General features: G+C 35.3%; 53 protein-coding genes and 2 pseudogenes (1 of these 55 running past the window's edge). 21 read left to right on the forward strand and 34 right to left on the reverse strand.

The window, feature by feature from the left end; genetic code table 11:
- Window positions 1-226: 226 nt before the first annotated feature.
- From L1967_RS11505 to L1967_RS11590, 18 genes are all read right to left on the reverse strand, one after another.
- Window positions 227-1,396: a site-specific integrase gene (locus tag L1967_RS11505; protein WP_249601776.1), complete on the reverse strand. Its 1,170-nt coding sequence runs from the start codon at window positions 1,394-1,396 to the stop codon at window positions 227-229.
- A 567-nt stretch (window positions 1,397-1,963) separates the two neighbouring features.
- Entirely contained in the window at window positions 1,964-2,470 is a 507-nt protein-coding gene (locus L1967_RS11510; protein ID WP_249601777.1) for a nucleoside deaminase, read from the reverse strand.
- Between the two features lie 223 nt (window positions 2,471-2,693).
- Complete coding sequence (locus L1967_RS11515) at window positions 2,694-4,043, reverse strand: ATP-binding protein (protein ID WP_249601778.1); 1,350 nt, start codon at window positions 4,041-4,043, stop codon at window positions 2,694-2,696.
- Between the two features lie 362 nt (window positions 4,044-4,405).
- Entirely contained in the window at window positions 4,406-5,137 is a 732-nt protein-coding gene (gene qatD / locus L1967_RS11520; protein WP_249601779.1) for a Qat anti-phage system TatD family nuclease QatD, read from the reverse strand.
- On the reverse strand, window positions 5,134-6,492 hold the full coding sequence (gene qatC, locus L1967_RS11525; protein WP_249601780.1) for a Qat anti-phage system QueC-like protein QatC: 1,359 nt from the start codon (window positions 6,490-6,492) through the stop codon (window positions 5,134-5,136). The genes qatD and qatC overlap by 4 nt, the downstream gene beginning before the upstream one ends.
- A gap of 2 nt (window positions 6,493-6,494) precedes the next feature.
- On the reverse strand, window positions 6,495-7,235 hold the full coding sequence (locus L1967_RS11530; RefSeq protein ID WP_249601781.1) for a hypothetical protein: 741 nt from the start codon (window positions 7,233-7,235) through the stop codon (window positions 6,495-6,497).
- A 2-nt stretch (window positions 7,236-7,237) separates the two neighbouring features.
- Window positions 7,238-9,136: a KAP family P-loop NTPase fold protein gene (locus tag L1967_RS11535; protein WP_249601782.1), complete on the reverse strand. Its 1,899-nt coding sequence runs from the start codon at window positions 9,134-9,136 to the stop codon at window positions 7,238-7,240.
- 75 nt (window positions 9,137-9,211) lie between these two features.
- Window positions 9,212-11,434, reverse strand: coding sequence for an AAA family ATPase (locus tag L1967_RS11540; RefSeq protein WP_249601783.1), 2,223 nt, complete (start codon window positions 11,432-11,434; stop codon window positions 9,212-9,214).
- Window positions 11,435-11,482: 48 nt separating this feature from the next.
- Entirely contained in the window at window positions 11,483-15,214 is a 3,732-nt protein-coding gene (locus L1967_RS11545; RefSeq protein WP_249601784.1) for an AAA family ATPase, read from the reverse strand.
- Between the two features lie 2 nt (window positions 15,215-15,216).
- Window positions 15,217-16,464 (reverse strand): exonuclease SbcCD subunit D, encoded by a 1,248-nt coding sequence (locus L1967_RS11550; protein ID WP_249601785.1) that lies wholly within the window; start codon window positions 16,462-16,464, stop codon window positions 15,217-15,219.
- Window positions 16,465-16,469: 5 nt separating this feature from the next.
- The gene (locus tag L1967_RS11555; RefSeq protein WP_249601786.1) at window positions 16,470-17,156 is read right to left on the reverse strand and encodes an RloB family protein; all 687 of its coding nucleotides are present in this window, start codon (window positions 17,154-17,156) and stop codon (window positions 16,470-16,472) included.
- The gene (locus L1967_RS11560) at window positions 17,141-18,433 is read right to left on the reverse strand and encodes an AAA family ATPase (RefSeq protein WP_249601787.1); all 1,293 of its coding nucleotides are present in this window, start codon (window positions 18,431-18,433) and stop codon (window positions 17,141-17,143) included. Before L1967_RS11560 ends, L1967_RS11555 begins: the two co-directional genes overlap by 16 nt.
- An 80-nt stretch (window positions 18,434-18,513) precedes the next feature.
- Window positions 18,514-20,499 (reverse strand): conjugal transfer protein MobC, encoded by a 1,986-nt coding sequence (gene mobC, locus L1967_RS11565; protein WP_249601855.1) that lies wholly within the window; start codon window positions 20,497-20,499, stop codon window positions 18,514-18,516.
- Between the two features lie 17 nt (window positions 20,500-20,516).
- Window positions 20,517-21,821 (reverse strand): relaxase/mobilization nuclease domain-containing protein, encoded by a 1,305-nt coding sequence (locus L1967_RS11570; RefSeq protein WP_249601788.1) that lies wholly within the window; start codon window positions 21,819-21,821, stop codon window positions 20,517-20,519.
- On the reverse strand, window positions 21,809-22,198 hold the full coding sequence (locus L1967_RS11575) for a plasmid mobilization protein (RefSeq protein WP_249601789.1): 390 nt from the start codon (window positions 22,196-22,198) through the stop codon (window positions 21,809-21,811). The genes L1967_RS11570 and L1967_RS11575 overlap by 13 nt, the downstream gene beginning before the upstream one ends.
- Before the next feature lie 235 nt (window positions 22,199-22,433).
- A complete protein-coding gene (locus L1967_RS11580) occupies window positions 22,434-23,333 on the reverse strand; it encodes a toprim domain-containing protein (RefSeq protein WP_249601790.1) in 900 nt (299 codons plus the stop codon).
- Window positions 23,334-23,568: 235 nt separating this feature from the next.
- The gene (locus tag L1967_RS11585) at window positions 23,569-24,210 is read right to left on the reverse strand and encodes a GNAT family N-acetyltransferase (RefSeq protein WP_249601791.1); all 642 of its coding nucleotides are present in this window, start codon (window positions 24,208-24,210) and stop codon (window positions 23,569-23,571) included.
- Between the two features lie 61 nt (window positions 24,211-24,271).
- A complete protein-coding gene (locus L1967_RS11590; protein WP_249601792.1) occupies window positions 24,272-24,850 on the reverse strand; it encodes an AAA family ATPase in 579 nt (192 codons plus the stop codon).
- Window positions 24,851-24,923: 73 nt separating this feature from the next.
- Between L1967_RS11590 and L1967_RS11595 the strand changes: the two genes are divergently transcribed.
- Window positions 24,924-25,214 (forward strand): hypothetical protein, encoded by a 291-nt coding sequence (locus tag L1967_RS11595; protein WP_249601793.1) that lies wholly within the window; start codon window positions 24,924-24,926, stop codon window positions 25,212-25,214.
- A gap of 14 nt (window positions 25,215-25,228) precedes the next feature.
- Here L1967_RS11595 and L1967_RS11600 read toward each other — a convergent pair whose 3' ends face one another.
- Together L1967_RS11600 and L1967_RS11605 are read right to left on the reverse strand one after the other, a co-directional pair.
- Window positions 25,229-25,438: a hypothetical protein gene (locus L1967_RS11600; protein WP_119648689.1), complete on the reverse strand. Its 210-nt coding sequence runs from the start codon at window positions 25,436-25,438 to the stop codon at window positions 25,229-25,231.
- Window positions 25,439-25,735: 297 nt separating this feature from the next.
- Window positions 25,736-27,145, reverse strand: a complete 1,410-nt coding sequence (locus L1967_RS11605) for an aminotransferase-like domain-containing protein (protein ID WP_249601794.1) — start codon at window positions 27,143-27,145, stop codon at window positions 25,736-25,738.
- Window positions 27,146-27,237: 92 nt separating this feature from the next.
- Here L1967_RS11605 and L1967_RS11610 point away from each other — a divergent pair, with 92 nt between their 5' ends.
- The 17 genes from L1967_RS11610 (at window position 27,238) to L1967_RS11690 (ending at window position 38,306) form a co-directional block, all read left to right on the forward strand.
- Window positions 27,238-28,140, forward strand: a complete 903-nt coding sequence (locus L1967_RS11610) for an EamA family transporter (RefSeq protein WP_249601795.1) — start codon at window positions 27,238-27,240, stop codon at window positions 28,138-28,140.
- Window positions 28,137-28,646 (forward strand): GNAT family N-acetyltransferase, encoded by a 510-nt coding sequence (locus L1967_RS11615; protein WP_249601796.1) that lies wholly within the window; start codon window positions 28,137-28,139, stop codon window positions 28,644-28,646. Before L1967_RS11610 ends, L1967_RS11615 begins: the two co-directional genes overlap by 4 nt.
- Window positions 28,643-29,107: a GNAT family N-acetyltransferase gene (locus L1967_RS11620; protein ID WP_249601797.1), complete on the forward strand. Its 465-nt coding sequence runs from the start codon at window positions 28,643-28,645 to the stop codon at window positions 29,105-29,107. Before L1967_RS11615 ends, L1967_RS11620 begins: the two co-directional genes overlap by 4 nt.
- A 6-nt stretch (window positions 29,108-29,113) precedes the next feature.
- Window positions 29,114-30,172 carry a branched-chain amino acid aminotransferase gene (locus L1967_RS11625; RefSeq protein ID WP_249601798.1) on the forward strand — a complete coding sequence of 353 codons (1,059 nt, stop codon included), beginning with the start codon at window positions 29,114-29,116 and terminating at the stop codon, window positions 30,170-30,172.
- Window positions 30,173-30,184: 12 nt separating this feature from the next.
- Complete coding sequence (locus L1967_RS11630; RefSeq protein ID WP_249601799.1) at window positions 30,185-31,144, forward strand: YfiT family bacillithiol transferase; 960 nt, start codon at window positions 30,185-30,187, stop codon at window positions 31,142-31,144.
- A gap of 256 nt (window positions 31,145-31,400) precedes the next feature.
- Window positions 31,401-32,129 carry an AAA family ATPase gene (locus L1967_RS11635; RefSeq protein ID WP_249601800.1) on the forward strand — a complete coding sequence of 243 codons (729 nt, stop codon included), beginning with the start codon at window positions 31,401-31,403 and terminating at the stop codon, window positions 32,127-32,129.
- A complete protein-coding gene (locus L1967_RS11640) occupies window positions 32,119-32,859 on the forward strand; it encodes a YggS family pyridoxal phosphate-dependent enzyme (protein WP_249601801.1) in 741 nt (246 codons plus the stop codon). The genes L1967_RS11635 and L1967_RS11640 overlap by 11 nt, the downstream gene beginning before the upstream one ends.
- Window positions 32,856-33,566 (forward strand): type 1 glutamine amidotransferase, encoded by a 711-nt coding sequence (locus L1967_RS11645; protein ID WP_249601802.1) that lies wholly within the window; start codon window positions 32,856-32,858, stop codon window positions 33,564-33,566. Before L1967_RS11640 ends, L1967_RS11645 begins: the two co-directional genes overlap by 4 nt.
- Complete coding sequence (locus L1967_RS11650) at window positions 33,550-34,005, forward strand: PaaI family thioesterase (protein WP_052123353.1); 456 nt, start codon at window positions 33,550-33,552, stop codon at window positions 34,003-34,005. Before L1967_RS11645 ends, L1967_RS11650 begins: the two co-directional genes overlap by 17 nt.
- 3 nt (window positions 34,006-34,008) lie before the next feature.
- A complete protein-coding gene (locus L1967_RS11655) occupies window positions 34,009-34,362 on the forward strand; it encodes a DUF6176 family protein (RefSeq protein ID WP_249601803.1) in 354 nt (117 codons plus the stop codon).
- 11 nt (window positions 34,363-34,373) lie between these two features.
- Window positions 34,374-34,877: a DinB family protein gene (locus tag L1967_RS11660; protein ID WP_249601804.1), complete on the forward strand. Its 504-nt coding sequence runs from the start codon at window positions 34,374-34,376 to the stop codon at window positions 34,875-34,877.
- Between the two features lie 6 nt (window positions 34,878-34,883).
- Window positions 34,884-35,231 carry a nuclear transport factor 2 family protein gene (locus L1967_RS11665; protein WP_249601805.1) on the forward strand — a complete coding sequence of 116 codons (348 nt, stop codon included), beginning with the start codon at window positions 34,884-34,886 and terminating at the stop codon, window positions 35,229-35,231.
- A gap of 4 nt (window positions 35,232-35,235) precedes the next feature.
- Window positions 35,236-35,886 carry a cysteine hydrolase family protein gene (locus L1967_RS11670; protein ID WP_249601806.1) on the forward strand — a complete coding sequence of 217 codons (651 nt, stop codon included), beginning with the start codon at window positions 35,236-35,238 and terminating at the stop codon, window positions 35,884-35,886.
- The gene (locus L1967_RS11675; RefSeq protein WP_249601807.1) at window positions 35,879-36,430 is read left to right on the forward strand and encodes a DUF1572 family protein; all 552 of its coding nucleotides are present in this window, start codon (window positions 35,879-35,881) and stop codon (window positions 36,428-36,430) included. Before L1967_RS11670 ends, L1967_RS11675 begins: the two co-directional genes overlap by 8 nt.
- Before the next feature lie 12 nt (window positions 36,431-36,442).
- The gene (locus tag L1967_RS11680; protein WP_249601808.1) at window positions 36,443-36,781 is read left to right on the forward strand and encodes a cupin domain-containing protein; all 339 of its coding nucleotides are present in this window, start codon (window positions 36,443-36,445) and stop codon (window positions 36,779-36,781) included.
- Between the two features lie 79 nt (window positions 36,782-36,860).
- On the forward strand, window positions 36,861-38,069 hold the full coding sequence (locus L1967_RS11685; RefSeq protein WP_249601809.1) for a hypothetical protein: 1,209 nt from the start codon (window positions 36,861-36,863) through the stop codon (window positions 38,067-38,069).
- 12 nt (window positions 38,070-38,081) lie between these two features.
- Window positions 38,082-38,306, forward strand: a complete 225-nt coding sequence (locus tag L1967_RS11690) for a hypothetical protein (RefSeq protein ID WP_249601810.1) — start codon at window positions 38,082-38,084, stop codon at window positions 38,304-38,306.
- 230 nt (window positions 38,307-38,536) lie between these two features.
- On the opposite strand, the gene L1967_RS11695 is transcribed toward L1967_RS11690, so the two are convergent.
- From L1967_RS11695 to ric, 5 genes are all read right to left on the reverse strand, one after another.
- A complete protein-coding gene (locus L1967_RS11695) occupies window positions 38,537-38,986 on the reverse strand; it encodes a tetratricopeptide repeat protein (protein ID WP_249601811.1) in 450 nt (149 codons plus the stop codon).
- Window positions 38,987-39,814: 828 nt separating this feature from the next.
- Window positions 39,815-40,411 (reverse strand): Crp/Fnr family transcriptional regulator, encoded by a 597-nt coding sequence (locus tag L1967_RS11700; RefSeq protein WP_249601812.1) that lies wholly within the window; start codon window positions 40,409-40,411, stop codon window positions 39,815-39,817.
- Between the two features lie 46 nt (window positions 40,412-40,457).
- Window positions 40,458-41,681, reverse strand: coding sequence for a hypothetical protein (locus L1967_RS11705; RefSeq protein ID WP_249601813.1), 1,224 nt, complete (start codon window positions 41,679-41,681; stop codon window positions 40,458-40,460).
- A gap of 81 nt (window positions 41,682-41,762) precedes the next feature.
- Window positions 41,763-44,021, reverse strand: coding sequence for a nitric-oxide reductase large subunit (locus L1967_RS11710; protein WP_249601814.1), 2,259 nt, complete (start codon window positions 44,019-44,021; stop codon window positions 41,763-41,765).
- Window positions 44,022-44,104: 83 nt separating this feature from the next.
- On the reverse strand, window positions 44,105-44,833 hold the full coding sequence (gene ric / locus L1967_RS11715) for an iron-sulfur cluster repair di-iron protein (protein ID WP_249601815.1): 729 nt from the start codon (window positions 44,831-44,833) through the stop codon (window positions 44,105-44,107).
- Window positions 44,834-45,239: 406 nt separating this feature from the next.
- Here ric and L1967_RS11720 point away from each other — a divergent pair.
- Window positions 45,240-45,466, forward strand: a pseudogene (locus L1967_RS11720) (IS3-like element ISLbl1 family transposase); the annotation flags it as partial.
- A 107-nt stretch (window positions 45,467-45,573) separates the two neighbouring features.
- Here L1967_RS11720 and L1967_RS11725 read toward each other — a convergent pair.
- From L1967_RS11725 to L1967_RS11760, 8 genes and pseudogenes are all read right to left on the reverse strand, one after another.
- Window positions 45,574-46,356 (reverse strand): ABC transporter permease, encoded by a 783-nt coding sequence (locus tag L1967_RS11725; RefSeq protein ID WP_249601816.1) that lies wholly within the window; start codon window positions 46,354-46,356, stop codon window positions 45,574-45,576.
- Window positions 46,349-47,056, reverse strand: coding sequence for an ABC transporter ATP-binding protein (locus L1967_RS11730; RefSeq protein ID WP_249601817.1), 708 nt, complete (start codon window positions 47,054-47,056; stop codon window positions 46,349-46,351). The genes L1967_RS11725 and L1967_RS11730 overlap by 8 nt, the downstream gene beginning before the upstream one ends.
- Window positions 47,050-48,321: a nitrous oxide reductase family maturation protein NosD gene (locus L1967_RS11735; protein WP_249601818.1), complete on the reverse strand. Its 1,272-nt coding sequence runs from the start codon at window positions 48,319-48,321 to the stop codon at window positions 47,050-47,052. Before L1967_RS11735 ends, L1967_RS11730 begins: the two co-directional genes overlap by 7 nt.
- Window positions 48,314-48,724: a nitrous oxide reductase accessory protein NosL gene (locus L1967_RS11740; RefSeq protein ID WP_249601819.1), complete on the reverse strand. Its 411-nt coding sequence runs from the start codon at window positions 48,722-48,724 to the stop codon at window positions 48,314-48,316. The genes L1967_RS11735 and L1967_RS11740 overlap by 8 nt, the downstream gene beginning before the upstream one ends.
- 5 nt (window positions 48,725-48,729) lie before the next feature.
- Window positions 48,730-49,335, reverse strand: coding sequence for a hypothetical protein (locus L1967_RS11745; RefSeq protein ID WP_249601820.1), 606 nt, complete (start codon window positions 49,333-49,335; stop codon window positions 48,730-48,732).
- Window positions 49,336-49,410: 75 nt separating this feature from the next.
- The gene (gene nosZ, locus L1967_RS11750) at window positions 49,411-51,378 is read right to left on the reverse strand and encodes a Sec-dependent nitrous-oxide reductase (protein ID WP_249601821.1); all 1,968 of its coding nucleotides are present in this window, start codon (window positions 51,376-51,378) and stop codon (window positions 49,411-49,413) included.
- Between the two features lie 109 nt (window positions 51,379-51,487).
- Window positions 51,488-52,000, reverse strand: a complete 513-nt coding sequence (locus L1967_RS11755; protein WP_249601822.1) for a c-type cytochrome — start codon at window positions 51,998-52,000, stop codon at window positions 51,488-51,490.
- A gap of 353 nt (window positions 52,001-52,353) precedes the next feature.
- Window positions 52,354-52,613 (reverse strand): annotated as a pseudogene (locus L1967_RS11760) (methionine synthase); the annotation flags it as partial.
- On the opposite strand from L1967_RS11760, the gene L1967_RS11765 reads away from it, so the two are divergent.
- Both L1967_RS11765 and L1967_RS11770 read left to right on the forward strand, forming a co-directional pair.
- On the forward strand, window positions 52,590-52,919 hold the full coding sequence (locus L1967_RS11765; protein WP_249601823.1) for an Lrp/AsnC family transcriptional regulator: 330 nt from the start codon (window positions 52,590-52,592) through the stop codon (window positions 52,917-52,919). The pseudogene L1967_RS11760 and the gene L1967_RS11765 sit on opposite strands and share 24 nt — an antisense overlap.
- Window positions 52,920-55,336: 2,417 nt before the next feature.
- Window positions 55,337-56,335 (forward strand): IS110 family RNA-guided transposase, encoded by a 999-nt coding sequence (locus L1967_RS11770; protein WP_249601824.1) that lies wholly within the window; start codon window positions 55,337-55,339, stop codon window positions 56,333-56,335.
- A gap of 522 nt (window positions 56,336-56,857) precedes the next feature.
- Here the strand turns inward: L1967_RS11770 and L1967_RS11775 are convergent.
- Window positions 56,858-57,671, reverse strand: partial view of a sulfatase family protein gene (locus L1967_RS11775; RefSeq protein WP_420856415.1) — the final stretch only. The gene runs 848 nt beyond the window's last position; the window shows 814 of its 1,662 coding nt (coding positions 849-1,662); its start codon lies off the right edge, out of view — the gene reads right to left on this strand; it ends in the stop codon at window positions 56,858-56,860.

Consider the following 57,671-nt stretch of genomic DNA (forward strand, 5'->3'; position numbering starts at 1 on the left):
CTTCTCCTGATTTGAACTGCTTTAAAAATTCGTCATCGAATAGATCTTCTTTTTTCATTGTTGTGTAAATATTAGCGCCTGAATTTCTCAGGCAAGGTTAAAAAAATATCGGGGTTTGCAAACCCCGATATTTTCTAATTACACAGTTTTTGAGTCAGTCCCCCTTAAATAAATTAATTACCAAGTATCTTCCCGAGTTTATCCATATCTTTACTAATCTTATCCTCTAAGACCCTGCGTAAATTGGGGTGGTCGCTATTTTAGTATGTCCAAGTAATTTTGATACCGTTTCTATGGGAACGCCATTACTTAGGGTTACCGTAGTAGCAAAAGTATGCCGGGACATATGAAAAGTAAGATTCTTTTTTATCCCTACAATCATAGCCAGTTCCTTTAGATATAAATTCACTTTTTGATTACTACATTCTGGAAGCAACTTTCCAGTAGCCTGGGTTATGGGATGATCTTCATATTTTTTGAGAATACGTAAAGCCGATTCCAGCAGGGGTACTTTCACAGCGTTATTCGTTTTATTTCTTGTGGTAATTATCCATGCTTTTCCATCAATACCAATGCTTATTTCCTCTTCACTTAGCTCCATCAGATCACCATAACTTAAACCTGTATAGCAACTAAAAATGAATAAATCCCGAATTCGATCCAGTCGGTCTATTGGAATTTCAGCGTGCTGAAGATTTAACAACTCATTTTTAGATAGAAATTCACGCTCCCTCTTTTCAAAGGTCATTTTCCACGTTCTAAAAGGATCTTTATCAAGCCATTCCAAATGAAAAGCCAGGGTTACTATTTTACGCAAACGCTGAATATGTTTCATCACCGTATTATGGCTCATCGCTTTATAGTGACCTTTGGGATAGTAATTAAAAAGAAAAGCTTCAAAATCACTCAGAAACCTATAGTTTAATTGGGAGAGGTAAATATCTGTTGTCCGCAACCTTTGATGTACATATTCCTTAATATACTTCTCACTTACTTTAAAATTCCGAATACTCCCGGCACTATGGGTATTCCTAATTTTATCCTGATGATATTCGATAAGCTCATTTAAGGTTTTGGAACTCCCTCCTTCCCCATTGAATTCAGCTTTAACCAAATCTGAAGTAATCAACTTTCCTTTGAATTTTAGATCCTGATAAATCTGAAAAAATCTTGCGTAAGTTTGATCTAGAAATTCGTTGAGCTCAAGGGTTTTCTTAGAATTTACTTTTAAGCGTTTCGTTTTAGAATTCCAAAGATCTATTGATGCATATCGCTTTAAACTAATATTGGCCCGTTTCGAATTCACGGTAATACGGGCATAGATTAGACTTTGATTATTTTTGACTTTCTTTTTATTAAGCCAAAAAACCATTGAAAATGTTTTTGATGTACGCATAATAATGCATTTTTAAAGTGAATAATTCAGTTACTGGAAGTCAAATCCACCTTTAAAAATCATAACATCGAAAATCTATAAAATACACCTGAGGTGTACTTTTAATTTAGAGGTATACTTTAGCTACCAAATAGAATGATATCCTATCATTTTAAATGTTCCTCTAAAAACGCGAAAACCACGCAATTCCTAAGATTTGCGTGGTTTTGTAGTCTATTGTCTTCTTTAAAAGTGAACGATATGGTACAAAACTCGAACCAATTAATAGAGGATTTAAAGCTTTTAGCTGATATACTAGCTGCTTAAAAAATCAAACCACTTATTTACAAATGGTTTAAGAAGTAGTTTTGTTAAATTGCTTCTTTATTGCCCCTTTAAAGGCGTTTTTGCCCCTTTATTGCCCCTTTGAAGAATTATAGTATGTTCTTTCAATGAACTCTTTATGGACTTCATATATTAGACTAAAGAATATTTTATCACAATTTACTACTATCAGTATTAATCTCATTGTGCCTGGTATCTACACTTGGAATAGAACAATAATTTGATGGACAAGATTAATTGACATTATTTATCATTCCAAGGTTGGGCAGATATTAAATCTTTGGATTTCCATTCTTCTAAAACGGTTATTGCATTTTTGTCAGGCACATATAAGAAATTAATTTTACGCTCATTGGCACTTTTTCGTAATTCATCAAATATAAATGTATCATCAAACCCAACTTTAGCGGCATCAGCATTTGTATTCGCATAATAGACTTTGTGAATTTTTGCCCAATAAATAGCACCTAAGCACATAGGACAGGGTTCTAATGTAGTGTACATTTGGCATTCAGATAATTGAAGATCATTGATATTTCTGCAAGCCCTTTCAATAGCGACCATTTCTCCGTGTGATGTTGGATTGACCCGCTCAAAAATTTCATTATGTCCCTCTCCAATAATTTTACCATTTCTAACAATTACACAGCCAATTGGAAGACCTTTGCCGCTCTTATATGCGATTTCCGAAAGCTCAATTGCTCTCAACATAAATTTAGGATGATAATCCTGATCCATAATTTCGTTCATTGCTTTAGCATTTGAGTTGCAAATTTATTCAATCCTTGCAGGTATTACTCTACTATAAATGAATTTTACATTTCACAAAAGGTATTTATCAACACCACAAACATACCTTGCGTGAGCGTTTGGATTTTGGAAATCGGAACAAAGTAATTACCTGTGTGGAGACAGAGGCAGATTCAATATATATAGTTTTTGTACAATTGCTCCTTTATTGCCCTTTTGGAGACTATTTTACTCCTTTATTTCCCCTTTGGAGAATATAGTAGGTCCCCTTTCCTGTGGAACCTATTTTGGTTATAAAATTTCTATCAACAAGCATTTGTAAATCATAAGACACCATCCTCTTGGAGATTTCAAAAAGTGCTTGGTATTGTTTATTATTAATTCGACCATTCTCTTTTATAAATAACAAAGCTTTAATATGTCGAGATTCAAGATTGTATGTTTTCAGAATTTCTTCTGTATAAATATCCTTTAGAAAAGTAACACTTACCCCACCTTGATCTTCCTCAATAATCGGTTCAGGCAATCCTGCCTCTTTACAAGCATCAATGATTTTATTTATCCCTCGTCCCCAGGATTCGATATAACCAGCTTTAAAAAATGCATTGGCTATATTTCGATTTCGGGGATAGGATGAATGTTCTTGTTTTAGTTTATCAATTGTCAATTCCTCTGGTAAAGTTCCCGGATTCCATAAATGTAATCGATCATCATACACTCGAAGAAATGTATATGTGCTGGAATAATCCTTATGAATAATAGCATTCAATATTGCTTCTCTTAATGCCGTTTCTGGATATTCCAACGGTTCCATACGCTCCAATCCCTTATAGGAAATAGGTCTAACCAAATATTTGGTTTTAAGGATTTCGATTACTTTATCAGCCATCTCAAAAATATTGGTTTCAACTATGTCTTGAAATAAAAGATCATGGCTGGACTTTCCAAATCGCCCAATCTTGAAACTTGCCGTTACCGATACCTTGATTAGATTTTTCCCAAATAATAAAACGGCGGCATTTGTTAGCTGCCCTTGTTCTGTAAGAAGTCCAAGGTTTTTGAATAGGGTTTGTTTGCCAATCTTTAGCGTATTTGGAGGAATACGATCTTTCTCAATTGCTTTAATAATAAATTTTTGAATGCTATTACCATTAAGGTCGGAAAATGTTATTCCTTCAACTGCCATATCCTCCCATTTCTTTCCCATTTTATTGAGCAACAGATTTTGTAAAGCAATTCCTTTAAGTTCTTGTTTGGTGCTTCCGCTTCGGTAGTGATAAACTCCATGATAAGCAATGGGTACATTACTAATCGGAACGATAATTTCAAGATAATTTTTTCCTTCAGCCGCATGTAGATTCACATCAACCACAAGTCCTAAATGGTTAACAGACTTGTTTGGAATGTCTTCCATCAGCTTTTTATAATTATCTATCCCAGTAATATGACCATTATCATCAATACCAATATAGATTTGTCCTCCTCTTGCATTAGCAAAACCACAAATCCATTTCAGATATTCATCTCTCCAAGTCTGCTTATATTCAATATTTTGAGCTTCTCCTTGTTTCATTTTCACTCTGCATTTTCTCAAATACAAAGCTACCTATTATGTGTTTTTCTACCCTACTCAAAATATGGTGGGGAATGTTAGCCTACAAAATTGGACAGCTTTTCTTTTTACCTAACCTTACAAGAAGAAATCATTTCGTCGAAAGTATTGGAATATATTGACAATTTTCCAATAGCCAATCAAGTGTTGGTTATTAAGAGTTAATGTTTATATAAAGATTTCTCAAGGTTTGTATTTCCCTTAATAAAATATCTCTAACTATATGAACTTGCTCTTTTAGATTCAATGGAAAACCCTCTTGATTCGGAAAGTTAAACTGATAATAGGAGTCATGATCAACTATTTTCATTACATATAATGCCTTATTTTATTTGGGTAATCATCCGTTTAAAATTTCTAAAAAGAATTGTTTTTACTTCCTTTTCACTTAATTGCCATTGGCTCGCTAAAAACAAAATAACTTTTTGTACTTGCCCAGGTTTAATTGGAAGGCTATTTTCACTGACGAAAGGTCCATCTGTTTCGGTTAATATTAATTGCTTTGGTATTTTAGAAATTATCTTTCTGCCTGACATAGATTTTACCATCGCAGGATTAATAGAGAAAAAATAGCCTGCTTCTGCAATAGCATCAATCAAATTTAATCCACCTGAATACCAATGAAAAATTGCAGATTGTATATTGTTTTTTATTAAGAGGTCTAAAACTTCTTTCTCTGCTTTTCGGGAATGAATACTTAAGATTTTTTTTTGTCCTGAAATGACCATTAGTAGTTTAGAAAAAGTATCTAACTGAATATCTTTTGTAGAGATACCCTCTTTGGAAAAATCCAATCCAACCTCTCCGATATATGATGTTTTATGAATGTTTTTTAGGAATAAATCAAACTCCATTTTATGAAAATCAGCCATTAAAGGGTGCATTCCTAAAGCTAATCTTATCTTTTTTAATGACTGGAAATGAGAATATCCCATTTCAAAATGGCTTGGCAGATTGGTCATTGCTAATACCGTTACGTCAGATTTTACAGCATCTTGCAAAACCTGTCTTGGATTAGAGTACAAATCTATATGGCAGTGTGTATCAATAATCATCTTAACCCCAACTCAGATTTTACAAATCTATTCCCTTTATCATTAAACAATTTTAGAACTTCTGTTTTGCTTCTTAATACCATTTCTGCATAATCAGTAAGATTATTAATATCAATGTTACCATTCACAAGTAAGTCTCTTTTCATTTTTTCCAATGGGATATTTCTTTTCAAGTAACTGAATAATGCAGGTAAATCATTATTTCCTAAAGATGACACTTTTGTAATAAAGTTTCCATACTGGTTTTCATTGTCCAGACCCGCTTTATTCAATGCCGCTCGCCTATAAATACAAGGCATACATCTTCCACAATTATGTTTCTCATTAGGATTGTCAAAATGAAATTGCCTTCTACCTCTTTTACCACAAGAAACCGAATCTTTATAAATATTCTTCAAAAAAGTTTGGTTTGTACATTCAACAAACATCTCTCCTTTTGTCTTAAAAGTATAGGGATTATGTATTACAGTAGATAGCCCCAATTCGGCAAGTAATTCTTGAGTATTTTTTAAAACATAAGGATGCGTTGTTCTTGTACTTAAAGAGCTTACTCTTGATGGTGTCAATGGATAATTGATTGAAATTGTTCCATTCTCGGGAATTATTAATTCATCAATTGGGGACAGGTAACTACCTAAACCAATAAAAAATAGAGAACGACTACGGTAATTGTTTTCTATGGTTACCCTGTTGCCATCAGTATCTTTTCTTGATAGTGCTAATTTTGATTGTACCCAATATATTTTATTTGGGTATTGGGTTATTAAATGCCTCAATAACTTTCTTTGGTCTCCATTCGGGCCTGGTGATTTTGAATCAAAATGAGATACCAAAAGTATTCTTTCATTATTACTAAGTTTTTCCAATTCATCAATAACTCCAATTAAAGAATCTAAACCACCTGAGAATAAACTTACAGATTTGATGGTGTCTTTGTTGTAACTTGGAATTTTCCTTCTATTCGTACGTGGTTGAAACAAATCAACATCTTCTATTTCTCGGAAAGAAATTTGCCAATTATCTCCTGTTAGGAAATCTAAAATCTGTTTCAATCTATCTTCTTTACCGTTCCAAACAGCCAAGTTGTTTACAGGAAACTCTACTGCTATATCTCTTGTCCAACCATCATTTGAATAAATAGCTCGACTGAGTAGGTTATCTATACCATAAACTATTGCAGATACAAGAAAGAAATCAAATTTTACTGAGGTGAAATCAGTCGTGAAATCAAAAACTCTTTCATAACCTAAGAAAGATAATGGAACTTTTCTATTCACTCTGTTATCTATATAACAAAGCTCTAAGTCTGAAAATTTACCATAACCTGCGTTATCAATAACTATATTTACTCTCATAACTATTCAAATACGGTTAATACATCTTGTTGAATATTTTTTACAAGCCTATCGGCTTCTTCGGAACTCCAATCAATGTTTTGCAATGGATTTTTTTTGTGCATATCGCCCACTCTTTCGACTATGAAATTTTTTATCTGACTGAAAAGATTATTACAATTACTTTCACTCTTGTTTTTTATTAAATTTTCATAGAACCACTTTGATAAAAGCTCATTAATGTAATACCCGAAATACTTTATTATTACATCTTCCAATGTATTAGCTGTAAAGGTTTCTTCTAATAAAGTTTGTACTTCGTCAATGGACTCAGCTTGTCCCATTAGTTCTTCCAATAATAGTCTTGTAGCCTCTTTCGCTGCATTATCATCAATAGAAGTTGCACTACCGGAACAATACTCAATCAAATGATTAATTACATCGCCCACGGTTTTATTATCAATATCTGTTAAACCGGTGGATTCAAGCGTTTCTCTAATATTATTACCCGAACTGATAAATTTTGAAAAGACTCCTCCGATTTTCTTTGCAGTTCTGATACTGCTTCTTCCTCCTGCTTTTGAACCACCACGTCCTCCTGTTGATGCTCCGCCCAATGCTGAAACAAAATGTCCCATAATATTCTGTAGCTTCTGAGCTGGAAGAACAGAAGAATCACAATTTGAGGTAAGCGAAGAACTAAGCGTACCCCAATTCGGAACCATTGAATGTTTTACATCAGAAAATGATTTAGATGTTCCCATTTCTATTTTTTAAGATTAAACGCCTTACTTGCTCTTGATTTTCCATCTTTGAAATAATCATTCAAAAACGTTCCAATTTCAGGTTCTGATTTAAAGTCTGCTAATCTCGTAGCAACCGCAGGTTCAATATCGGATACACTGATTATTTTAAGAGTTTCCATATAATGATAAACTGTATTTTCTATTTTCTCTTCTGTCATTGTATTGAAAATGTCATACAACCGCTTTTGCTGAGGGTTCCTTTTCAAATTTGAAGATAGAAGATTGAAAAATGCATCTTTTTCAATGTCGCTAAAAGGTTGAAATTTTGTAGATAGTAGGGATTTTGTAACTGTTGCCGTCATATTATCAGGCAATAACTCATTAAACAAAGCCCTTACTACTGGTGGAATCATACTCGTTGCTGTGATAGAATTTTCTAACTTATCACGAGCAATCCAATAATAATCCCGTAAATCAACTCCTGATAACAAAGGTTCTATTTGAAACCATTTTATTATTTTTGGTTTACTCCATTCTTTGAAATCTGTATCTTTTATTTCTGAAAGAATATCTTCAATTCCTTTCTCTTTACATAGAGCTTCTATATCGGTTATTTCTTTTGGTACTCCATCTTGAATTATTTGCCACTCAAATAACTTCTTGAATAACTTAGGTTCAGAATATTCAAGTATCATCATTTTTGCAAGAACAGCGTCATTAAAGTTTTGTAACGATGCTACTTCTGCAAGTCTTTTTCTGATAGTATAAGTATTTAGAAACCGTTTAATTTGTCTGGGATTCCCATACAAACTATTAGTAATTAAAGGAACTAATGAAGGAATCGTAATTACATTATCTTTAACTTTTCCGAATTCCTCGGCTTCTAAAATTTTTTCAAAGTTGGATAGTCCAAATGCAGAATATTTGTTTGTTAATCTATATCTCTTAAATTCATCAAGTACGTTTTTAAACTTGGCATCGCCTATCTCTTTTTTACAGATTAGCATGGATATGTAAGTTTCCACTTCAGATTCCGAAAGTCTTGGCAAAGAATAGGGAAGCTGAATTAATTTTTCTAAGTAATCAATAACAATACGGTTGTTATCTTCTTCGATTTCTTTATTGTTTTTGTACTTATGCTCAATAGCGTATTTCACAATTCGAGGGTCAGCTCCAATTATGAATGCAGTTTTAGGTACATTTAGAAAAAGTTTAATTGCCTCAAGGTTTTCAATAATTCTTTCAGGACTACACCTATCTAAATCATCAATAATCACAACTAGTCTTTTGAAATTTGTGGTTTCTAAAAGTTCCGAAAAATCCTTTCTAAATTCTGCAACTGCATTTATAGCATTTTTGTCTTCCTCTTTCCCTTCTTTTATAAAGGCTTTATATATTTTTTTCCCTTCTTCCGATTGAAGTTTTTCAATTATTTTTTCTGGATTATCTCCCCATTCTGTTAGTTTCTGAATAGCAAGAGGAACTAGACTAAGTCCCCCTGTAAAATATGCCGTAACAGCAGGCAAGGCAACATTTTTCATAACCATACCTGCTCCACGCATCCAATCAATAGATTTCCAAAGCTTTTTTGATTTTTCTTTTATTGTATCTTTTACTTCTTCGGAAATCTTTTTATTGTTTTCCAATTCTTTAAGGATTGAATTGAGCAGTGCAGCTTTAGCGTCATCATATCCCTCAAAAGTCCATCCATTAAAATATATACAAAGTGAGTCCTTATCTTCATTCTTATCAAATTCTTCTTTTACAATTTGTAAGATGCTGGATTTTCCACTTCCCCAATCTCCAAACACGCCTATTGTAATTGGCAAAACAGATTCATCTTTGATAACATTGATTAACAAATCTGCGTGTACTTTAAATCCTAAAAGGTCTTCTGACGTTTCGTTATCTGCCCACATAATATGATATTGTTTGTTTCACGTGATAAAAATTATAGAGTTTTTAGACAACTCATTTTCTGTTCTTATTTATTATTATGCAATCTTTTCTTCATCTACAACCCTATGCATCATATTATAATGTTCGATGTGGCCTGTTTTTTTGAATATTTGTTTAAAAACTTCAAAGTAACGATCAATAACTGCGTCTTGCTGTTCTATATAAAGATCATCAGGCAACCCATGAGAACCATCATTGATCCAACATACCAGTGATCGGCATATTTCCTGTTCTTGATGATTAACAAAGCTTTTTATCAAATCATCATCTGCATATCTGCCCAATATTTTAAAATAGTTTTCAATAATTCTTCGCATAGTATTCTGGATAGTAATTCCTGAGTTTTTTGAAGAATTACTAAGTTCCTTCCAAAGCAATTCATATGAACTATGAATTGGGTTTTCCATTTCAAAAGCTTGAATTGAAGATACATTGTGATTCTTTCTAATAATCCAATAATGAGTATCTCCATTTTTAGGGGTCCTTCCATCAACAAATGAAACTTCTTTATGAAAATACACGTTATGGGTGAGAAGAATAAGTTGTTTTATATTGCCCGTATTACCTTTTATGGTTTTGACAATTTCTTTGATTAATGAACTCACCACAAAAAGAACATTGCTATCCAAACTTGAAATTGGGTCGTCAATGACCAAGATACGTTCTTCTGTTATGGATTCCTCATTGGTGCTTCCTTTTGCTAACTGCAAATAATACAAAAATGTGATAAAAGTAGCTTCACCTTCACTTAATGTAGATTCTGCAACTGAACCATCTTCTCTTTGTATCTGATACTGATTAGGTTCCTTCTTAGACGGAACTATCTGGAAGTTCAGAAACCCGTAAGATGTAAGTATTTGATTTATTTCATCAACAGAAGGTTGAACGCTGGTAACATCTTTATTAGCCTCCCTTATTTTCTTATTTATTTCTACAAATTTATCTTGTAAATCTTTATGTTTCTGTTGCAATATCTGTATCCCTTTCTCCAGACCTTCTTGTTTTTTTATAAATGTTTCAATAGTTGCTCGATGCCCTTCAATCAAGTATTTCCAAATAGCCTTAAGTAAATTGTTTTTTTGATTTGTATAATCATTGACAATATCATTGTGAGTCGTTATTTCTTTATTGCTTTCAATAATCAAATTTTGAATACTTTCTAATTGTTCTTTTGTTGAAAACAACTCTATACTTCTACTTGGTTCTTTCTTTTTATTTCCCAAAAGCTCTTTGTTAGTAACAAATTGACTTATCAGTGTTCTTAAAAAAGCTGAGAATTGTTCTATATTAAGTTTAGAGTCTGGATTGCCTTTCTGCTGTAATTCCATTTGCTCCAAAAGATTCTGTAGATTTTGACATCCCTGCGTATATTCATCTGATAAAGTCCTGACTTTTGTTATATCCTGAAGAAAAGATTCATCAAAGAAATTCTCCAATTGTCTCTTAAAGCTTTCCGAAATCGTTTTCTGCTGACAGAATGGACATATTTCATCCTCTGTGATATAATTTCTCCCCTCATTGACCCAATCATTCAAATTCAATTTCTGAATTAATCCTGCAATTGGCACATCTGCTTTACCAATAATCTTCTTATTCCAGATTTTATCAGATTCTATTTCCAATAGTTTTTTAAACTCTATTATGGAAAGAAGAGGTAATATAGTAGGCGTTCTGCCAAAAATTGTTTGAGATTTTTCCTTTAAATCTTGAATTGTCAATAAAGTTTCTTCGTTATTTTTGAACTCTTCCAATATTTTATCTCTAAAAGAATCCTTTTTCATGAAACCTCTAAAGGCTTCTTTAAATTCGTTTTCATTTTCCTTGTATATATCAAGCCAAATTGCCTCTTTGAACTCATTATTTTCCTGAGATTTCTTTTCTTGCTGTTTTTCTAATGTTTTTTTCTTCTCTATACCATTATTTTTAATTTCTTCTAATTCCAAAAGCATTTTATCAATAGCTTGAATCTCTTCCTTAGTAGCTTGTCCCAATGTAAAAACACCATCTATCTTTCCCTTACCAAAATTTCTTTCACGAAAGTCTTTGTTATATACAAGTACATTAACAGGCAGATTACCTTTCCATGCTAAGTCGCAATCAGAGAATGCCATATCAGTCGGATTATAAATCAGCTTAGAAAGAGTGGTTTTTCCACAACCATTAGTTCCGTAGATAAAATTGATTTTTCTCAAATTATCTATTTGGATACCTGTTGCATCATAAGTTGCAACTCCCTTAATTGTTATTGATTCAAGCATTTTGTTACCATTTTATAAGATTTATACTTTGCCTGTTTTTGTAATATCCTAATATCCAATTACCTCCACCGTACTCTTGCCACTTTGCTGTTTACTTACCTTGATTTGTACTGGTATCCGCTCTGTCATTTCCTGTACGTGGGAAATCACACCTACTTTTCGGCCTTGATTGTGCAATCGTTCCAATGCATCCATTGCTATATTGAGGGTAGCCGGATCAAGTGAACCGAAACCTTCGTCAATAAATAAAGATTCCACTTTCATGCGACTGGAAGACAGAGATGCCAAACCTAAAGCCAATGCCATTGATACCAAAAATGACTCTCCTCCGGATAGCGAATATACCGTGCGTACTTCATCCCCCATATCCTGGTCAATGACCTGTAATCCCAGCGAATTCGGAATTCGTTGCAAGACATATCGTTTACTCAATACTTCCAAATGAACATTGGCATAACTTAACAAAACATCAATGGTATATTCCTGGGCAATCTGACGGAATTTTTTTCCATCTGCCGAACCAATTATTTCATTCAGCTTTGCCCAATTTTCCACTATAGCCGCCTGCCTTTCAATATTCTGTAACAAGGTGCCGATACGCTGCTTGTTTAATTTGTCTTCTTTTATCTTAAAATCAATCTCATGGGCTTGTTGGGTATGCTGTTTTAGCAATTCCTGCGTTGCACTTCGCAATGTGACTAACTCTTCCAATGTTCGCTCCGAAGGCTGTTGGCCAGTATGAGTTGCCAATGTTTTCGTCCGTTCCTCCAATATGGATTTGATCTGCATTACCTTATCATCAATAGCACGTAAACTGTTTCTTTCTGTTTCTATCCAGTCTTGGCTAAAAATTAAAAGCTCAGCTAATTCGTCAAGGGTAAGTTCTGTTTCATACTGTTGATTATAATTTGCAACCCAATTAGCAAGTTGTCCTTTCTGGCCTGCTTCCTGTTTAGACAAACTGCTTATATCCTTTTCAAGTTGTTCGTGTTGTGCACTATTCCGAGTTAGATCTCCTTGTATTTTTTCTGCCGTTGTTCTTTGGTTCTCTAAGGTCTGTTTTGCAAAATCAATTGCCTCTTTTAGTCTTTTTTCCGTTTCCGCTACAGGAGCCCCTGCAAAAAGAGCCATTCTCTTATCAGATAATTCTTTGTTTTGGATTTGTATCGTAGAAAGCTTTTGCTCATTTGCTTGTACTTCTTTATGGATATTTGTTAGTTGCTCTTCTAGCCCGTTCCTTTTTTCTGTCAGTATAGTTTGTTTATGAGCATATTCTTCAAGTCGGGTTATATTGGTCTTCCATTCACCGGCAAATTTCTTGATGTCGGCCACAAAATCGCCTGGATTGGCCTGCCAGTTTTCAAACCACTGTTCCGATGAGAAATAGACAACTAAGGCCTGTCTTATCTCTTCCAGTTTTTTATCTTGATTTTGCTGTTCTATAGAATCATTTTTTTGCTGCTCCTCTAAAGATTTAAGAAGTCTTTCCGTATCCTTGACTTGATTTTCATTATTGTTTAATTCTTTTTCCAAGCTTGTAAGCTGTGCCTTATGAGCTTCCAATTGTTCTTTTTGCCTCTTATAAGCCTGTATATGTTCTTGTAATTGCTGTTGTCTTATTTTTTGTTGTTGCAATTGTTGTTGTAGCCAGGCAGTTCTTTCCTCAAGAGGATATTCATTACATTTCGTAGCTATCTGAAATTCTAACCATGTGGTTTGAAGTTCATTTAGGGATGTATTGTTCTGTAAGGTTTGATCTTCCTGCTCTCCAATTTTCTTTGTTAATTCTTGGCAATTTTGGTTCAGTGCGGTATATAAAGTAAATTGCTGTGTATAGTTAGCTTCTATTTTTGTATGCTCGGTTTCCAGTTCTAAAAGGACTTTATCAAGTCTCGGATGATGTGTTGCATACGGATGTTCAGTACTACCGCAAACCGGACAAGGCTCATTGGGTTCCAATTGATTTCGAAGCTGATCCACACTTTCTGCCGCCGCCAATTTTGCTTTTTCAAGCATTTTTAAAGAAGTAGCCTTTTCTGAGGTTGTACTTTCCAGAAGCTTTTGGGTCTCTGACAACTGAACGCTACTTTGTTCCAGTGCTTCTCTGTTTTCTTTAAGTGATTGTTGTAATTTGTTCTTTTCAAGGATAGCCTGGAACAGTAATTTCCAATGGGCTGTTGCAGCAATAAGATCTTCGATGGAAGTATCTAAGGAAATTTTTTCCTTTTCAACATCTTGGATAGAAATGTCCGATAATGCAGAATTTAAAGATTCGTATTCCCCTTGTTTTTGCTTCAGTGAATTTTGAATAATATGTTGTTGCTCCAATAAAGCCTGTTTCTCTTGTCGCTTCTTTGCTATATTTTCTTTTGTGGTATGAAGACGGGTATTATAATCTTGAAGACTTTTTAAAATACTTTCTGAATCGTTCAATTTGGATAATATCAGATGCTCCTGTTCTGCAATGGACTGGTAGTTTTTATGATCATCTTTCCATTGATTCAGTTTAACGATTCCCTCTTCAATAACTTCCAATTCTTTTTTAGTATCCGAATATTGATCTTTTTGTTGTGCTTCTTTTTTACAAACACTGGTCACATCTTCTGTAGCTTGCTTTATCTGTTCTGCCTTTTCACCAAGCTGTACGTCCAATGCTTTAGCCATATTTAGCAAAGGCTGTGCCTGCTGTTCTTCCTGTATCCTCTTGTTTAATGTTTCGGTTGCTTGCTGGAAGGCAGCATCGGATGATTTTTTTTGTTCTTTTAAACCATTTATCGTAGTAGAGAGTCCTTCTGCCTCTTTTGATCGAGAAGTAATCTGCTCCTGTACATTTTGTAGTCCAGTAATAATAGACCTTGCAGGCTGGACACGGGTAATCTGTTGAAATTGATACTCCCGGGGCTTTGCCTCTGTTTTTGCTATGATTGCCTTATTATGTATTTCGTTGGCGGACTCAACGCTTTCCTGTAATTTTTTAAGTTGTTCATGCCAGTCCAACTCTTTATTCAAATCAGTGATTTGCTTTTCGTCAGTTTCGATAGAGGATTTTAACTCCTTCTTCTGCTCTTGCAGTACATGCAATTCTTCGGAAGTAAGTGTAGCTATTCCTTCTCTTTGTAGGTTTAGTTGTCTTAGTTGTTGTTGTTCTTCTCGGTGGTGTTCATATATTTTTTTAGAAATTTCAGAGTAAATATGCGTCCCCGTCAATTTTTCTAATAAGGATGATTTTTCATCTTTACCTGCTTTCAGGAAAGCCGTAAAATCCCCTTGTGCCAATAAAACAGAACGGGTGAATTGTTCAAAATTCAACCCGACTAAACGCTCTATTTCTGTCAATAACTCCGTTTTTCTACCCGGTATATCCTGATTAGATGAGAGATTTTTCAAAGACATTTCGTAGGCCTGTAAATTGCCTTCAGCTTTATTGCGAGCTCTTCTTACACTCCATCTTGCTCTATAGTACTGGTCGTCAATACCAATAAAATCAACTTCTGCATAACCATTTGATGTTCCATCTCTTAAAATTCCACGTACATCGTCTTGTTTAATCGTACTTCCCTGTACATCAAGAATATCAATTCCATTCTCAGCCAATCTATATCGTGGTGTTCTGGCATAGAGCGCAAGACATAAAGCATCCAACACCGTGGATTTTCCGGCACCTGTGGGACCTGTTATGGCAAAAATCCCTGCGGAATAAAGTGGTTCTTCACTAAAATTAATCTCTGTATTTCCATCCAGAGATGCTAAATTTTGAATGCGTATAGACTGTATCTTCATACTTAAACCTCCGATTCATTTACTTCCTGTGCAACCTCCTGAAAAAGCTTTTGAAGGTCTTCGGGAATGGGATTATTGTATTTACTCTGGTAAACTTTATGTAACACTTCCAACGGTTGTAGTTCGTTAAGCTGTTCGGGGTTTACAATAGCATTTTCCTCTGATTTCATTGTAGAAGTACTATAGCGTACATCAATTTTTGACAGTCTAAAATTTTTACCGACAAGTACCTCTTCTACTTTGTGTCTAAGTCCGGGTTCCGGTCCTTCCAATAATACACGGACTTCCAGATAAGGTGCCGTATGGATATCCCCTTCAAAAACTTCTAACTGTTGTAATGAACTAAGGACTTCTGCAAGTGTGCTATGTACAGCCGGAACTCTTTTGAGCGGGACAGCAACTGGTATTTCGATGGTTCGCAGCTCTTCTAAATGGTCATTTTCTATGTCAAATACAACGACCTGATGTTTGTAATTTGTTTCGGAAAAAGACATTGGTAAGGGACTTCCACTATAACGAATATGCTCTTTTCCTCCAATTCGTTGTGCTTTGTGAATATGCCCTAATGCCACATATCGAATAGTATCATCAAATGCAGCTGCTGAAATACACTCCACGCCTCCCATGATCAATCTTTCCATTTTATCTATATCACTCACCTCAGCCTGTTGTGCATGCAAGTGGCCCATTGCTATGATAGCTTGTCCTGATTCTTTTTTAGAAGCAACATATTCATAAGCTTCTTTATAAAAAGAAGTAATGCCTTCTGCATAAGGGTTGGCACAATCCGGTATTGAAGGATAATCCCCCATTCGTAAAAATGGGACGGCGATACACCATACCTGTATATTACCATCCTTATCTTTTATAGGTATAGTGATTTTGCTATAATCAATTATCCCATTTTCGTCTTTTTCTATCAAGCCGACAATGTGGATATTAGAAGATTCCAGAAGCGGTTTGGGAGATTCTAATCGAGATGCCGAATCGTGATTACCAGCAGTAATAATGATTTGTAAATCAGAATTTCTTTTTACCGCTTGATTTAAAAATGAGTAAAACATCTTTATAGATGCTGCTGAAGGATTGGATAAGTCAAATACATCTCCACTGATTAATAAAACACCTACCTGTTCTGCTATCAAAGTCTCCAACAGCCAATCCAAGAACTGCCTATGTTCATATCCCCGGTCATATTCATGAAAGAGCTGTCCGATGTGCCAATCGGCCGTATGTAAAAATCTTATCATCTCATTTATTTTAATTTCATAAGTTCCTCCACCAACACCCACACCTCTGTACAAGGATTGTGATTGGCATAATCTTGACGCTGCCCATACTTACTTGATAACCGTTTCCCATTTCGGATAGCATCTTCTTGGCTACCATGCTCCTTTAGAAGTGCATACATCTGTTCACTGTTTTTCTCGTATCGGAATGTTTCTCCTAAAACAGGTTTTAGGCTGTTCTCAATTAACCCCTTAAAATCCCTTCTGGACATGGCATTTTCGTAATATTGAAAATGTAACAAATACCAAAGTTCAAAAGCCTCATTACTCCAGGCACATCCAATATCAGTATTTCCACAACGTTGAATAGCGGCATTAAAATCCTGTGGCGAAAAACTGTCCTTATCAAACACCACCCAGAGTTTATCCACCTGTCGGGTGGTACTTTTTTCATAAGCTTCTTTTAAACGTAAGGCTTCGTCCACCAATGATTGGGTATTCCGGCCTGTTCCTGCTATATCAATTTGATAGGCGGTCAACACACCCTTAGGTAAATCCTGCTTTAGCCCTTCAAAATAGTTAGGCTCCGTTGCTTCACCCTCACAAACAATAAGATAATACTTCCGTTTGTTGCGGATGTTTTTCTTCCGTTTTTGCTCTTCTCGTGCAAATCGCTTTAGCCGTTCATTGGGTATTTTTATTTTTCTTGCCATTCCGTTACAACATTTGACAGGTTACCAATAAACGGAATGGCTCCGTAACGTCCTTCTATATAATCTTTTTCAAAGGAACGGTCTTTACGAATCGTTTTTCCTTCTTCCTTATATTCTACCAAAGAATACATATCCGAAGCCCCATATTGATCCTTTTCTACAAAATAGATCTGGTCTCTCCGGTAATTACCATAGTATAATAAGTTCGTATCATGCGTTGCAAAAATGAGCTGTGCATTATTAGGATTAAATTGCTTTGAATTAAAAAGCCTTGTAACAGCCAGAGTCAACAGCGGATGCAGGCTGGCATCCAGTTCATCCACCACCAATACACCACCATCATTTAAAACATCAAATACAGGCCCGGAAATATTAAATATTTTGTTTGTGCCGGAGGATTCCTGACTACGCATATCAAATTCTACATCGCCTACAGCTTTACCTTGGTCATTATATTTCTTATGTATGGTTTTTATATCAATTTTATACGCCCCTTCTAAATCAGTTACTAATTGTCTCACAAGGCTTTCCGGCATATCATTGGGAAGCTCTTTGGCATCAAAAGGTTTTTTATTGATTGCTATATCATCAAATCCTAAATCCAACCTTTTATAGAAATTAAGTAGCTTAGAACTGGTCTGTTTATCCTCCAGCATCCCAAAAGTCACACCTTTATATCCCTCATGGGTGAGACCTGATATGGTAATGAAGTTATCAAACCATTTCATGATTTTTTTAGCTATTCTTCCATTAAACTGATCAGCCACGGCTAGAAATAATGCATTATCACGTGTACGCTCTTCCAAGTCCCTTCCTTCTGGGAAATTCCTGGTTACTTCTATACCGTCACCTTCACGAAGAAACATAGGTTTTTCAGCATTTTTGGGTGCTTCAAAAAGCCATTCGGCGTGTACCTGCTTATCATCTACTTCAAAACCATATCGATATCGAATATTATCAATGAGAAAAATTGCTTCAAAAAGTGAAGGAGATTTTTCGGTCCCCGTACTCAATAGGAAGGGAGTCACATCCAGCTCATCCGTTGAAGATTGGTCAAAAGATTGCAGAACCAAACGTCTCATGGTGGACATAGCTCGGACAAAATTACTTTTGCCACTGGCGTTGGCTCCGTATATCACGGCACCTTTCAACAAATCCCTGCGTTCGGTGGAGAATATATTCGTATCTATATGCTCCTTTATAGAGGTTGCAGCAAGACTCAGTGTTGTTTTTGCTTTGAATGAAAGAAAATTACCAACTGAAAATTCGAGTAACATATTTTTGTGTTTATGAGAAATTTTCTCAAAAATACGAAATATTAAAACACAAAATGAATTTTTTGAGATATTTTCTCATTTTAACCCTTCCTCACCACTATATGTCTCAACCCCGGATCATTCAGTAGCCGCTCCATTTCAGACTGGATAATATCCTGAATATCCCGTTTAATTTGGAAATAGTTTCGTTGTACCATGCCCGAATCCAACTTCCTTATGACTTCAATGTCATGGTAATTTTCTTCCTCACGCTTAAGGCTATCGTGGTCATTAATAATCTCACAATGGAAAGCTTTTAAATCAATTTTACAATCGGGATTATCGGCCACCATCCCCACAAATTCCCCGGAACTTAACCCTGATATTTTGGAAGGTGGTATGGCTGCTTCCAATTGTTTGGATCGACTAATCGAATTGTCTCCACTGTTGATGGAATAACTCTCCCTGTCCTGCATGATTTTCCCAAAGCGTTCCGATAGTTGTTTGGCCGTATCCCCCGTAACCTGACCACTAACGATATTCCCCGTAATATTCATAATTACATCGGCTTGCTCTCGACCATAGTCCTTACGGAGCTGACTAAAATCCTGAATCCCCAGGCAGGTAGAAACTTTATTGCTCCGTGCAGTGGCAATCAGACTATCCATATTGTTCAGGTAGATGGTTGGGAACTCATCAAAAATGAGACTACTCTTTAGCTTTCCTTTTTTGTTCACCAGCTTGATTAGCCGGTTTACATAGAGGGATAATACCGCTCCATAAATCTGTATTTTTTGCGGATTGTTTCCCATACACACAATCTTTGGATCATCGGGATTATTAATATCCAGATTGAAATCATTTCCTGATAACACATAGTATAATTGTGGGGATGAAAGCCTGGCCATTGCCACTTTTGCTGAGGCAATCTGACCTTCCAATTGTTCCATAACATCATTTAGGTATGCATTAACAAAAGGATTTATCAGTACTTCAATTTCCTTCTCGGTTCGTAATAATGTGAACAGGCTATCATAATCTACCTGCATTAATTCTATAACATGTGGTAAGGTGCAGAATTCTCCATCCTTGTATTTTTTCAGATACCAGATAATAGCGGTTAGAAAGTTGATCGGGGATTCCACAAAGAAGTCTCCCTGGCGTTTAATCCATTCCCTGTTTAACCCCATCAAAATAGTACGGGCACTTTCTGCCGCATCCGTAATATCGGTCATCGCTGAAGGCTCTAAGGGATTACACCGATGGCTACGGGTCAAATCATCGAAATTAATCACATAAAATGCCGGTGGCTTGGTATATCGATGTTGGTTTTTCAGCCAAGTGTTATAGGCTATTTTGGAAAGGTCATCAAACTTAAAGTCGTACACAAACATGGTAAACTTTTTGCGGATATGCTGGGTAATCACATGACGTATCACAAAGTAGGATTTCCCGGAACCGGGAGTTCCCAATACCATAATCGCCCGAAATGGATTAATGATATTGACCCAACTTTTCCGCTGCTTGTCTTTTAATTGATACTGCGCCGGAAGATTAATCGAGTATTCATTTTCCAGCAATCGTTCTTCCTGCGGGAAAGTTTCGTTTTCCTTATTAAAGATGTCCTTGTTATTAATTTTATTCCTGATGATTCGGGAAAGCAAAGTACCTCCTGTCAACACCAGAAGAAAGCCTATTCCTGTAAGTGCCATATACAGAATAGCAGTCGTCATTATAGGAGTATTCAACTTCATACACAGATAGCTGATAAAATAAATAAGCAGTCCGGTAATCAGGTAAGCAAAAGCCGTTCTGTGGTTTAATTTCTCATCCTTTTTTCCTTTGGCTCCTATAAGGGATATCCCCAAAAAACCAAGCGCAATTAATTTCGATTTATGAAAATTGTTAAACAATCCCGTCTTATAAATATTGCTTAAAATTCGGTCACTAAATGTGCTTTGCCATCCCCATAGTTCAAAAGCACTGTAGCAGTAATAATAGAAATGGATGATTAATATCATAATACTGATAAGCCTGGTCATATCCAGTATCTTTCTCAGTGCCTGTTCATTTTCTCCGGTATGCATTGCCATAGCTTTATTTTTTACTGATTATTATTCAGGTTTCTTTTTTTCTTCTTTTTACGTTTCTTTTTAAGCTGATTAGGTAGGTAATCCGAGGTGTTTTCTGCCTGGGTTAAAACCTCCAATACATTTTCTTTTCCTGTTGGTATAGTAGCAGATTGAACCTCTTTATCAGCTTCTTTGGTTTCTGCCGCAGCGGTAGTCTGTGGCTGTAACCCAATGGTTTGTTTCGGGTCGGGATGCCTTAGCAAATCCTGTCCTGAAACACCTTCCGACCAACACCTTTCCTGAATAGCTTTGGCACTATAGGCTTTACCCAAAGCACTTCCGTTAAAAACACATTTGGTTTGGTGATCCACATAGGTGATACCATATAAAATTCCGTTAGTGTTTTGCCTGAGTACAACATAAATCCCTTGTTTTTCTAATGCTTTTATTAGTTCTGGAATGGATATCTTTTTTGACAACAATTCCTTGTCCACAGCATTTTTTATCCGTCTTTTAAAAGGTGTTCTTTTTGCTACATTTTCTTTGAATTTCTGCTCTAGAAATTTCAGGGTAGGTTTATTATAAAACAAGCTGGCTTTGATAGGGACGCCTACCGGATTACCATCAGTATCTAGTACCCGATATAACAATCCGCCAGTCTGATAAACTTTTGAATTTTCTGTTCCCCGTTCTGCCTTTACATTATATTGATTGAGTACTGCATTCAGTTCCGGAAGGCTGGTATATTTGTATGGATTTATTACATTTTCCAGAATGTTTTGGATAGCCATTTTGGTTTGCGATTTACCATACTTTGCCTTGCCGACAGCTACGGGTTTTAACTTATAATTTTCATCTTTCTTTTGGGATTCGGCCTGCACCAAACCGAACTCTTTTTCCAGTGCTTTACGAGCTGGTTCAGATTTACGGATACCCAAATGGTGCAGGTCAATTCGTTTGCCATCGGCTTTAATATTGGTAGTGACCAAATGGATGTGTGGATGTCCTGCATCGTGGTGTTGATAGACCAGATAAGGTTGCTCACCGAAACCGATTTTATCAAGATAACTGTCGGCGATTTCAAGCAGTTTTTGCTTTGATAAATGGTGCTCTGAAACATCAAAATTGAGTGAAATATGGACACTATTCCGCTTTGTTTTTTCATTTAATTCCATCTGTTTCAAGAAACGATTGAGCTTCATGGTAAAGCTCATTTTATCTGGGTCAACAGGATAATTCCCTGCCCCGATACATTTCGCAACTCCTTGTTTCACCTTGTTTTCATTGTAGTTTAAAATGCGGTGAATGGAGTGCCCTGTTTTGATTACTGCAACCATATTTCCGCCATTTTTTGGATGTGCTTTTTAATCTCATCCACTTTATTGAACAGGGTTCGTTTTTCCACTTCATAGGCAATCAGCCAGCTTTTAAATTCTGTAATTTTTTGAAGCGTATGGAGTTTTTTTACCGCCTGATTAAAGTTGTTGCCTACGTGGTTAAGTTCTTTTCTAAGCTGAGCCATTTCTGCCATAAAATCATCGACAGATTGGTTGCGGTAGGTAGTTACAATGGGCTTTTCAAAAAGGCTGCGTCGAACATATTCGCTTAGCTTTCGGCAGGTACTGTTTTGCCATTTCTTTTCGATTTTTTCATACTCATCGGGTGTTAAACGCAGCCCGACAATGCGTGTTCTGTTTGATTTTTTTCCTTCCATCTCCTTCTCCTTTATCACGTTATCAAACTCAAAAATTCATTCTATACGACCTGCCCACGAGTTCCGAGTGATAGGCAGCAAGATGTCGGTTGTTTAACAACCGTTCATCTTGCCGTTTGCAGGAACGTTGCAAACTCGCCGTCTTGCCAAAGTCTCCCAGCTGCTTATTATGCACTTTCAGGGATTTTGGCGATTTTCTAAATAGTGAAGTTTTCTAAAATGCTTAACAATACTATTACAGTTTATTCCCTAAGCGTTTCTTCTGCTGCTTTCCAATATGCACAAGCCAGTCATTAAGGTCTTTGTGGTTTTGGTAAAGCTTGCTATGATCGTTATATTTCTTGCTATTAGACAATGCTTCCCTGGCAACTTTTTGTCCAGCAGCATCATTGTCCAAATACAGGTTTATTGACTTGTGCGATTCCAGAAATGGACGTGCTTTTTCAAACAGGGAGAGAGAATTTAAAATGACAAAATCAGAAGTATTATTTATCTCATTTTCTCTGATACTTTTGAACGAAAGAAAATCCATAAAGCCTTCGAATACAGCCACCTCATCGGAAGCATTTTTTACTGTGGTAATGTCCTTTGGAGAACTGCTTGCTTTGAAATAAGGATTACGTATTTCAAAACCGCCGGAATCATTTTTAAAACCAATCCCATAATAGTTTTTAGCATTCAATTCATAATATACTTCCCGGCAATATCGGGTTGCAACTTCAACAGGGATTTTTCGTTGTTCCAAGTAGCGTATCAATGCATGTGAACTAAGTGCAACATCTTTTAAAATTTTAAGTTGATGCTCCGGTTCATTTTTTCTTTTGGGAAAACTTTTTGAGGGCTCTTGAAAAGAAAAACCACCATTCATTTCTTTTAGAAATTCTCCAACGGAACAATCAAAATATTGAATCCCAAAATCGATAATATTGCCTCCTTCACCAAGGCCATGATCGTACCATCGGTTCAGCTTTCGATTTACCTTAAATGAGGCTGTATTTTCTTCCCTTAACGGAGAACGATACCAGTAGTCATTGTTCCTGATTTTTGAAGGTTCATGACCTAATAAGGACAGGTACTGAACCATATCCATTTCCTTAGCTTCTGTAATAGAAAGTTTTTGTTTCCTGAAATCCATAACCGCATATTTTCATCTTCACTATTCAGTTTACTGACGTAAAGTTAAACAAGTGGTATGGCTTTTACCCATCCTCTCTATATTTTGAATGGGATGGTAGTCAGGATATTAAAAGGTATTCCAGAATTAATTTTACTCAATCCACACTTCCCTGGATAGGATATTCTTCTTTTAAAGGAAAAAGTTTTATTCGGTATATGAGAGAATACTCTTATATGATAATAAGAAGAATAATTTAATTTGTAATAACAATAGAACTATATAGAGAATATAGCTCCCAGCCTAAAGATTCGTATAAAATTTTCCCTTCCTCAGTTGCTACTAAAAAATTTTTGAACACACCTTTTGAGATAGCGATTTTCTCTAATTCACTCATAACAAAAGTTGCAAGACCTTTTTTTCTATGATTGATGTCTGTTATAATTCTATCATACACTGCCATGTCATCTAAAAGTACAACCCTGCCTATTGAAGCTAATTGTCCTCCATACGTAACAACCCTTATCACATATGTTGAATTATAAGACTCCTTTTCTAAAGTATATTCACTTCCTAAAAACCCATTCTGAAACGTCATCTGTTTAAGGCAAGACATCATATATCCTTGGGGTTGAATTTTCCATTTAGGAGAGACTATATCTTTGAATTCTTCTGGTGAGGCACAAACTTTCAAAAAAATCCAAGGATCACTAATATTTTTTGATAATTGAAAAAAGTCTTTGTTGAGTACTGGAAACACATAACGTACTTTCTGTTTTTTTTCTCCAACATCTACTCTAAAACCAGACTTATACCTAACAGGAAGAGAAACCTGTCTTGACAACGACCAAGCTCTTAGCCATTTTTCAATAATATTTGAAGAAACACCAAATTCCATGATTATATATTACTCTGGTAAAGGTAAATGTTTTATTGCGAATGTTAGAAAGATAATAATACTATGAACAGTTGCTTATCAAATGTTTAATTATGAAATTAACTCTCTTTAAAATTGTAGTTTTAGGCAGTTCAACTAATTTATACCCCAAGAAAGAATAGCTTTCCTTCATGATATGATACGTAGCAACTGCTTCTTCAAAAGTCTGTTTTCTTTCGGCATCATTTGCATAAATAGCTTTCCAAGGTGGAGTTATAAAAACCGTAGTATTATATCGGTTTTCTTTCGCTGCCCGCCACATTGTTTCAGGAATGGAAATATTGCACAGTTTTAGGTATCCGATAACATCTGGAATACCACGGTCAAAAAATGTCAATCCACACTTCTCCGATACATTTTGAAAATCTTTAAGGGATTGCTGAAACATAGCCATTGCAAATCCTTCTTTATCAAGCCACGGTAAACGATTTCCATATGTTTTAATTTCTTTTTGGATAATACTTCTACCGGTTTCTGCAACCGAATGATATCCCATAACTGAAAGTTGTTCTATCACGGATGTCTTTCCCATTCCGGGACCTCCTGAAATAATAATAGCGTTTGATTTGTTTTCCATAGTTCTAATAATTATCTCCTTCATATTTTGATGAGGATGATTTCTTTTACTCTTAATACTTTTGTTATTAATGTTGAATGATTTAAAACGTGTGATTATGTTGACAACAAATGATGTAGCCAAAGTTTATGATACCATCTTAAGTATCCCTGGCATGAATGACACAGTGAAGATTGATTTGAGGATCTCACGTAAAAATGTGCTATTACTAAACCATGTAATTGAGCGTGGATTGGTCGTGAAAAATGATGAGAAAAATGATGGACTTCTATCTAATGTGCCCGAAGAAAATCTGGAAGAATTGAAAAGTATTGCCGATCAATATCTCGAAAAAGCCGGACTTATTGAACTCAAAGAAAAGTTGAATGAGTTAGGAAATGGGAAGTAACGTATTCAGGCTGGTTATTCGGTTATCCAGCCTTCTTCTTTTCTGATATTTTGAACCTTGTTTGCTATGAGCCAATCTTCAAATAATGAATCGTTAATAGGAGTAAATTTAATAAATTCTCCTGAGGATAGCATTAAGGTAAAATCTTTTGCTACGGTAATGTATTTGAGGAGTTCTGAAGCTGAATAATGAAATCCGGGAAAATGCTGGGCGGCTGCTTTCATATCAATATTTTTATGGATTAATACCGCCTGATTTAAAATAGCGCAGGCAGCAACTTACAGCACTGAGGTCTTAGGAAACCCAACAACAATAAGTGCGCCCACGCAGTAGCATGAGCGTTCTTCACTTGTTGTCCTGCTGTTATCGAAATTTCCTAAGTTTCAGTGCCGGACTCAAAGCAAAACGCTTCAAGAATATTTTTTACAAAGATAGCTTTTTGGGTTCAAACTTTATATAAAAAGATGTCCTTACAAATAGCTATCTATACCTAGTAAATCATAGAACAGATTATTTAACAATTACGACATTCTTTTAGCTATTCTTCCTAATAACTTTAGTTTGTCATCAATATGTTCTGACCAAGGTTGGCCATAGCTTAGCCGCATACAATTGTTAAATTGATTTTGTAGCGAAAACATCCTGCCCGGAGCTATGCTTATATTTTGAAGCATCGCTTTTTCATACAATGCTGCCGTATCTATTTTCTCTTCCAATTCTACCCACAGCATGAATCCTCCCTGAGGGTTGCTGATTTTTGTTTTTTCCGGAAAATACTCTGCTATTGCCCTGGCATAGTGTAAACTGTTGGCGTATAATGTTTTTCGCAACGTTCTCAAATAATTCTCATAACGTCCTTTCTCCAAAAAGTTGGCAATTGCTTCTTGTGTTATGGTTGTGGAAGAAACGGTATGGATCAATTTCTGATGAATGATTTTATCTTTGAATTTTCCGGGGGCTATCCAGCCTACCCGATAGCCCGGGGCAAGCGTTTTAGAAACCGATCCTATCCATAAAACCAATCCTTCTTTGTCAAACGCCTTACAGGGCTTAGGGCGGTTGCTTCCAAAATATACATCTCCATACAGATCATCTTCTATCAAAGGAATTCCATATCTGGCTAGCATAGAAACCACTTCCTTTTTATGTGCATCAGGCATACAACTCCCCAATGGATTGTTGAAATTAGAAATCAGGATACAGGTTTTAATTTTAGGAATTACTTTTTTTAAAGCTTCCAGTTCCACGCCGGTAATAGGGTTTGTAGGAAGTTCAATAACGTGCAGCCCCAGGCTTTTTGCGAGTTGTAATATTCCGAAATAAACAGGGCTTTCTACTGCAATGGTATCTCCCTTTTTGGTAAGTGCCATCAATGCAAATGAAAGGGCATTCATTGCCCCTGCGGTAGTAATAATGTCTTCCTTCTGCAAATTACCATTCCAGGTATAGGTAAACCGGGCAATATCCCTGCGTAGCTTTTGGTTCCCCTGTATATTTTCATACTCAGTTCCACCTCCCTTAAGGTTTCGCATGGCATTCACCAGTTCCTTGTTCAATTTTGCTATAGGCAACAATTCATTCTCCGGTACTCCCAAAGAGAATCGGGTAATCCTGGTATCATTTAATGAGGTATATACTTTAGCGATTAGGCTTTCCACACATTCCGGCTCCTCAATTCCTTCTGGATTACTGGTTGAGGGTACAGATAATTGATTGGGTTTGTAATTAACAAAATACCCTGATTTAGGTCTGGAGATAATTAACCCTTGTGATTCCAGTTCCAGGTAGGCCTGAATAACCGTGTTCATACTAACCCCATATTCTCTCTTTAGATCTCTAAGAGAAGGCATTTTTTCCCCGGTCTTTATAGTGCCGCTTTGAATCTGATCTGATAATGTTTCGGCAATTTTTTGATATAGTGTAGTCTTCATTATAAAATCTGTATCCCTCAAAATTAATAAAATTGTATCTGTAACCATTCATTTTTTCTGCTTTATTTTGTTATAAAAATTACCTACTTGCTATGAATAAAAATCTATTAGCCTATTTATCTCTTAGTATCGTATGCTTGGTATGGGGCTCTACCTACTTTGCAATCCGAATAGGCGTAGCCACTTTTCCTCCCTTTCTATTTTCTGCTATTCGGCAAATCATGGCAGGAGGCATCATGCTGGTCGCATTAAAAATCATTGGAAAACTTCAGCTTAGAAGATCGGATTTACTTAATCAATCCATTACCGGGATTTTAATGGTCACTTTAGGCAATGGCGTAATTGGTTGGTGCGAACGTTACATTACCAGTGGACTGGCCGCATTGATATTATCACTTATTCCTGTATTTGTGGTAGTAATCAGCTATCTGTTTGGTTTTGATAGAAGAAGACCGCACATTTTGATCTTATTTGGATTGATATTGGGTTGTTTGGGAATCATACTCATTTTCAGGGATAATCTAAAAGATATTGCCAATCCGGAATATTTTCTAGGAATGCTTATTGCATTTGGAGCCTGCCTGGCATGGGCTTCGGGAAGTGTCTTCAGTAAGTTCAAAATTTTAAATCATAAAAGTGTTTTCCAAAATGCAGCCTTACAACTGCTCACGGGAGGGATTGCATTAGTGCTTTTTAGCCTCTTTTTAGACGACTACACAGAGCTAAAAGTAATTTCAGGCAAAAGTATATGGGCATTGGCATACCTTATCGTATTTGGCTCTATTATCGCTTACTCCAGTTTTGTATATGCCCTGAAAAATTTACCCATTGGTGTCTCCTCTTTATACGCATACATTAATCCTTTTATAGCCATTATGCTAGGGTATTTTTTCCTGAATGAACCCCTTACGGATATAACGCTATTAGCTTTAACCGCTACACTTTCCGGTGTGTATTGTATTAACAGAGGATATCTAAAAATGGTAATACAATGAGAATAGAACAAACCATCATAACAGATATTTCCAGTGTTGAAAAAATATACACAGAAGCAATTGCATATCAACATCATCAAACTGGTTACAGTTGGTATCCATTCAGCTCATCTTTCATAAAACAAGAGATTGAAGAGAAAAGAAATTTTAAGGTAGTGACTGACGAAGATGAAATTGCAGGCGTTTTTTCCGTAATGAATGTTGACCCCATCATTTGGAATGATGATAAAGGAAAGGAAGCCATCTATCTACATCGAATGGCAATTCTCAACAATTACAGAGGGAAAAATATAGCTAAAAGAGTTGTAGAATGGGCTATGATTGAAGCCTTTAAAAGCAAAAAGAAATTTATAAGAATTGATACCTGGGCCAATAATAAGAAATTGATAACCTATTGCCAAAACTTAGGGTTCCGGTTAATCGGGAAAAAACAATTGCCCCCTAAAAGTAATCTTCCTGCCCATTACAACAATATTGAAGTCAGCTTATTTGAAATAAAATTATGACAAACATACACATAGCACCATACCGTCCTGAATGGCAACCTTACTTTGAAAAATTCAACAAAGCTTGGATTGAAAAACATTTTGTATTGGAAGCTATTGACAACTATGTCCTAACTCATCCTGAAGAAGCTATTTTAAAAGATGGGGGAGAAATTTTATTTGCGCTTCATAATCAAACGGTAATAGGTGCAGTGGCACTGAAAAAAATAGACAATGCTACTATGGAACTTACCAAAATGGCTGTGGACGAGGCTTTTCACGGACTTGGGGCAGGTACAATACTATGTAAATCAGCCCTAGAAAAGGCAAAAGAACTAGCAGTAAAAAAATTAGTGCTTTATACCCAATCTGCTTTAAAACCTGCTTTAAGTATTTATAAAAAATTTGGGTTTCAACAAATACCCATAGAACAGGGCATTTATAAAAGAGCAGACACTAAAATGGAATTAAACATAAAATAGTAAGCTATGGAAACACTGGCAATAGACATTCACAAAAATAATCAGAGTAAACAATCAGCATTCAATTATGATGATTTTAATTTTGGGACACAGCTTACCGATCACCTATTCCTGAGCGAATATGATAAAGGAAACTGGAGGTCTCCAAGAATTGTACCCACACAACATTTTTCATTAAGTCCTTTTGCGCTTTGTCTTCACTATGGGCAAACCGTTTTTGAAGGAATGAAAGCTTTTCGTCAAGATAACGGACAAGTACATATTTTTCGCCCCGAAAAGCATCACCAACGTTTCAATCGTTCTTTGGAGCGTATGTGCATGCCGCCCATAGAAAAAGAGCTTTTCATCAATGCTTTGGAAGAATTAGTAAGGCTTGAACAGCATTGGATCCCACAGGATAAAGAAGTAAGTCTATATATCCGTCCCTTTGTTTTTGCTACGGAGCCACGTTTGGGGGTTAAAGTGGCTGATAACTATACGTTTTGTATTACCTGTACCCCGATGGGGCTGTACTATCCCAAACCGGTAAGGGTAAAAATTGAAACCGAATACGTTAGGGCAGCAGAAGGCGGTGTGGGCTACGTGAAATGTGGCGGAAACTACGGAGCTGCCTTTTACCCTACACAACAGGCAAAAGAACAGGGGTTCGATCAAATTATCTGGACAGATGCCAAAACACATCAGTTTTTGGAAGAAGCCGGAACTATGAATATGATGGTTATGCTCAAGGATACACTCATCACTCCACGTTTAAGCACTTCTATCCTGGATGGGGTAACCCGAAATTCCATTATCCAAATTGCCAGGGATAAAGGAATGAAGGTGGAAGAACGGGCTATCGGCTATCAGGAACTGGAAGATGCGTTTAATGCCGGAAATCGAGTGGAACTTTTTGGTGTGGGTACTGCAGCAGTTATTTCCCCTGTATATAGCATTCAGATACAAGACAAAGACTATTCTCCTTATATAGGGGACGATGCTATGATGTTTCAACTGAAAACAGCTTTGGAGAACATCCGAAAAGGAAGAGCAAAAGACACCCACTCGTGGAATCACTTTATCTAAAATAAGCATCGTATGAATGAAAAAGATCAATATCCAATAGGCCGATATATAGAAAACCTGGAATTACCTCAGCAGATGCAACAACAATGGATTGCTACTATTGCATCATTGCCTTTCCGTATCAAAGAAGAAGTACAGTCGCTCACGCAGCTTCAATTGGACACCCCGTACCGGGAAAATGTTTGGACAGTCAGGCAGGTCATTCATCATCTGGCAGACAGTAATATAAATTGTTTTGCACGTATCAAATTTGCGTTGACCGAAGAAAATCCAAGTATTAAACCTTTTGCAGAAAAGCCTTGGGCAGACCTGTTTGATGCCAAACTAACAGACATTGCCCCTTCTCTAAAAATACTCGAAGGGATTCATGAGCGCTGGGTTGCTCTTTTGGAAAATCTGGAAGAAAAGGATTGGCAAAAATCCTTTTTTCATCCTGAACTCCAAAAAAAAACAGACTATAGCTCAGGCAATGGACAAATACAGTTGGCACTGCAAACATCATTTGGCGCACATTGTAAATACAAAAGAAAAAATGGGATGGAATTGAGGAAAAACTACAGCATAAAAACAGGGTATAACAATATGGATATCCAGGCTATTCACCAATTTCTATGCATGGAGAGCTATTGGGCTAAAGGAATTTCGAAGGAACTGGTTGAAAAAGCTTTGCAGCACTCTTTTTGTATCGGGGTGTTTCTAGCTGACAAACAAATAGGCTTCGCCAGACTGATTACAGATTATACCACATTTGCTTATTTGGCAGATGTGTATATTCTGGAACAGCACCGAGGAGAAGGACTATCCAAAAAACTGATGGAATATATAATGAGTTTAGACAACGTAAAAGGAATGAGAAGGATATTATTGGCTACACTCGATGCACACGCACTATATAGCAAATTCGGTTTCCAATCTCCTGAACACCCGGAAAGACTTATGGAGATAAAAAGAAATAATTTATACAGCAAATAGCTGTTGAAATAACATAAAAGGTCGGATGGCTGAGTGGTTAGGCAAGGATACGCAATATCCTTTACAATGGTTCAAATCCATTTCCGACCTCAAATCAATAACCTTGGGGCGATTCCACAATTTATGAATCGAACCACCTTTTTAAAATTTTGGGGCAAGCCTCGAAAAAAGAGTCCCTCAATTAGGAATTAAAACTTTAGAAAATACAACCAATATTCATTTTCGAAAAATGAATATTTAGGATAGCAATAAATTTATGAATGTATATGATCTGCTTATAAATGATAAAGAAAAGGTTCTCCTTGATGAAGTTTTACTTGACTGTGAAAATCAAAATCAAATAAAGCAACTCATTAGGGAACACAAACACATTAACGAACTATCAAAATACGGGCTGCCTGTTAATAATAAAATTTTGTTTCACGGCAGTTCAGGATGTGGTAAAACAATGACTGCAAAAGCTATTGCAAGTAGTTTGGGTAAAAACATCCTTATACTCAATTTGAGCAATATTGTCTGTTCTCGAATAGGGGAAACATCAAAAAACCTCAAACAGATTTTTGATAAAGCAGGCAGAGAAAAGTCGGTGTTGTTTTTAGATGAATTTGACCAAGTAGGCAAAGCAAGAGGAAGCGATGAAAAGGATGTAGGGGAAATGAGAAGATTAGTAAATACCATTATCCAATTAATGGATTATTTCCCTGAAAATGCCTTATTGATTTGCGCCACGAATCATAAGGAAATGATTGACACAGCACTGATAAGGAGATTTCAGATTAGGATTGAATACAGCTTGCCTAGCAAGGAATTATTAGACAGCTATTACAACAAATTGCTGGCTGTATTTCCCGAAAATATACAAACTATTAAAAGGGATTATAGTCTATCATTTGCTGAAGCTAAAGATTATACCTACACACTTATAAAATCTATGTTGCTGGATGAGTTAGAGCAACAGGAAAAAACAATGCAATATGAACAGTGAAATAATACATAACCTGCAAACTATTCAACAGCGAATACAAAACGCCTGTACCGAAAGCAATCGTGATTGTAGTGAGGTAAAATTACTATTGGCCACCAAAACCGTTTCGGCAGAGCGTATTAAAGCAGCCTTAAATTTAGGACAAACATTGATTGCCGAAAATAAAGTGCAGGAATTGAAAGCTAAATACGATGCCTTAAAAGGCACCCCGCACATCAGTCATTTTATCGGGCATTTACAGACCAATAAGATCAAAGAAATTTTAAAATATGAGGTCTCTTGCATTCAATCCCTTGACCGGTTGGACTTAGCAGAGAAATTACAACAGCGATTGGAATTTGAGAACAAGAAAATAGAGGTTTTTATACAAGTAAACACTTCTAATGAAGAAAGTAAATTCGGTGTACATCCAAGCAAAGCTATTGACTTGGTGCAACAAGTAGCAAAATTCGATAGACTAAAAATAAAAGGATTAATGACCATAGGATTATTTAGTGCCGAAACGGAAAAAGTCCGTCAATGTTTCCGCTTGCTGAAAAACATACAGCAGGAAATTATTGCTTTAAATATCCCCAACGTGGCAATGAAGGAATTGTCAATGGGAATGAGTGCAGATTTAGAAACAGCCATAAAAGAAGGGGCTACAATAGTCAGGGTGGGCACAGCAGTCTTCGGGCAGCGTATGTACCCTGACAGTTATTATTGGAATGAAAATAAAGCATGCCTATGAATGTCCATTATTTACAACACGTACCCTTTGAAGGTTTAGGAGCCATTAAAATCTGGTTGGATGACAAAGAACACAAAATATCCTCCACAAAATTTTATGATCCCGGGTTTCTACTACCTGATATTTCAGAGATAGATGCCTTGATTGTACTGGGAGGCCCAATGAGTATTCACGAAGAATCGGTATATCAATGGTTAAAGGCAGAAAAATTGTTTATCAAATCCTGTATAGCCGCAGGCAAAAAAGTATTGGGAATTTGTTTGGGTGCACAACTCATTGCGGATTGTTTAGGTGCAAAAGTAACTCCTGCCACTCATAAAGAGATAGGTTGGTTTCCGGTTTTCCCTACCGAAGAAAGTAAAAAGCTACCTTGGTTTTATAAGCTGTTCAGCAATAAACCCATCGTCTTTCACTGGCACGGAGACCGGTTCGATATTCCTGATAACGGAAGTTTAGACCTATTGTATTCAGAAGCTAATGCGCATCAGGCTTTTTACTACAATAAAAATGTAATAGGACTTCAATTTCATTTGGAAGTAACACAAACCAGCTTATTGCAAATGCTTGAAAATGGAAAAGAAGACATAGAACCGCTTCTTTATGTACAATCTGAAGCAGAAATCCATACAGGGGTACAAAACACAAGTACGTGCAACACACTTATGAATGAATTTTTAAATAATTGGTTCTATGAAAACAATCAGTAACGAACGAAAAAAGCAATTACAGGAAAGTTTTAACCGTTCCAAAATGATGGAATTATTTGGAGCAGAAATAACCGGAATTGGCGAGGGCTATTTTGAAATTACCGTTGCTAAACAAGAATTTATGGCTCGCCCCGCAGGAATGTTCAACGGCAGTACCATTGCTACTTTAGTAGATGTTTCCTCTGGTTATGCCGGAGCTTCGGCAAAACCGGAAGACAGTTACTTTACTACGGTTGAATTAAAAGTGAATTATCTAAATCCCGCTTTTGGAGAACAATTGGTGGCTAAAGCGCAGGTGGTAAAAAACGGAAAAGTACTTACTGTGGTACGTTCGGATGTATTTAGTATTACGAATAAAGGCGAGGAAACACTAGCGGCAACTTCATTAGTAACCTTAATGCAGTTATCTAAAAAAGCGCCTGACAAACAAATAGATTAGGCAATGGAAAGAAAACTCTTCAAATACCGTATTCTACCTGAAAAAGTTGAGCAATTACATCAATGGATGCAAACGCTTAACAGTAGAAAAGAAGAATTATTGCAAACCATTGAAAACGAAAAAGTCTATATCGAAAACATTTTTTTTTCGGAAGAAGAAGGTTTTCAGTGGTTGTATTTCTATATGCTGGCAGACGATATTGAATTTGCGTTGGAACAGTATGTCAAAGGCATTTTTGAGATAGACCGAATTCATCTTGGTTTTGCCAAAGAATGCATTGACTTCAGTTATACAGCACCCGATTTTAAAGAAATGGTTTACATCTCTAGGGAAACCGATAGAATTATAAATGATTAAAAAGGATAAGTATGGAAATAACCAATATGGAAAATTTTCTGGAGTACTACGAAAAAATCAGGCAACGCACCAATCGCCTGATTGCCGTTATTCCACCGAAATATATGGATTGGGCATACAAGCCCGGCAAATTTACCATTGCCGACCAGATACGTCATATTGCAGCAATAGAAAGATATATGTTTGCCGAAACCATTTTAGGAAAGCCATGTAGCTATAGCGGTTGTGGTAAAGAATTAGCAGATGGATACAATGAGATAATCGGGTATTTTAATGAGAAACACGAGGAAGCATTAGCCATTTTAAAAAAGCTTAGCAATGATGATTTGCAACGAAAATGCCTGACACCAGCCAATACACCTATTACGGTATGGAAGTGGCTTCGTGCAATGACCGAACACGAAATTCATCACAGAGCACAGCTTTATATTTATCTGAACCTGTTGGATGTAAAGACACCGCCAATGTTTGGATTGAGTTCAGAAGAAATTATTCAAAACAGTCGATTAAAATAAACGGATATGAATACAGATTTTGCACAGGAGTGGCTCATGGCGTGGAACAGTCACGATTTGAATAAAATAATGGAGCATTACAGCGAAAAAATTGATTTTGTATCTCCTATTATCCAGCAAATGGGAATAAACGCAGAAGGTAAAATTTCCAATAAAAGTGATTTAAAGGATTATTTTTCAAAAGCCCTGCAAAAATACCCCGACCTGCACTTTGAATTATATCACGAACTCAAAGGATCTCATTCAATCGTTTTGTTTTACCGAAGTGTAAATAACTCCTTTTCGGCAGAATATATGGAATTGAATAATGAAGGAAAAGTAAGTAAAGTAAGAGTACATTATAAAATCCAGTAAGAAAATGGAATACACAAAAATGAATTGGAATAGGAGTGCCTTGATCATCATTGACATGCAAAAGGATTTTGCAAAAAAAGATGGTGCATCATATATACAGGGAACCGAAGACGTTACGGAAAATATTGCCAAACTGGCATCTGTATTTCGTAACTGCCAACTTCCGGTCATCCACGTCATTAGACTTTATAAAGAGGATGGCAGTAATGCTGAGCTATGCAGAAAGAGCTTGTTTCAAGATGGTAAAAAAATCGTTTCCCCGAGTAGTAATGGAGCTAAAATAGTTACGGAATTATTACCCGAAAATGCAGAAAATTATTCAGATATATCGCTGCTAAACGGTCAGATTATACCAATAGCCCCTTATGATTTTATAGTCTATAAACCTCGCTGGGGAGCTTTCTATAGCACACAATTAGATGATTGGCTTACCAGTCATCAAATCAATTCGTTGTTGATTGCAGGCTGCAATTTCCCCAATTGCCCCAGAACTACCATATATGAAGCTAGTGAAAGAGATTACCATATTAGTATTGTTCCTGAGACTATCTCCGGAATTTACCCCAAAGGTATCGATGAATTGAAAGGGATAGGTGTAGGTATTTGCTCCGTTAAAGAATTAAAAAATAGAATCAAAACTAAAAGAGATGAATAGTTATTTGGAAAGCATTAAAAAACAGTTTCTCTATTATAAAATGTTAGGAGAAAAAGCGATGGAACAACTAACTGAAGAACAATTGTTTTGGCAATACAATGAAGAAAGCAATAGCATCGCCATTCTAGTAAATCATATTGCAGGAAATATGTTATCAAGATTTACCGATTTTCTAACCACAGATGGAGAAAAGGGCTGGCGTAATAGGGATTCTGAATTTACGAATTCATTTTTGAACAAAACAGAAATGATGAACTATTGGAATAAAGGATGGGAATGTCTCTTAACTACGCTTGAACAATTATCAGAAAAAGACTTGGAAAAAATTATTTATATACGGAATGATGGCCATACCGTAGTAGAAGCCATTAATAGACAATTAGCTCACTACCCATATCATATTGGTCAGATGGTTTTCATTGCCAAAATTCTGAAAAACGAAGCGTGGAATACATTATCCATAGCCAGAAATAAATCAGGAGATTACAACAATCGAAAATTTTCACAGGAGAAAAGCAAAAGACATTATACAGATGACTTATAACCTCTAAAAATTATGATTACAAATACAGAAAATACCCCTCACTACACATGGGGAAATCATTGTGATGCTTGGACATTAATACAATCAGACCAAGTCATCATCAAAGAAGAAAAAATGCCACTAAATACGGAAGAACAAACACATTATCATAATGAAACTGCGCAATTCTTTTATATTCTTGAAGGCGTTGCAACATTTCTACTCAACAAAAAAGAAATTGTTGTAAAACAAAATGAAGGGATTAAAATTGAAAAAAAACAATCTCATAAAATTTGTAATAGACACTCAGAATACCTACGTTTTTTAGTGATATCATTTCCCGGCAATCCTATGGATAGAATCAATTTATAATCCTATAAAACAACCTGAATATTATAAAAAGGAAGAATATATAATTAACTGTAAGAATAGAGTCCGCAAACAAATTGTCTTGAAAAATGAACATCAATCATATCCTTTAGAATGGCTAGATTTACTTATTACAGTCACGCTCAACCCCTCCAAAACAGATATAGAGGCAATTACCGATGTGCAGTTAAATAATATTATCCTCCGAATTTCTGAGGAAAATCTTCGTTTACAACTACTCATAAAAAGCCAGGTCTTTTCCACAAACAAGGAAAATGAAATAAAACTGCTTATCAGACAATACCACTCTTCCTTTATCATATTATTAAATCAAACACTAGAAAATCAAAAAGCGGCAATCCCAAGGAAATTAATTTTAAAGAATACCTATAAAAACTTACTTGTAAATATTGACGAACTTCTTTCTTTCATAGAAACCCACTTTGCCAATTATCTAAGCCCTGAAGAAGAGGTCCCAGAAACCTATCTTTCGGTAACACGTAAAGAGCTCAGGAAAAAATTGGATAGATTAAAATCAAAACATAAAAGAATTACAAATCCTGTTATGGATATTGTATTAAAGCGATTATATCGTTTTACAGACACCAACTTGAGATATAAAATAGCTTTTAGAGATATTTTTTACAAAAAAGATCTGGTACGGGGGTTGGAAGAAATAGATTGGAATTCAGTAAATAATGAAGCTTTTTCTCCTATTGATGAGCTACTAATCTATTTAAATTTCAACAGTAAAGGCTACATTAATTTACTTACTGAACGTATTTCTCAATGTATTAATAGCTGTGATAATTCTATTGAGAAAATGGATAGATTGCTATACTATTACAAAGCTTTCAACCAATTACATCGCAAGCCAGGTTTAGTACTGAACCCTAACTATCATGATCTGGAAACAATTTTGGGAAATTGGTTTACACAAGAGATTCTTTACCTAGAAAAGAAATTACATCTATCAGTTGTCCCGCTGCAAAGTAAAAAGGAAAACCCAGTAGAAAAGCAATCAACCGCAAAGGAGAAGCAGAAAGTGCTTTGTATGCTTTCTACTGACCAGATAGGGCTTATCCTTCGTGCTTCCGATGAGCTACGAATATTGTTTGCAAAATCCATGAGCCAGGTATTTAAAACTATAGTCCCTCATTTATCAACCCCCTATAAAGAAGACCTGTCCTACGATGGTATGCGCAGCAAATCGTATGTAGCAGAAGAACGAGACAAACAAATAGCCATTGAAACCCTGGAGCGGATTATTAAAAAAATCGAGGAATATTAAAACCACTATACTATGAAAAAACTATTTCTCATATTCATTATCATCCCTGTGATTGGATGTCAAACAAATCAAAAACCTGATAAGGAGACTGTCTTAAAAAGAATCAATGATGATCTAAACTTTCCACGTACTATTGATTATGAAATCTTTTGTAGTGACCCCGATGGTACAAAACTCGAACCAATTAATAGAGGATTTAAAGCTTTTGGCAGGTATACTGGCTGTTTAACAAATTAATATACCCCTTTTAATTACTGCTTGCTATTTTGAATTTGGACTAAAATTTGCTGAAAATTTTGGTTCTCCGGATTCAAACTAATTAATTCCTGGCACACTTTTTTGGCTTGGTTTATCTTATTAAGCCGCATTAACCCAATTAACTTTACATACAATAATTCAGAATTATCAGGTAATTCCTGTAAAGCTCTATTTGTAACATTTAATGATTCTGAAAATTGCTGCTTTTGTTACAATTTTAGGGCGTAATTGTAATAAGCTCTAAAATTAAAGGGTTCTCGCTCACTCGCTTGTTTTAAGTAATTTAACGAAGCCTTGTCTTTTCCTAATTCATTAAACAGCAAACCTAACATATAATACGGGTAACTATTATCGGGCTCTTGTTTAATCACTTTATCGTATAATCTAGCTGCTCTTTTTATATCGTTTTGTTGATAGTATAAATAAGCAAGATTTAAACGTGCATTATTGTTATAATCATCAAAGGCTAAAGCGGTTTCATAGGCTTTAATAGCCTTCTTTGGATTATTTTTTAGATACTCGTATTCTGCTATCTCTTCTTGTCCACCTGAAAAATCGGCATTCATCTCTAAGAAATTTAAATATTCGGTATGCGCTTTTTTAAATGCTTTTTTGATAGAATCGCCTCCAAAAACTGATACATATTTGGCACTAAGCATTCGAACCAAACGAGATGAATCCTTTAACTTGAATATTTATACTTGAAAGAGGGAAAAATAAATATTATTAATAATATCCTGGAAGATCAAGAAACATTTTAATCTTCAAAATTAATTATGAAGATTAAAATATTCACAATGAATCCACAGTAAATCATCATTGCGGTAGAGATGCAAAAAAGGGCGAACAATTTTTCTAAGACCTGTGCTACATTTTTAAATTGATAAAATTGTTGTTCCACTTTTTTAGTAAGGAATTTTATGAAGTTGCTACTTTTACTCGGATATAATTAATTTATGCCCCATACTGGTTTCTATTGACTCTTTTTGCCCCTTAGATGATAGTTTCGTTTCTTATAGATGAGCAGCCAAAGATCTTGATCGTTTTTTTAAAACTTTTTATTGATTCAAAAATTTCTTTAGCTCCAACTCCAAAATCACCAAATTCTTTATCAATAGTTTTGGCATAGTGAAAATTCAAGTCGACATTGTGTTTGGTTAAAAACTGATTTGCTGAAATTTCCTTTTGGTTTTATATAAAAGATGAAGTAAATGATAATACTATCAAATTTCAGTTACATCCCCTTAAAGACATCTTTTTTAGATTATTAGAATTTGGAAAGGATGAATTTCATGGGAGATATTTCCATACCCTTAACTGACGAGTAATATTAAGCAAAAGGACATCGCTTGATAATTCCGTAGTTTTTGTAAAGAATGTTACTAAGCTAATAGATACGCACGCTTTTTTTAAATTTAAATACCTTCTAATAAATTTAATAGCGTTCATTGTATTTTACAAGCATATCATATTATCCAATTTCCATTTTATCGATAAACCTTTCTCGAAATAATTTTAAGTTCTCCTTTTTTCTCTAATGACTTCATGGCCCGGATCACCGTTTCTACACGTAAACCTGTCAAGTCAGCAATTTGCTGGCGGGTTAGATTTACTTTAAAACTGAAGGGAACTTCCTTTTTATGAACATGGTTTTTAAAATAATCAAGAATTCTTAAAATACGATGCTCTGGCTCTTGGCTAGAAATTTCTGAAACCATAATCGCTTTGTAAAAAAGTCTTTTAGCTAGTGTCTGGGTTATTTTAAGATGAATTTCCGGGTTTCTAGCAAGTAAATCGAGAAAATGTTTTTTTGACAATTTGAAAACTATAGAATTTACAATAGCTTCAGCATTAGCAGGATATTTTACATCTGCAAATAAAGGGGGTTCCCCAAAACTTTGCCCATCTTTAAAAATTCCTTGTATAAATTCTTTTCCGTCTAAATTATAATTATTCATTTTAATTTCACCGGAGATCACCTGGTAGTAATTTTGGGCCATCTCGCCTTCTCCAAATAACCGATCCCCTTTATTATATTCGCATTTTTGAGCACCAAATTCTAAAAGTATCCCTGTTTCGATCATTTTTTAGTTTTTATAAAAATAACTTGTTTTAGTATAAAATCACATCTCATTTTTCATTATCTCCAGTCGCTTTTCTTTTTAAATTCTGAAATAAAATAATCCCTATAGAAACAGGAATCAGCGCGCTAATCCCAACCAGTATCTCAAAATAATTGTTAAGTAAGCCCCATCTCATCCATAAGAATACACCTTTATAAAAAATTAAACCTTCCGATAATATAAAACCGGTAACATACAACCAAAATTGCCCGCGATTTATTTTTATAAAATTGAAATGATTTAAAAAACCGAATAGTGCTAAGCTTATAACACCCAAGAAGGTCCAGTGTAAATATCCGATCACAAAATCGGTATACTTAAAGGATAATTCAGCGAAAAAAGGCAATGCACTAAATAACTGAAGTAAAATTTTTATGCTTAAACATCCTGCGCTTATCTTCAATAATAAAGCGCTTATGACGGTAAGTTGATCTTGGAGGTATTTCCATATCTTTTTAATTATGTAAAAAAACTCAAAAAAAGCGGCCACTTGTAACATTGCGCCAAGTGCAGCAAGCCAGTAAAATATAGCAGGAGGTTTCAGCCATAAAACCGATAAGAAAAAACTGAAAACAATACCTGCATTTATTAACCAGAAAAAACGAAAAAATTTTTGTTTGGGAATATCGATTTTAACCCTTTCTGCAATAAAAAATAGTACTCCAATCAGCGCCAGGATAAACCATCCGTTATATTGAAAATGCAAATAAAAATAGATCGCTAATTTATACCATATCGAGGATTTACCCAGAGTACCCATTATCCCACCAACAGCCCAAGGACCAAGACTCGACAAAACCATATAGCAGAGTGCGGCCTTAACACACCAGTAGGAACAGCTTTTTTTAAAATTAGAGGGAACCTTTTTTAAAAAAAACCATGCCAGCAAATAAGAAGCAATTAGAAAAAGTGTTGAAAAAATAATAGAAAATAAAGCATAGCCCTGGAAGGGAAAGGAAAACATCATTCCTAAAATGCTCATATTGGTTAGCAGAAATATCTTTTGATAAGCTTTATCTACTACTTTTTCTGAAAAATACATTCTGTAAATAATGGTCGATATCGCCAAATATACCCAACCCAGTAAGGCTACGTGAGAATGTGCATGAACGATATATCGATAATTTACTAATACAGGCGTTACATAAAAAAGCCGAAGCAAGACCCCCATAGCTCCAACCATCAAAAAGTAAAGTAGTGCAATATTTATATGTTTCTTTAATTGAAGCATTCTCTAAAATATCCAAAAAAACCTGAATTCAATTCTTGTGATTTCAACAAGAATTGAATTCAAATTTTTTTATTATAATCATTATTCCAGCCTGCTTTTATTATCAGGAATATTTTTATCCTTTTTAAGACTAAATACAAAGCAAACAAAAGTTACTAAGCCTATGGCAAAAATAGTATCTCCTATCACTCTTAACCATTTAAGAACAGCCATTTCTGGTTGTTGCATAAATTCTGCCGACCTTGCATACCACATCCCGTGGTTTACACTGGCTACAGTTTGTAAAAGCCCAATTGGGAGCACACTTAATACAACCATCAGCAATAAACCTATATTAATACTCCAAAACGAAAAACGAAGTAATTTATCATTCCATATCTGGAAACGGTAAAGGCTGCGCAACACAAAAAGCATCAAACCAATTCCCAGCATTCCATAAACTCCAAATAAAGCGGTATGAGCATGGACGGCCGTGGTATTTAAACCTTGCATATAATATAAAGCAATTGGTGGATTAATCACAAATCCAAATATTCCTGCTCCCAGAAAATTCCAGAATGCTACAGCAATTAAGCAGTAAATAGGCCATTTATAATCTTTAATCCACCGGGTGGCGCGGCTTAATTTATAATTTTCATAAACCTCGTAACCAATAAGTACCAGCGGAACTACTTCTAACGCACTAAAGGTAGCACCCAGCGCCATTACCGCAGTTGGAGTCCCGCTAAAATAGAGGTGGTGAAAAGTACCTATAATCCCACCAGAAAGAAAAATAATAGTAGCTAGCAACACACTTAAAGTTGCAGTTTTTGTCCGTAACAATCCTAATCTTACAAATAGAAATACCGAGACGACCGTAGCAAAAACCTCAAAAAAGCCTTCTACCCAAAGGTGAACCACCCACCACCGCCAATATTCTGCAATTGACAGATTGGTTTGTCTACCCCACATAAGCCCTGCACCATAAAATAAAGCAATAGCGGCAGAAGATACCAGAAACATAATAAGTAGATTTTTTTCTGAAGTTTTTCTTCTTAAGACCGGTATTAATGGTCTCACCATAAGCGCAAGCCACACAAAAAGGCCCACAAATAAAAATATCTGCCAAAAACGTCCCAAATCTACATACTCATAACCCTGGTGGCCAAACCAAAAGTTTTCTACTAGCCCCAGTTTCTGCATAATTCCCATCCATTGTCCTACCATAGACCCCAGTACAATAATAAGCAGGCAGATAAATAAGAAATTAACTCCAAAAACCTGGAATTTAGGGTCTTTCCCAGAAACTGCGGGGGCTATATACAGTCCCGTGGCAAGCCATGCAGTTGCGATCCATAAAATCCCCAGCTGTACGTGCCAGGTTCGGGAAATGGAATAAGGTAAAATATCAGCCAGGTCAAGACCATAAAAAGCATCGCCTTCTACCCCATAATGTGCGGTAATCACTCCAAAACTTACCTGAATAAGAATCAATAAACTCACTACCCACATATATTTTTTTACAGCATACATCGATGAGGTAATATTTTGCCGCATTAGCGGATCTTCTTTGGGTATTTCTGGAGTTTCTTCTTCCTTAAGACGTGCATGATGAAAGATCATCACCCCCACTCCAAAAAGTAATAAAATGATACTGAATCCCGTCCAGATTATTAAATCGCCCGTAGCTTTATTCCCAATTAAATCATCTGCCGGCCAATTATGGGTATAAGTTACTTCACTATCTGGGCGTTCTGTAATTGCAGCCCAGGATGCCCAAAAGAAAAAGGCATTCATTTTATACATTTTATCCTGGTCTTTTATAGAATATTTTGGGATCGCGTAATCCGATCTTAATTCATCCAAATCAGGATTTCCCATAAATAGCCCCGCATAATAATCGCTTAAAAATGCAATTGCTTTGGCTCTTAAAGGAGAAATAGTAATCGTCCTATTTTTTTCGTCATAGGTGTTTTTCCTTATTTCTAGTTGTAAGCGCTTTTGCAGTGCAGCCTGCTGCTCTTCCCCTAACTGATCATAAGCATTGCCAAAATCTTCTCTAGCCCAATGATTTAAAAAAAATAATGCTTCCCGGTGAAGCCAATCTGCCGTCCAATCTGGAGCGGTATAAGCACCATGACCCCATATTGATCCTACTTCCTGCCCGCCTATACTTTGCCAGACATTCTGCCCATCTTTAATTTCTTGTCCATCAAAAATTTTTTCTCCATCAGTAGTTACAATTTTATTTGGTAGCGGAGGCGCTTCCTGATAAATTTTAAAGCCGTAATAGCCCAAAACTGCGAAAGATGCAATCATCACCAAAATAAAGGTGAGCCACAATTTTTTCTCTTTAGTCATATAAAAAGTTTAAAAAGAGACAAAACCAAAAGTTTTGCTTCAGATTAGGTATTTAATAAGTGAACCCAGCCAAAAAGGCTATATTATTCGGAATACTGAATCGTTTTTTCTAATTGAAGGGCTTTAGGAAACAAAATATTATTTTCCAGATGTATATGATGGTGAAGATCCTGTTCAAATTCATCTAATTTAGAGAAAAAAGCACGATAGGTATTGCAGGCACCTTCAGGTGGTGTATAGTTATTACTAAGCTTGGCAATTTTTCTTAAAATTTCGCCCGCTTCTTCGTGTTCAGCCTCCATCATTTTTATAGGATTATCTACTTTCTCAAATTGTGGATGAGCTAATTCGGTATTCTCAGTTTTGGACTGAAGCATTTTTTTGATAAAAGGAAATAAAATGAGCTCTTCTTTTCGTAAATGCCCGCTAAGCTCTGTAGCGACCATTGCAAAAAGCGCTTGGATTTCCAGCAATTCAGGATGGCCATCACCGTGTACTTTAGCTACTTTTGTACCGTATTGCACTAACATTGGGATACTTTCTTCAACATATCTATGATGGATATTGATAATATGATCGATTAAAAAATCCAACTCCCAGTTATTATAATCTGTAGCACGATCTTTAATATGATCAAGGTTTTGTAGATCTTGTGCTACATCTTCAAAAGAAACATTAGCACGATCACAGGCTTTTTGGATGCTAATCCCGCCACCACAGCAAAAGTCGATATTATACTTTTTGAAAACATGTGCGGCTTTAACATTTTGAGTAACCATTTGACCTACTGTTTTTGTTTGTAACATATTCATAACGATGATTTTTAAATTCTACGTTACAAAGTTGAAGAACTGCTGGCTTTTAAATTATGAGTGAACTCATAACAATTCTTTTAATCTAAAATATTTTAGGATAGATAGCCTAAAAGTTATTTTGGATATTTTTAGAGCAAAAAAAATTCTGTAAACATAGCAGTAAAAGAATTGTAACCGTTCCCACTGGAGAGATGACTATCTTCCACCTTAATTCATAATGAAACTGCTGATATACCCGAATCTTCCTGAGAAAATTATTTCATTTTCCATTGACTTGAACACAGAAGTTAAAAAATTAAATTATAAGTCAATTAGATAACTGAGAGCTTACTGAGCAGTTAGAGTCAGCAGCTCAGTTCACTCTAAAACATCTAAAAGAAGTATATTAAAATAGTATTAGGGAAAAGGAAACTGCTGGAACAATGCCGAAGCGGAATCCTTTTTTAAATCTCTAAAAGTAGATTGGGTATATTGGCATAAATATAAACTTAGATCAAAGGCATAATTATCTATCTTTCATTTCAATGGAAAGAAACCTGGTACAATATCAGAAGAAGCCATTCCTATTTAGGAAACAGAACCATTAAAGAATTTGAAATAGATATGCATCATCAAAAACTAGCAACATAGTCACTCAACTTAAAGTCCAGCTTTTTGTTGCAAGTTCATATAAAAATTCACCAAATTTTCAACTAGTTTGTTCAAGGTTTATAAGACTTCCATCTGAGGTAGTTTAGCTAAAAATCTTTTTTTTCAGAAATATATTTTATTCGCCAAACCGGTAAAATAACCCAACAAATTAATACTGAAAAAGATATGATAGTTCCTAAAGCTGTTCCAAAAAAATCTTTAAAAACAGCTCCGGTATATCCTAATAAAGCCGAGATGTCCAACTTCAGCAAAATAAGAATACGCGAAAGATCTATTGGATTAAGCATAATCGTGATTAAAGAAAACTTATCTAATGGATAATCCTGAAAATAAACTAATGCCACCAAAAAAAGTCCGTCATATACTATAGCCATAAACAACCATAGTAGAATCGCCAACCCAAAACCTTTTATCTTGTTTTCGTTGGATAAAGCGATATTTAAAGCCAATGCGGTAAATATTAAACTTAAAAATACTCCTGAAATTAATAGTGAGGCAAAATCCCAAATTGCACCAGATTGTAACACTCCATAAGCTATAAAAGGTAGGCCAAGGCCCAAAATAAGGCTAGTTGATAAAGATATGGCCAAACCAAAATACTGTCCTAAAAATATGCTGTTTCTACTAACTGGTAAGGCTAAAAGAAGTTCTGTAAATTCGCGCGAATTGTAAAAATACATCACCCCAAAAATGGTACTGATAAGCGGTACTAAAATAATGATAACATTCATTAAGGTAATTACCGCATTAGACAGATCGTTATTTAAAAAAAGTAATACAACTCCTAAAAGCAAATAGAAAAAGAAGTATACGTAACTCCAGCGGCTACGGGATAAATCGTAAAAGCTATACTTTAATATTTTAAGCATGATTACTGGTTAAAATGTTGGCAATTGCATGTTCAAAATTTGGCTCTCCGGTTACGGTTTTTAAATCGTTCACCGTGCCTTTAAAATAAATTTTACCTTCTAGTAAAAAAATAATTCTATCTGATATTTCTTCCACAAAACTCATAATATGGGAGGTGATAAGTATGGTTTTCCCCTTTACTTTTTCTTGCTGAATAAGCTCCCTTAACCGGATAAGTGAAACAGGGTCTAGTCCAGAAGTTGGTTCATCCAGAATAATTAGAGGGCTATCAAACATAAAGCATAAAACTAAATTTACTTTTTGCCGGCTCCCACCAGAAAGCTTACCAAGCTTTTTATCTAGATAAGGTTCTAACTTAAAAAGTTGAATTAATTCCTTATCTCGTGTGGACTGGCCACGAAGATCCTTTACCATTTCGATAAGTTCTTTCACCTTTAAATTGCTAGGGAAATTAGCAATTTGCGGTAAATAATCGATTTTTTGTCGGTAACCATAGCGTTTATGCACTTTACTATCAATTACTTTTATTTCTCCCTGCTGTGGCAACACCATCCCTAAAATGCTTTTTATTAAAGTAGTCTTTCCAGAACCATTAGGGCCTAAGATAGCGATAATGCCTGCTTCTGTAATCTGGAGGTTTAAGCCATTTAAAACCTTTAGGTTCCCAAATTGTTTATGAAGATTTGTAATTGTTACCATACTATCTTTTTCATTTTAGGTTGTTTATCTATAAGATCTGCCGGAGTAAAAATAGGAGAGACTTTTTCTGAAAAATTAAGCAGATCAATAAACATACTTCTTAAAAGTATAATTGCTTCAGGGGTTTTATTTACCACGTAAGAGAATAAACTTACCGGCCTAAAAGGAACATCACCAATCCCATCTTTATCCAAATCGTAACCAGAATAATTACTCCAATAATTGTTCAGAAATTCATTATTATTAAGTTTCCCGGTGTAAGCAACATCAAAAGAGTTGTATAAGAAATTGTTTCGCTTAAATTTATTATCGTAAACCGCACCACGTATTCTTACGGCATAACCATTATTTTTGAAATCATTTTCCAGAAAATCTATGCGATTAGTATTATCGGCACTAATTGCAATGGTATTATCTTCAAAATTGTTATTTTTTAATGTTGAATCTGTTATTTCTTTAAGCAGAAGTCCGTACGAAGCACTACCCCAGTTTTTCCTGAAGTGATTATGCTGCATATCAATAAATTTTGAATACATTACTGCTACACCGGCACCATTATTTTCAAAAACGTTGGATTTATATAAATCATTATTCGAGAACATAAAATGCAGTCCATACCGTAAATTATTTTTACAGGTATTATTGATGATTTTCGATTTATCTACAAATTCAAAATAAATACCATCTCTTAAACCTTTTACCGTATTATTTTTTACAAGTATATTTTCAGATTTCCAGATATGTATACCGTTGCCAGAAGTTGCCTGTTCTTTTGAATTACTTTCAATTCTATTCCCTGAAATAATCCCTTCTGAAGATCTTTCAATTAAAATTCCAAAAAAAACATCGTCCAAAATGTTGTTTTTTAATTCAAATTTTTTGCCTTCAGAAATCAGAATGCCTGCAAAATCCTTAGTATGACTGGTGCCTACATTGATAATTTTCAAAGCTTCAACAGAAAAATTCTCAGCCTTAATTTTTAAACCCATCCCCCCCATTTCAGCATCAATCACCGGATAATTTTCGCCTTTTATATGTAAAGCCTTATCAATAATAACATCGTGTTCTTTATAAATTCCGTTTTTTATGAAAATAGTATCGTTTGCTTCGGCTTGTTGAATGGCTGTCTGTAGACTATTAACTTCACAGTTTTCACAAACTATTATTTTTTGTGCTGCGATATTTTCAATCATAAAACCAATAAGCGCAACACATAGAAATTTAGATTTCAGATAAAAAAAAACACGATGTAATTGTTTAATCATGGTCGCTATATTTTTCTTGAAGTTCATTCCAACTCCACAATTTTCCTGCTTTATTGCTTTTATCCTTAAATGCTGCAATGTTACCTCCCATTGGTGATTTTATACTGTCGTTTATTACAAACATCGCTTTATAAGCATTTAGCATTTCCCCAGGATTTTTATAATCTGAAACTAGATTCGTAGCGATTGTATATTGATTTTGTAATTGATCCTGTAGCATGCACTCTATGGCATCGTATTTATATTGTTTGCCTTTATCTGTTACCGCCTGGCTTGCAAAAGATTGGTCTACAATCGTCATTTCGCAAAAATCGCAATGATCGTTACCATAATTAATAGCCTGCGGTTTGGTATTACAAGCGGCCAAAATCAGTAAAATGCTTATAAAAAATAGCTTTTTCATCAGTTTCAGTTTTTTACACGTTTAGCGGTCCACCACGAGATTAAAACGCATAACATCCCTAATAACATAAAATAAGCTCCTCCACGAGGATAAGAATGTGCCGTAAAATTCAGTATTTTTTGGGATCCAAATAGGGGTGGCTTGTAACTTAAAGGATTACCCTGAGCATCGGTTAACTTAAGAATCGCTTTAGGATCTAGATTGGTTCCATAATTGATAAGCCAGGTATTAAAATCTATCATTCCTAATATTCCCAACACCAGCATTAAAATAAACCACCCTAAAAACCAGTTGACATTTATTTTTTTTAAATATCCTAAAATACCTAATAAAATCCCCAACGCTGCCATAATTCCAATCACTATGGGAAATATGTTGAACTCCCACATTTCAGATGGAGTTGGTATTTTTTTCATACCGATATAATGGTTCACTCCGTCTATATTCTGGATATCGAATTCTTCTTCTCCTTGAATTCCGCCTATGTAAATATCCATTCCCAAAGGATCGGGATACTGTGGTGCCTCAAGTTGGATATTCCAAAGCGGAAATACAAAGAGGCCAAGTAATAAAGCAGAACCAATAATCATTAAAATTCCTGATTGCTTCATGAGTAAAAGTTTTTAAAAAGCAGGCAAACCGCAATTTGCCTGCTTTTCCCTCTAACTAAATTTCAACAAATTAGATTACTTAATTTCTTCGTCATCTAATGTCCATTTTAATGGAACATTGGCATTTTTACCAGAAACCCTTATATAACCCTGCATTTCCTGATGAAGTGCCGAGCAGAAATCGGTACAATAAAACGGCCATACACCTTCTCGTTTTGGTTCCCAGATAATGGTTTTAGTTTGGCCTGGCATAATCAATAGCTCAGATGTATTTGCTCCAATCATGGCAAAGCCGTGCGGAACATCAAAATCCTGTTCTAAGTTTGTTACATGAAAGTATACTTTATCCCCTACTTTAATACCCTCTAGGTTATCTGGGGAAAAATGGCTTCTTACGGTAGTTAAATAAATATGCACTTCGTTGCCATCCCTTTCCATCCTGGTTTCAGATTCCTGTTTTGCGGCATATTTGTGTTCGTTTTCATCTAAGCGATAAATTTTTCTGGATTTCGATTTAATAATTTCAGCTGGGATACCTGCGGCGTAATGAGGTTCTCCATGAGTTGGAAAATCTAAAAGTAGTTCCATTTTATCCCCAGAAATATCAAATAATTGTGCAGAATGTTCTAATTCTGGGCCAGTTGGTAAATAGCGATCTTTTGTGATTTTATTTAGAGAAATCATGTATTTACCAAAAGGTTTTCTGGAATTCCCACCGGGAATCATAAGATGCCCTACACTGTAATAGCTGGGTTGGCGATCTAATACTTCAAAGGTTTTAAGGTTCCATTTTACAACTTCAGAAGAAATAAAAAACGTAGTATAGGCATTTCCTTTCCCGTCAAACTCGGTATGCAAAGGTCCTAAACCACCCTCTTTAACGGTGCCTGCTAAAGTCGATTCAAAATTAAGGATAGGAATACCATAAGCATCACCATCAAAATCTTTATTTTCTATAGCTTTTAGCATTTTGGAAAAAGAATGTACGGTAAGATTTGTTGATAGTTTCCCGTTACCTACAATATATTCGCCAGAAGGATCTACATCACAACCGTGTGGAGATTTTGGTGTAGGCATAAAAAATACTGCATCTTCTACCTTTCTTGGATCTACACGCAGCACCTTTTTTTCAATCGTACTGGTTGCGGTTTGCGTATGATGATCGAAAACATTGTGTGCATATTTCGCCTCAATTTCTTCACCACCACCATCTTTTACGTATTGCTGAATTTTCTTCCAGTTAATCGCGGCAATAAAATCTTTATCGTTTTGGGAAGCATTTACTTCCTGCATGGTGTGCGCTTCTTCTGTATTATAGGTAGTAAAGAAAAACCAGCCATGAGAATCGCCACGCCCGGGATGAGAAAGATCATAATTAAAACCAGGCATATCCAATTGAAAATCGATATTCATCCTACCTTCATCATTAATAGCAATAAAAGTAAGTGGTCCTTTAAAATTGCCTTTCATTTTATCGATAGCCATATCTTCCTGTGGGTAAGGAATAGAAAAACGGGTACCCGCAACGATATACTCCGAATTTTCTGTAACATAAGCAGAAGAGTGATTCCCTGCGCTATGCGGAATTTCAATGATTTCTTCAGTTTCAAAAGTTTCCAGGCTAATACGGGCTATTCTTGGCGTATTATTTTCATTTATAAAAATCCATCGCCCGTCCAGCTCGCCATTCGTTTGCGAAATATCAGGGTGGTGCGCATCTCCCCATGGCACCATACCAAATGAGGTATTTAGCATAGGTGCTGTTTCTTCTGAATAGCCATAACCATTGGTAGGAAATTGCGAAAAAACAGGAATTTCTTTAAGCATTCTTCCGGAAGGCAAACCATAGACGGTTAAATTACCGCTGTAGCCCCCAGATAAAAATGCATAATATTCATCATGTTCTCCCGGGGCTACATAAACACGTTCTGCCGCATTAGAAGTAATAGCGCCAGATTTTTTTGAAGCCGAATCCTGGTTGCCGCAGGATTGTAAAATAAGCCCAATAATACCCAAGATCGTGAGTGAAATATATCTTTTCATTAGGTTTAATTTTTAAAATAGTTTGATTAGTGAAATAGGTATGTAAATTTTAGCTACTCCATGGAAGTGGCCAAACGGGGATTATTATAATTGCTGAAAATGGCTAAAATTAATTAGCTTTATCGTGTTCTCTAAAGTATTCTAAGATTGCTCGTGCTTCCTCTTCATTAAGACCTTGGTTAGCCATCATTGCCATGTTCGATACTACCATAAGTTGCTTGGCAATAGGATCTTCTTTTATCATTTTTTCAGGGCTAAGAATCATGTTCATAATCCATTCTGGCGAGCGGCGTTCTGTAACTCCGCCTAAAGATGGACCTACAAATTTCTTATCCATTTTATGGCAAGCGGTACACATTTTACTAAAAACCTCGCTGCCGGTTTTGGCCATTTCAGTATCGATATTAGAAGAAATAGATACCGATTTTATGGGACCAACTCCCTTGTTGGACATATCGACCTCAACCTTAGCCGAAGACTTTTTTTCTACTTTTTCGGTCCCGGGTGAACCATAATCGTTAAGACGGATGCCGTCTTCGTCCTTTTTTTTATCTGAATTTCCGCAGCTTGCCAAACAAAGTGCTAAAACAACGCCCAACCCAGTTTTTACAATTGATTTCATAAATAATCTGTTTTTAAAATCTGATAGTAAAACTAAAGGATATGTTAATTTTGTTTTATGATTTGAGTCATAAAGGAATAACAGCTAAATAGAGGCTATAAAACAAAAAAATCAATGCTACGCCTGCACTGACCATCTCCCCCAGCGAAACAGGTTCTTTAACCAATCCAAGCTGGAGTAAAAATAGGCCAGTAGAACCATCATGCCTATCATTAACAGAAAACTGTCGAAACCTACTTTACTTAATATTACTAATAACTTCTTCAATGTCCTCTTTCTATACTTTTTGGTTGATCCTAAATTATTTATCAATTCATACATTAGAACTAAATCCCAAATTCTTTGCGTATAATTTAAGCTTCTGTACTCAAAGCACTTAACTTCACTCTGGCTACGTTTCTGAACGAAGGTGCCATACCACAGTTGGTACAGGGATAAAGGTTTTCGATATCTACAAACTCAAGAACTTTACGCAATGTATCGGCCACTTTTTCGGGGGTTTCGATAGCATTCGTTGCTACATCAATTGTGCCCACCATAACTTTTTTTTCGCACACAGTTCAATTAAGTCAATAGGTACGTGTGAGTTATGACATTCCAATGGCACCGCATCAAACGCTTGGAAAGGGAAGGAATAATCAAAAAATACGTGGCATTGGTGGAAGCAGAAAAAGTTGAAAAAGGACTTATCTTTTTCTGCGATATTACTCTAAAAGAGCATACTAAAGAAATAGACCATCAATTTGTTATAGATATCACGGCTTCCAAGTATGTCTGTGAGTGTTATAATATTTCAGGGGAATATAATTTTAGATTAAAGGTGATGGTAAAGGATATAAAACATTATCAAGATTTTGTATTCAATGATTTAGGTTCAATTAAAACATTGGAAATGCCCAAAATACATTTGAGGGTGTAAAACACGCCTGTGCTGTGCCACTTTAAATTGTAATACCATTCACGAATCAGCTATTAGATCTTGTTTTACGTAAAGAGCATAATTAAACACTTCAAATATGAGGTTTCTTATACTGTATCATCTTTGTCTATTGTATTGAATGGTTTCATTGTAGTTTGCTACAATCGTATAATTTTATAGTTTCCAATCATTGATGTTGAATTTTATTCAGTCAAAACAGCAATCTTTGTCACTTTTTGCTTTTTCAAAACATTCCCGACCTTCTTTAAAAACAAAATAGGAAAGACCGAGTGTTCTTTTACTGTAAATGTATGGAATCTCGAACAACTCATAAATACCTCTGCTTACAAAAAGGATTATGGAAATGTATACACAGATCACGATACAATTCGTATCAACCAAAATCGGTGCAAAATTAAGTTGTCTTTCATTCAACGCTTCTTTTCCACATCCCCAAAATCCACATCATTAGGATTGAAATTATTGAAACAACTACACCCCAGAATATTGTGAATGGTTTATGCCTTGTCCAAATATTGTAAATCCTGGTAATGACAAGCCAAAAAACCAAAATATAAAACGCAATTCCCATAATTCTTAATGCTGTTCGTTCGAAATTATCTAGTTTGCTATGGGAATAATTCTGAATTCTTACGTGCATATGGGCTATTCCAAATCCTAAAATAATCTCGATAAAACTATCGGATCCGAAACCAAAAGTGCAAGGCTTTCATCTTCAAATCCCAGATATGTCGAAATTAAATCTTCTGCAACATTATAAACTATCGTAAACAGGGCCAGGCCAAAAGCTATTTTGTATAAGGTTTTGTTGTTCATCATATTAGTCATCTTCACAGTATTCTCTTTAATAATTACTCCGTGAATGAGTTCATAAAGTAGACAGAAATGCCACTAAAAGGATACAAAAACTTTGGTTCGAATACCATGAGCTCATCCTTTTGAAAAGTTCGAACCATACTAAAAAAAGTAATAAATAGGAATTTTGAGATAAAAATTGAAGAATTTACTAACGAAAGAGAAGGTTTTAAAAAAAAGGGATGCTAAAATAGCATCCCTTTTTGTGACCCCGGCAGGATTCACCGATGTCACAAAAAGCCTGTAAATGCTAAAGATTTTTTTCTATGTTGACGATTTGTGAACCACAAATTTGTGCTTTTTTGTTTCGTCTTGATAAAGATAATAATATTCTAATTAATCTGAAATTAAGTTTTTTATCCTTAACATTTCCTCTTTTTGATTAAATATATGGTATCGTGAAAACAATTACTTGTCCTAAATAATTCTATTTGTGCTTTTGCATTCCCTTTTTTGAGCCAAACATATCCTGTAGATTCAGAATCGAATCAAGGATTTATAAATAGGTTATAACCGGCTTTATGCAATCCGTCGATTCTGAGTCTATTTCTTTGGCAAGAAAAAAGGGAATGCAAACTAAAAAGTGTAACGAAAAGATTTTTTGAAGTTTCCAGGCGGATGCAAATCGAACCAGTGAGGTTTGGGTCCAAGATATTCAAGCGCACCTCTTTTGCAGAATTGAGGTTTACCGAAACGAGGCAAATGTGGTAAGCGTATTTATTGTCAAGTAATCCATTTTTTACTAAAAAACCAACGCTTTTACTGTGCTTAAATCAATTTTTAGTAAAATGAGCTAAAATTTTGAACTCAGGTAATTTACTTAGTCCATCTTATCAACCCAATTGAAATTATATAATCGTCATTTTTGCATGAAAAATTTGCCTGTTTATAAGGATTCCGAAGTTTTTTCACGCAAAAATTAGATAAAATTCAATAGATAAAAAAATACAAGTAGCTTAAAATGAATGGATTATATTAGACGTAACATGCGCAGCGTGTTACCCTCTTGCTATTCCCTTAGTTTAGCTTTGTTATTTGTTTAGGGATTATTATTGGTTTAGATAACTTATCAACTAAGGCTCTTTTCTTTAAGTAATTCCCCATAATAATAAATAACGATCTAGCCGATAAAGGTGCTTTATACGCACTCCAAAGTTCGAGGCTTATTTATTAAAAATCCTTTATCGGTTTTCTCTGAACAGTATCAAATGGAAATCCAGGTTAAAGACCTAATTATTGGGGTTCGATAGGCATTCAGGTTAAACTCTTTACATTTCAACACTCTTGTTATACAATAAATTATAGTTATTCTCTTAGAGATAAAGATCTTTGTGATAGTGAATAACAATCAACCGGTTAAGGCGCTTGAATTGCTCTTCAAAGTTTTCAGACTTAGAACTATTGATTACATCCTTTCTCGGTTATTATCTGAAATAGCATCAGATGGAAATTCAGGATTTTAGGCCTATTAACAGGGATTAGATAAGCGTTCAGATTGTTGATTGTATTTCTTATTAATTGTTCATTTTAATTTTTTAATCATGGTCCATTCTAATTTTATTTACTTTGTCGGTATCGACATTTCTAAAAGTACTTTTGATGTTGCAATTATTGATCAGCATCAATCGCCCACCTCCTTTAAATTTCAAAATACAGGCAAAGGGGTGAATGCTTTTCTTCGGTTATTAAAGAATAAAAAGTATCCTTTACAAGATACTCTTATCTGTATGGAACATACCGGAGTGTATGGGCGGATCATTATAGCTAAATTGGCAGAAAAACAAGCTAATTTCTGTGTAGAGATGTCTTTGAGGATTGCTAAAAGCATCGGTATACAACGGGGTAAAAATGATAAGGTTGATGCTATACGAATAGCTAAGTATGCTGAAAAAAACAGTAATGAATTAGAGTTGTACACACCAATTCCTTTGGTATTGGAGAAGGTAAAACTATTGATTAAGATCCGTGAAAAATTGGTGCAATTTAAAGCTGATTTACAAAAGCATCCTAATGAAATGAAGGCTTTTGATCCAGAGCTGGGTAAACTCGCTGAGAAAAACATTAAAAAAACAATCAAATGTTTTACTAATGAAATTAAACGGATTGAGGAGGAATTAAAAGAGCTTATCCTTTCTGATAACCAGCTCAATAGTACCATAGGCTTGGTAACCTCGGTGACTGGAATAGGCACTATTACAGCTTTATATTTTACCATTTTTACAAATTTCTTTACTCGTTATACCAATCCGAAACAATTGGCTTGTTATTGTGGTGTTGTACCCTTTGAACATACTTCTGGATCAAGTGTTCACAAGCAATCCAAAACACATCCTATTGCTAACCAAACCCTCAAAAAACAACTACATATGTGCGCCCTTGCTGCTGTGCGGCACGATCCTGACCTAAAGGTCTATTACCACCGAAAAGCAGAAGAAGGAAAAAACAAAATGCTTGTTCTAAACAATGTTAGAAATAAACTAGTGCTACGTATATGTGCTGTTGTAAAAAGACAAAAACCTTATAAAAAGCAGGTAGCCTAAACTTACTTTTTGTGCCATATGATATTTATCCATTTTTATTTGGTTTTAACATGGAAATCCATTCATTCATTATTTTTAATTAAAATCAAATTTTTATTGATCAATATCTGGTGTATCTGCACTTCTTTATCAATTGAGAATGCATTTCTTAGAAAATTTTATCAAAACTATTAGGATCAAAATTCTAAAAAATGAGCAAAATCAATTTTATCGAATTGCTTCAATTTTGCTATAATGAATTGTAATTTTAAAACTAAAAAAAAGATTTACTTTTAAGCATTGTTAAAGCGAGACCAATCCGATAACCAAATTTTCTGAATCTCTTCACAGTATTTTAAGTACACAAAGTTTAAAAATGGTCATACCCTCTGAAGTTATTCAACATACTTCATATAAATGTGATTATAATTAAAGTCAAGGTTAGTTAATTTATCTGCACGAAACATTTTTCAAAATTATTGCTATAAATTTCAAAATTCTAATAACGCTAATATTATTAATTCTCCAGATAATATAATCTAACTAGTGCTTTCGCATATAATAGCCGGAATCTTTTCCTTTTATCTTTGAAAACATTTCATAAGCACGATCAACCTGCTGGGTTGTAGAATGCTGAAAATCGGCTGTATCTTTATAATTTTTCCTAATGGAATCCAGCTTTTGATGAAGCCTTTTTTGAATCTCAGAATATTTATCAACATTATAAATATTATTTTTTTCTTCAGGATCCTTCTGAATATCATACATTTCCCATTGGTCGATATTATCGTAAAAATGCATAAGCGCATAACGATCGGTCCGTATCCCGTAGTGCTTTTTGACCATGTGGAAAGCTGGGAAATCATAATAATGATAATAGAGCGCCTTCCTAAATTCTTCGTCTGAAACCTCTCCTTCCAAAAGAGGTTTTAAGGAGCGACCCTGAAAGCTTTCAGGAACCGGGGCATTGGCATAATCGAGAAAAGTCTCGGCAAAATCAAGGTTCTGCGTCATCGCATTGATCTTGGAATTAGGTTTTATGCGACCAGGATATTGCATTAAAAGTGGCATTCTGAAAGAGGTTTCATACATAAAACGCTTGTCAAACCAGCCATTTTCACCCAGGTAAAAACCCTGATCAGAAGTATATACAACCAGGGTATTCTCATCCAGTCCGTTTTCATTAAGATAATCCAGGATTTTTCCCACGCCATCGTCCACCGCTTTTACAGTAGCTAAATATTCCTGTAAAAAACGCTGACCTTTCCAGCGTGCAAGTTCTTTTCCTTTTAGATTTGCTTTGTGAAAAGCGTCGTTCTTTATCTGATAGGCGCTGTCCCACCTGGAACGCTGGGCT

Source organism: Zunongwangia pacifica, assembly GCF_023499215.1.
Taxonomy (GTDB): domain Bacteria; phylum Bacteroidota; class Bacteroidia; order Flavobacteriales; family Flavobacteriaceae; genus Zunongwangia; species Zunongwangia pacifica.

What these genes read in the sequence shown, in the direction of transcription:
- L1967_RS11505 (WP_249601776.1), bottom strand. Translation starts at nt 1,396, where the DNA reads ATGCGTACATCAAAAACATTTTCAATGGTTTTTTGGCTTAATAAAAAG.
- L1967_RS11510 (WP_249601777.1), bottom strand. Translation starts at nt 2,470, where the DNA reads ATGAACGAAATTATGGATCAGGATTATCATCCTAAATTTATGTTGAGA.
- L1967_RS11515 (WP_249601778.1), bottom strand. Translation starts at nt 4,043, where the DNA reads ATGAAACAAGGAGAAGCTCAAAATATTGAATATAAGCAGACTTGGAGA.
- qatD (WP_249601779.1), bottom strand. Translation starts at nt 5,137, where the DNA reads ATGATTATTGATACACACTGCCATATAGATTTGTACTCTAATCCAAGA.
- qatC (WP_249601780.1), bottom strand. Translation starts at nt 6,492, where the DNA reads ATGAGAGTAAATATAGTTATTGATAACGCAGGTTATGGTAAATTTTCA.
- L1967_RS11530 (WP_249601781.1), bottom strand. Translation starts at nt 7,235, where the DNA reads ATGGGAACATCTAAATCATTTTCTGATGTAAAACATTCAATGGTTCCG.
- L1967_RS11535 (WP_249601782.1), bottom strand. Translation starts at nt 9,136, where the DNA reads ATGTGGGCAGATAACGAAACGTCAGAAGACCTTTTAGGATTTAAAGTA.
- L1967_RS11540 (WP_249601783.1), bottom strand. Translation starts at nt 11,434, where the DNA reads ATGCTTGAATCAATAACAATTAAGGGAGTTGCAACTTATGATGCAACA.
- L1967_RS11545 (WP_249601784.1), bottom strand. Translation starts at nt 15,214, where the DNA reads ATGAAGATACAGTCTATACGCATTCAAAATTTAGCATCTCTGGATGGA.
- L1967_RS11550 (WP_249601785.1), bottom strand. Translation starts at nt 16,464, where the DNA reads ATGATAAGATTTTTACATACGGCCGATTGGCACATCGGACAGCTCTTT.
- L1967_RS11555 (WP_249601786.1), bottom strand. Translation starts at nt 17,156, where the DNA reads ATGGCAAGAAAAATAAAAATACCCAATGAACGGCTAAAGCGATTTGCA.
- L1967_RS11560 (WP_249601787.1), bottom strand. Translation starts at nt 18,433, where the DNA reads ATGTTACTCGAATTTTCAGTTGGTAATTTTCTTTCATTCAAAGCAAAA.
- mobC (WP_249601855.1), bottom strand. Translation starts at nt 20,499, where the DNA reads ATGCATACCGGAGAAAATGAACAGGCACTGAGAAAGATACTGGATATG.
- L1967_RS11570 (WP_249601788.1), bottom strand. Translation starts at nt 21,821, where the DNA reads ATGGTTGCAGTAATCAAAACAGGGCACTCCATTCACCGCATTTTAAAC.
- L1967_RS11575 (WP_249601789.1), bottom strand. Translation starts at nt 22,198, where the DNA reads ATGGAAGGAAAAAAATCAAACAGAACACGCATTGTCGGGCTGCGTTTA.
- L1967_RS11580 (WP_249601790.1), bottom strand. Translation starts at nt 23,333, where the DNA reads ATGGATTTCAGGAAACAAAAACTTTCTATTACAGAAGCTAAGGAAATG.
- L1967_RS11585 (WP_249601791.1), bottom strand. Translation starts at nt 24,210, where the DNA reads ATGGAATTTGGTGTTTCTTCAAATATTATTGAAAAATGGCTAAGAGCT.
- L1967_RS11590 (WP_249601792.1), bottom strand. Translation starts at nt 24,850, where the DNA reads ATGAAGGAGATAATTATTAGAACTATGGAAAACAAATCAAACGCTATT.
- L1967_RS11595 (WP_249601793.1), top strand. Translation starts at nt 24,924, where the DNA reads ATGTTGACAACAAATGATGTAGCCAAAGTTTATGATACCATCTTAAGT.
- L1967_RS11600 (WP_119648689.1), bottom strand. Translation starts at nt 25,438, where the DNA reads ATGAAAGCAGCCGCCCAGCATTTTCCCGGATTTCATTATTCAGCTTCA.
- L1967_RS11605 (WP_249601794.1), bottom strand. Translation starts at nt 27,145, where the DNA reads ATGAAGACTACACTATATCAAAAAATTGCCGAAACATTATCAGATCAG.
- L1967_RS11610 (WP_249601795.1), top strand. Translation starts at nt 27,238, where the DNA reads ATGAATAAAAATCTATTAGCCTATTTATCTCTTAGTATCGTATGCTTG.
- L1967_RS11615 (WP_249601796.1), top strand. Translation starts at nt 28,137, where the DNA reads ATGAGAATAGAACAAACCATCATAACAGATATTTCCAGTGTTGAAAAA.
- L1967_RS11620 (WP_249601797.1), top strand. Translation starts at nt 28,643, where the DNA reads ATGACAAACATACACATAGCACCATACCGTCCTGAATGGCAACCTTAC.
- L1967_RS11625 (WP_249601798.1), top strand. Translation starts at nt 29,114, where the DNA reads ATGGAAACACTGGCAATAGACATTCACAAAAATAATCAGAGTAAACAA.
- L1967_RS11630 (WP_249601799.1), top strand. Translation starts at nt 30,185, where the DNA reads ATGAATGAAAAAGATCAATATCCAATAGGCCGATATATAGAAAACCTG.
- L1967_RS11635 (WP_249601800.1), top strand. Translation starts at nt 31,401, where the DNA reads ATGAATGTATATGATCTGCTTATAAATGATAAAGAAAAGGTTCTCCTT.
- L1967_RS11640 (WP_249601801.1), top strand. Translation starts at nt 32,119, where the DNA reads ATGAACAGTGAAATAATACATAACCTGCAAACTATTCAACAGCGAATA.
- L1967_RS11645 (WP_249601802.1), top strand. Translation starts at nt 32,856, where the DNA reads ATGAATGTCCATTATTTACAACACGTACCCTTTGAAGGTTTAGGAGCC.
- L1967_RS11650 (WP_052123353.1), top strand. Translation starts at nt 33,550, where the DNA reads ATGAAAACAATCAGTAACGAACGAAAAAAGCAATTACAGGAAAGTTTT.
- L1967_RS11655 (WP_249601803.1), top strand. Translation starts at nt 34,009, where the DNA reads ATGGAAAGAAAACTCTTCAAATACCGTATTCTACCTGAAAAAGTTGAG.
- L1967_RS11660 (WP_249601804.1), top strand. Translation starts at nt 34,374, where the DNA reads ATGGAAATAACCAATATGGAAAATTTTCTGGAGTACTACGAAAAAATC.
- L1967_RS11665 (WP_249601805.1), top strand. Translation starts at nt 34,884, where the DNA reads ATGAATACAGATTTTGCACAGGAGTGGCTCATGGCGTGGAACAGTCAC.
- L1967_RS11670 (WP_249601806.1), top strand. Translation starts at nt 35,236, where the DNA reads ATGGAATACACAAAAATGAATTGGAATAGGAGTGCCTTGATCATCATT.
- L1967_RS11675 (WP_249601807.1), top strand. Translation starts at nt 35,879, where the DNA reads ATGAATAGTTATTTGGAAAGCATTAAAAAACAGTTTCTCTATTATAAA.
- L1967_RS11680 (WP_249601808.1), top strand. Translation starts at nt 36,443, where the DNA reads ATGATTACAAATACAGAAAATACCCCTCACTACACATGGGGAAATCAT.
- L1967_RS11690 (WP_249601810.1), top strand. Translation starts at nt 38,082, where the DNA reads ATGAAAAAACTATTTCTCATATTCATTATCATCCCTGTGATTGGATGT.
- L1967_RS11695 (WP_249601811.1), bottom strand. Translation starts at nt 38,986, where the DNA reads ATGCTTAGTGCCAAATATGTATCAGTTTTTGGAGGCGATTCTATCAAA.
- L1967_RS11700 (WP_249601812.1), bottom strand. Translation starts at nt 40,411, where the DNA reads ATGATCGAAACAGGGATACTTTTAGAATTTGGTGCTCAAAAATGCGAA.
- L1967_RS11705 (WP_249601813.1), bottom strand. Translation starts at nt 41,681, where the DNA reads ATGCTTCAATTAAAGAAACATATAAATATTGCACTACTTTACTTTTTG.
- L1967_RS11710 (WP_249601814.1), bottom strand. Translation starts at nt 44,021, where the DNA reads ATGACTAAAGAGAAAAAATTGTGGCTCACCTTTATTTTGGTGATGATT.
- ric (WP_249601815.1), bottom strand. Translation starts at nt 44,833, where the DNA reads ATGAATATGTTACAAACAAAAACAGTAGGTCAAATGGTTACTCAAAAT.
- L1967_RS11725 (WP_249601816.1), bottom strand. Translation starts at nt 46,356, where the DNA reads ATGCTTAAAATATTAAAGTATAGCTTTTACGATTTATCCCGTAGCCGC.
- L1967_RS11730 (WP_249601817.1), bottom strand. Translation starts at nt 47,056, where the DNA reads ATGGTAACAATTACAAATCTTCATAAACAATTTGGGAACCTAAAGGTT.
- L1967_RS11735 (WP_249601818.1), bottom strand. Translation starts at nt 48,321, where the DNA reads ATGATTAAACAATTACATCGTGTTTTTTTTTATCTGAAATCTAAATTT.
- L1967_RS11740 (WP_249601819.1), bottom strand. Translation starts at nt 48,724, where the DNA reads ATGAAAAAGCTATTTTTTATAAGCATTTTACTGATTTTGGCCGCTTGT.
- L1967_RS11745 (WP_249601820.1), bottom strand. Translation starts at nt 49,335, where the DNA reads ATGAAGCAATCAGGAATTTTAATGATTATTGGTTCTGCTTTATTACTT.
- nosZ (WP_249601821.1), bottom strand. Translation starts at nt 51,378, where the DNA reads ATGAAAAGATATATTTCACTCACGATCTTGGGTATTATTGGGCTTATT.
- L1967_RS11755 (WP_249601822.1), bottom strand. Translation starts at nt 52,000, where the DNA reads ATGAAATCAATTGTAAAAACTGGGTTGGGCGTTGTTTTAGCACTTTGT.
- L1967_RS11765 (WP_249601823.1), top strand. Translation starts at nt 52,590, where the DNA reads ATGACATTCCAATGGCACCGCATCAAACGCTTGGAAAGGGAAGGAATA.
- L1967_RS11770 (WP_249601824.1), top strand. Translation starts at nt 55,337, where the DNA reads ATGGTCCATTCTAATTTTATTTACTTTGTCGGTATCGACATTTCTAAA.